Source organism: Streptomyces sp. NPDC045968 (assembly GCF_056430475.1).
Genome location: NZ_JBWKLF010000001.1, coordinates 581461 through 636936 on the forward strand (window position 1 = coordinate 581461; position 55476 = coordinate 636936).

At 71.1% G+C, this 55476-nt stretch carries 53 protein-coding genes, 3 tRNA genes and 1 pseudogene (2 of these 57 cut by a window edge); 23 read left to right on the forward strand and 34 right to left on the reverse strand.

Going from position 1 to position 55476, the window contains the following annotated elements:
• Positions 1–694 carry the 3' portion of a sulfite exporter TauE/SafE family protein gene (locus AC07FA_RS02415; protein WP_479072806.1) on the forward strand. It extends 98 nt beyond the left edge of the window, so 694 of the gene's 792 nt are visible here — the last part of the coding sequence; its start codon lies off the left edge, out of view; its stop codon occupies positions 692–694.
• 9 nt (positions 695–703) lie between these two features.
• Here AC07FA_RS02415 and AC07FA_RS02420 read toward each other — a convergent pair whose 3' ends face one another.
• The 4 genes from AC07FA_RS02420 to AC07FA_RS02435 all read right to left on the reverse strand — a co-directional run bounded on the left by AC07FA_RS02420 (position 704) and on the right by AC07FA_RS02435 (position 3623).
• On the reverse strand, positions 704–1327 hold the full coding sequence (locus tag AC07FA_RS02420; protein ID WP_479072807.1) for a class F sortase: 624 nt from the start codon (positions 1325–1327) through the stop codon (positions 704–706).
• 15 nt (positions 1328–1342) lie between these two features.
• A complete protein-coding gene (locus AC07FA_RS02425; protein ID WP_479072808.1) occupies positions 1343–1903 on the reverse strand; it encodes a hypothetical protein in 561 nt (186 codons plus the stop codon).
• 391 nt (positions 1904–2294) lie between these two features.
• Positions 2295–2756 carry a DUF5990 family protein gene (locus AC07FA_RS02430; RefSeq protein WP_479072809.1) on the reverse strand — a complete coding sequence of 154 codons (462 nt, stop codon included), beginning with the start codon at positions 2754–2756 and terminating at the stop codon, positions 2295–2297.
• Positions 2757–2831: 75 nt separating this feature from the next.
• Positions 2832–3623 (reverse strand): aminotransferase class IV, encoded by a 792-nt coding sequence (locus AC07FA_RS02435; protein WP_479072810.1) that lies wholly within the window; start codon positions 3621–3623, stop codon positions 2832–2834.
• A gap of 77 nt (positions 3624–3700) precedes the next feature.
• On the opposite strand from AC07FA_RS02435, the gene AC07FA_RS02440 reads away from it, so the two are divergent.
• The 3 genes from AC07FA_RS02440 to AC07FA_RS02450 all read left to right on the forward strand — a co-directional run bounded on the left by AC07FA_RS02440 (position 3701) and on the right by AC07FA_RS02450 (position 5144).
• Entirely contained in the window at positions 3701–4324 is a 624-nt protein-coding gene (locus AC07FA_RS02440) for an NADPH-dependent FMN reductase (RefSeq protein ID WP_479072811.1), read from the forward strand.
• A 62-nt stretch (positions 4325–4386) separates the two neighbouring features.
• Positions 4387–4725, forward strand: coding sequence for a divalent-cation tolerance protein CutA (gene cutA, locus AC07FA_RS02445; protein ID WP_479072812.1), 339 nt, complete (start codon positions 4387–4389; stop codon positions 4723–4725).
• Entirely contained in the window at positions 4722–5144 is a 423-nt protein-coding gene (locus AC07FA_RS02450) for a gamma-glutamylcyclotransferase family protein (protein WP_479072813.1), read from the forward strand. The genes cutA and AC07FA_RS02450 overlap by 4 nt, the downstream gene beginning before the upstream one ends.
• A 32-nt stretch (positions 5145–5176) precedes the next feature.
• Here AC07FA_RS02450 and AC07FA_RS02455 read toward each other — a convergent pair whose 3' ends face one another.
• On the reverse strand, positions 5177–7255 hold the full coding sequence (locus AC07FA_RS02455) for a molybdopterin oxidoreductase family protein (protein WP_479072814.1): 2079 nt from the start codon (positions 7253–7255) through the stop codon (positions 5177–5179).
• A gap of 132 nt (positions 7256–7387) precedes the next feature.
• On the reverse strand, positions 7388–8089 hold the full coding sequence (locus AC07FA_RS02460) for a SanA/YdcF family protein (RefSeq protein ID WP_479073422.1): 702 nt from the start codon (positions 8087–8089) through the stop codon (positions 7388–7390).
• A 219-nt stretch (positions 8090–8308) separates the two neighbouring features.
• Between AC07FA_RS02460 and AC07FA_RS02465 the strand changes: the two genes are divergently transcribed.
• Together AC07FA_RS02465 and AC07FA_RS02470 are read left to right on the forward strand one after the other, a co-directional pair.
• Positions 8309–9232 carry a sirohydrochlorin chelatase gene (locus tag AC07FA_RS02465; RefSeq protein WP_479072815.1) on the forward strand — a complete coding sequence of 308 codons (924 nt, stop codon included), beginning with the start codon at positions 8309–8311 and terminating at the stop codon, positions 9230–9232.
• Between the two features lie 37 nt (positions 9233–9269).
• On the forward strand, positions 9270–10580 hold the full coding sequence (locus AC07FA_RS02470) for a deoxyguanosinetriphosphate triphosphohydrolase (RefSeq protein WP_479072816.1): 1311 nt from the start codon (positions 9270–9272) through the stop codon (positions 10578–10580).
• On the opposite strand, the gene AC07FA_RS02475 is transcribed toward AC07FA_RS02470, so the two are convergent.
• Complete coding sequence (locus tag AC07FA_RS02475; protein WP_479072817.1) at positions 10561–11091, reverse strand: hypothetical protein; 531 nt, start codon at positions 11089–11091, stop codon at positions 10561–10563. The two genes, AC07FA_RS02470 and AC07FA_RS02475, sit on opposite strands and share 20 nt — an antisense overlap.
• 338 nt (positions 11092–11429) lie before the next feature.
• Between AC07FA_RS02475 and AC07FA_RS02480 the strand changes: the two genes are divergently transcribed.
• The 3 genes from AC07FA_RS02480 (at position 11430) to AC07FA_RS02490 (ending at position 16036) form a co-directional block, all read left to right on the forward strand.
• Positions 11430–12689 (forward strand): NAD(P)/FAD-dependent oxidoreductase, encoded by a 1260-nt coding sequence (locus tag AC07FA_RS02480; RefSeq protein ID WP_479072818.1) that lies wholly within the window; start codon positions 11430–11432, stop codon positions 12687–12689.
• A gap of 112 nt (positions 12690–12801) precedes the next feature.
• A complete protein-coding gene (gene dnaG / locus AC07FA_RS02485; protein WP_479072819.1) occupies positions 12802–14712 on the forward strand; it encodes a DNA primase in 1911 nt (636 codons plus the stop codon).
• A gap of 232 nt (positions 14713–14944) precedes the next feature.
• Positions 14945–16036: an RNA polymerase sigma factor gene (locus tag AC07FA_RS02490; RefSeq protein WP_479072820.1), complete on the forward strand. Its 1092-nt coding sequence runs from the start codon at positions 14945–14947 to the stop codon at positions 16034–16036.
• Between the two features lie 4 nt (positions 16037–16040).
• On the opposite strand, the gene AC07FA_RS02495 is transcribed toward AC07FA_RS02490, so the two are convergent.
• The 4 genes from AC07FA_RS02495 to AC07FA_RS02510 form a co-directional block, all read right to left on the reverse strand.
• Entirely contained in the window at positions 16041–17975 is a 1935-nt protein-coding gene (locus AC07FA_RS02495) for an ABC transporter ATP-binding protein (protein WP_479072821.1), read from the reverse strand.
• Positions 17975–19708: an ABC transporter ATP-binding protein gene (locus AC07FA_RS02500; protein ID WP_479072822.1), complete on the reverse strand. Its 1734-nt coding sequence runs from the start codon at positions 19706–19708 to the stop codon at positions 17975–17977. The genes AC07FA_RS02495 and AC07FA_RS02500 overlap by 1 nt, the downstream gene beginning before the upstream one ends.
• Positions 19709–19832: 124 nt before the next feature.
• Positions 19833–21278 carry an FGGY family carbohydrate kinase gene (locus tag AC07FA_RS02505; protein WP_479072823.1) on the reverse strand — a complete coding sequence of 482 codons (1446 nt, stop codon included), beginning with the start codon at positions 21276–21278 and terminating at the stop codon, positions 19833–19835.
• Positions 21279–21368: 90 nt separating this feature from the next.
• Positions 21369–21683, reverse strand: coding sequence for a YtxH domain-containing protein (locus AC07FA_RS02510; RefSeq protein ID WP_479073423.1), 315 nt, complete (start codon positions 21681–21683; stop codon positions 21369–21371).
• 182 nt (positions 21684–21865) lie between these two features.
• Here AC07FA_RS02510 and AC07FA_RS02515 point away from each other — a divergent pair.
• The 3 genes from AC07FA_RS02515 to AC07FA_RS02525 all read left to right on the forward strand — a co-directional run bounded on the left by AC07FA_RS02515 (position 21866) and on the right by AC07FA_RS02525 (position 22327).
• Positions 21866–21938 (forward strand) — tRNA-Asn (locus AC07FA_RS02515).
• Between the two features lie 5 nt (positions 21939–21943).
• Positions 21944–22016: transfer RNA gene (locus tag AC07FA_RS02520), tRNA-Asn, on the forward strand.
• A gap of 234 nt (positions 22017–22250) precedes the next feature.
• Positions 22251–22327, forward strand: a tRNA-Ile gene (locus AC07FA_RS02525).
• Positions 22328–22407: 80 nt separating this feature from the next.
• Here the strand turns inward: AC07FA_RS02525 and AC07FA_RS02530 are convergent.
• The 3 genes and pseudogenes from AC07FA_RS02530 to AC07FA_RS02540 all read right to left on the reverse strand — a co-directional run.
• Positions 22408–22641: pseudogene (locus AC07FA_RS02530) on the reverse strand (site-specific integrase); the annotation flags it as partial.
• Between the two features lie 383 nt (positions 22642–23024).
• The gene (locus AC07FA_RS02535; RefSeq protein WP_479072824.1) at positions 23025–23606 is read right to left on the reverse strand and encodes an HD domain-containing protein; all 582 of its coding nucleotides are present in this window, start codon (positions 23604–23606) and stop codon (positions 23025–23027) included.
• Between the two features lie 12 nt (positions 23607–23618).
• Positions 23619–24737 carry a helix-turn-helix domain-containing protein gene (locus tag AC07FA_RS02540; protein WP_479072825.1) on the reverse strand — a complete coding sequence of 373 codons (1119 nt, stop codon included), beginning with the start codon at positions 24735–24737 and terminating at the stop codon, positions 23619–23621.
• Positions 24738–24868: 131 nt separating this feature from the next.
• Here AC07FA_RS02540 and AC07FA_RS02545 point away from each other — a divergent pair, with 131 nt between their 5' ends.
• The 3 genes from AC07FA_RS02545 to AC07FA_RS02555 all read left to right on the forward strand — a co-directional run bounded on the left by AC07FA_RS02545 (position 24869) and on the right by AC07FA_RS02555 (position 26518).
• Positions 24869–25021, forward strand: a complete 153-nt coding sequence (locus AC07FA_RS02545; RefSeq protein WP_479073449.1) for a hypothetical protein — start codon at positions 24869–24871, stop codon at positions 25019–25021.
• A 261-nt stretch (positions 25022–25282) separates the two neighbouring features.
• On the forward strand, positions 25283–25786 hold the full coding sequence (locus AC07FA_RS02550; protein ID WP_479072826.1) for a hypothetical protein: 504 nt from the start codon (positions 25283–25285) through the stop codon (positions 25784–25786).
• Between the two features lie 78 nt (positions 25787–25864).
• A complete protein-coding gene (locus tag AC07FA_RS02555) occupies positions 25865–26518 on the forward strand; it encodes a class I SAM-dependent methyltransferase (RefSeq protein ID WP_479072827.1) in 654 nt (217 codons plus the stop codon).
• 47 nt (positions 26519–26565) lie between these two features.
• On the opposite strand, the gene AC07FA_RS02560 is transcribed toward AC07FA_RS02555, so the two are convergent.
• The 4 genes from AC07FA_RS02560 to AC07FA_RS02575 form a co-directional block, all read right to left on the reverse strand.
• Positions 26566–26895, reverse strand: coding sequence for a hypothetical protein (locus tag AC07FA_RS02560; protein ID WP_479072828.1), 330 nt, complete (start codon positions 26893–26895; stop codon positions 26566–26568).
• An 828-nt stretch (positions 26896–27723) separates the two neighbouring features.
• Complete coding sequence (locus AC07FA_RS02565; protein ID WP_479072829.1) at positions 27724–28521, reverse strand: VOC family protein; 798 nt, start codon at positions 28519–28521, stop codon at positions 27724–27726.
• 79 nt (positions 28522–28600) lie between these two features.
• Positions 28601–30061: an acyl-CoA synthetase gene (locus AC07FA_RS02570; protein ID WP_479072830.1), complete on the reverse strand. Its 1461-nt coding sequence runs from the start codon at positions 30059–30061 to the stop codon at positions 28601–28603.
• 39 nt (positions 30062–30100) lie between these two features.
• Positions 30101–31312, reverse strand: coding sequence for a nitrate/nitrite transporter (locus tag AC07FA_RS02575; protein ID WP_479072831.1), 1212 nt, complete (start codon positions 31310–31312; stop codon positions 30101–30103).
• A 157-nt stretch (positions 31313–31469) separates the two neighbouring features.
• On the opposite strand from AC07FA_RS02575, the gene AC07FA_RS02580 reads away from it, so the two are divergent.
• A complete protein-coding gene (locus AC07FA_RS02580) occupies positions 31470–31901 on the forward strand; it encodes an Lrp/AsnC family transcriptional regulator (protein ID WP_382733962.1) in 432 nt (143 codons plus the stop codon).
• Here the strand turns inward: AC07FA_RS02580 and AC07FA_RS02585 are convergent.
• From AC07FA_RS02585 to AC07FA_RS02595, 3 genes are all read right to left on the reverse strand, one after another.
• On the reverse strand, positions 31879–33552 hold the full coding sequence (locus AC07FA_RS02585) for a GAF domain-containing sensor histidine kinase (protein WP_479072832.1): 1674 nt from the start codon (positions 33550–33552) through the stop codon (positions 31879–31881). The genes AC07FA_RS02580 and AC07FA_RS02585 overlap by 23 nt on opposite strands.
• A gap of 27 nt (positions 33553–33579) precedes the next feature.
• A complete protein-coding gene (locus AC07FA_RS02590; RefSeq protein WP_479072833.1) occupies positions 33580–34617 on the reverse strand; it encodes a rod shape-determining protein in 1038 nt (345 codons plus the stop codon).
• Positions 34618–34748: 131 nt separating this feature from the next.
• Complete coding sequence (locus AC07FA_RS02595) at positions 34749–35315, reverse strand: hypothetical protein (RefSeq protein WP_479072834.1); 567 nt, start codon at positions 35313–35315, stop codon at positions 34749–34751.
• Positions 35316–35459: 144 nt separating this feature from the next.
• On the opposite strand from AC07FA_RS02595, the gene AC07FA_RS02600 reads away from it, so the two are divergent.
• Positions 35460–36218: an SCO2400 family protein gene (locus AC07FA_RS02600; RefSeq protein WP_479072835.1), complete on the forward strand. Its 759-nt coding sequence runs from the start codon at positions 35460–35462 to the stop codon at positions 36216–36218.
• A 29-nt stretch (positions 36219–36247) separates the two neighbouring features.
• Here AC07FA_RS02600 and AC07FA_RS02605 read toward each other — a convergent pair whose 3' ends face one another.
• Positions 36248–36685: a MarR family winged helix-turn-helix transcriptional regulator gene (locus AC07FA_RS02605; protein WP_479072836.1), complete on the reverse strand. Its 438-nt coding sequence runs from the start codon at positions 36683–36685 to the stop codon at positions 36248–36250.
• A 111-nt stretch (positions 36686–36796) separates the two neighbouring features.
• On the opposite strand from AC07FA_RS02605, the gene AC07FA_RS02610 reads away from it, so the two are divergent.
• Together AC07FA_RS02610 and AC07FA_RS02615 are read left to right on the forward strand one after the other, a co-directional pair.
• Complete coding sequence (locus AC07FA_RS02610) at positions 36797–37816, forward strand: NADP-dependent oxidoreductase (protein WP_479072837.1); 1020 nt, start codon at positions 36797–36799, stop codon at positions 37814–37816.
• A 98-nt stretch (positions 37817–37914) separates the two neighbouring features.
• On the forward strand, positions 37915–38343 hold the full coding sequence (locus AC07FA_RS02615; protein ID WP_479072838.1) for an organic hydroperoxide resistance protein: 429 nt from the start codon (positions 37915–37917) through the stop codon (positions 38341–38343).
• A 54-nt stretch (positions 38344–38397) separates the two neighbouring features.
• Here the strand turns inward: AC07FA_RS02615 and mmsB are convergent, their stop codons facing one another.
• The 6 genes from mmsB to AC07FA_RS02645 all read right to left on the reverse strand — a co-directional run bounded on the left by mmsB (position 38398) and on the right by AC07FA_RS02645 (position 45582).
• On the reverse strand, positions 38398–39621 hold the full coding sequence (gene mmsB, locus AC07FA_RS02620; protein WP_479072839.1) for a multiple monosaccharide ABC transporter permease: 1224 nt from the start codon (positions 39619–39621) through the stop codon (positions 38398–38400).
• A 7-nt stretch (positions 39622–39628) separates the two neighbouring features.
• Entirely contained in the window at positions 39629–41173 is a 1545-nt protein-coding gene (gene mmsA / locus AC07FA_RS02625; protein ID WP_479073424.1) for a multiple monosaccharide ABC transporter ATP-binding protein, read from the reverse strand.
• Positions 41174–41190: 17 nt separating this feature from the next.
• Complete coding sequence (gene chvE, locus AC07FA_RS02630) at positions 41191–42294, reverse strand: multiple monosaccharide ABC transporter substrate-binding protein (protein ID WP_479072840.1); 1104 nt, start codon at positions 42292–42294, stop codon at positions 41191–41193.
• A gap of 5 nt (positions 42295–42299) precedes the next feature.
• Positions 42300–43301 carry a hypothetical protein gene (locus AC07FA_RS02635; RefSeq protein WP_479072841.1) on the reverse strand — a complete coding sequence of 334 codons (1002 nt, stop codon included), beginning with the start codon at positions 43299–43301 and terminating at the stop codon, positions 42300–42302.
• A gap of 110 nt (positions 43302–43411) precedes the next feature.
• Positions 43412–44431 carry a zinc-dependent alcohol dehydrogenase gene (locus AC07FA_RS02640; protein WP_479072842.1) on the reverse strand — a complete coding sequence of 340 codons (1020 nt, stop codon included), beginning with the start codon at positions 44429–44431 and terminating at the stop codon, positions 43412–43414.
• Entirely contained in the window at positions 44428–45582 is a 1155-nt protein-coding gene (locus AC07FA_RS02645; RefSeq protein WP_479072843.1) for a mandelate racemase/muconate lactonizing enzyme family protein, read from the reverse strand. The genes AC07FA_RS02640 and AC07FA_RS02645 overlap by 4 nt, the downstream gene beginning before the upstream one ends.
• 112 nt (positions 45583–45694) lie before the next feature.
• Here AC07FA_RS02645 and AC07FA_RS02650 point away from each other — a divergent pair, with 112 nt between their 5' ends.
• Both AC07FA_RS02650 and AC07FA_RS02655 read left to right on the forward strand, forming a co-directional pair.
• On the forward strand, positions 45695–46486 hold the full coding sequence (locus AC07FA_RS02650) for an EI24 domain-containing protein (RefSeq protein ID WP_479072844.1): 792 nt from the start codon (positions 45695–45697) through the stop codon (positions 46484–46486).
• A 15-nt stretch (positions 46487–46501) separates the two neighbouring features.
• Positions 46502–47110 carry a LysE family transporter gene (locus AC07FA_RS02655; RefSeq protein ID WP_479072845.1) on the forward strand — a complete coding sequence of 203 codons (609 nt, stop codon included), beginning with the start codon at positions 46502–46504 and terminating at the stop codon, positions 47108–47110.
• Here the strand turns inward: AC07FA_RS02655 and AC07FA_RS02660 are convergent.
• Positions 47088–47687, reverse strand: a complete 600-nt coding sequence (locus AC07FA_RS02660; protein WP_479072846.1) for a TetR/AcrR family transcriptional regulator — start codon at positions 47685–47687, stop codon at positions 47088–47090. The genes AC07FA_RS02655 and AC07FA_RS02660 overlap by 23 nt on opposite strands.
• A gap of 126 nt (positions 47688–47813) precedes the next feature.
• Between AC07FA_RS02660 and AC07FA_RS02665 the strand changes: the two genes are divergently transcribed.
• Entirely contained in the window at positions 47814–50330 is a 2517-nt protein-coding gene (locus AC07FA_RS02665; RefSeq protein WP_479072847.1) for a glycoside hydrolase family 3 protein, read from the forward strand.
• A gap of 55 nt (positions 50331–50385) precedes the next feature.
• On the opposite strand, the gene AC07FA_RS02670 is transcribed toward AC07FA_RS02665, so the two are convergent.
• Both AC07FA_RS02670 and AC07FA_RS02675 read right to left on the reverse strand, forming a co-directional pair.
• Entirely contained in the window at positions 50386–51408 is a 1023-nt protein-coding gene (locus AC07FA_RS02670; RefSeq protein ID WP_479072848.1) for an aldose epimerase family protein, read from the reverse strand.
• An 11-nt stretch (positions 51409–51419) separates the two neighbouring features.
• Positions 51420–52337: an SGNH/GDSL hydrolase family protein gene (locus AC07FA_RS02675; protein WP_479072849.1), complete on the reverse strand. Its 918-nt coding sequence runs from the start codon at positions 52335–52337 to the stop codon at positions 51420–51422.
• Between the two features lie 373 nt (positions 52338–52710).
• On the opposite strand from AC07FA_RS02675, the gene AC07FA_RS02680 reads away from it, so the two are divergent.
• Positions 52711–53205, forward strand: coding sequence for a DUF3145 domain-containing protein (locus AC07FA_RS02680; protein ID WP_185301098.1), 495 nt, complete (start codon positions 52711–52713; stop codon positions 53203–53205).
• Between the two features lie 98 nt (positions 53206–53303).
• Here AC07FA_RS02680 and fabF read toward each other — a convergent pair whose 3' ends face one another.
• From fabF to AC07FA_RS02695, 3 genes are all read right to left on the reverse strand, one after another.
• On the reverse strand, positions 53304–54566 hold the full coding sequence (gene fabF, locus AC07FA_RS02685; protein ID WP_479072850.1) for a beta-ketoacyl-ACP synthase II: 1263 nt from the start codon (positions 54564–54566) through the stop codon (positions 53304–53306).
• Between the two features lie 78 nt (positions 54567–54644).
• Positions 54645–54893 (reverse strand): acyl carrier protein, encoded by a 249-nt coding sequence (locus tag AC07FA_RS02690; RefSeq protein WP_479072851.1) that lies wholly within the window; start codon positions 54891–54893, stop codon positions 54645–54647.
• Between the two features lie 62 nt (positions 54894–54955).
• Positions 54956–55476 carry the 3' portion of a beta-ketoacyl-ACP synthase 3 gene (locus AC07FA_RS02695; protein ID WP_479072852.1) on the reverse strand. It continues 481 nt past the right edge of the window, so 521 of the gene's 1002 nt are visible here — the last part of the coding sequence; its start codon lies beyond the right edge, outside the window; it ends in the stop codon at positions 54956–54958.

Genomic DNA, 55476 nt, shown 5'->3' on the forward strand with positions numbered 1-55476 from the left:
TCTGCCCGCGCTGCTGCTGGGCCTGCCCCAGGTGCCCGCCGCGCACATCCTCGGCACCAACAAGGCGGTCGCGATCGTCGGGACGTCGGGCGCCGCCGTGACGTATCTGCGCAAGGCGCCGGTGCAGGTGAGCACGGCCGTACGGATCGGGCTCATGGCGCTGACCGGCTCGATGGCCGGCGCGTTCTTCGCCGCCGGGATCAGCAGCGACGTCCTGCGCCCGGTGATCATGGTGGTGCTGCTCGGCGTCGCGGCCTTCGTACTGCTGCGCCCCTCGTTCGGCACGGCGGCCGCCGGGGACGGAACGGGCCGGCAGGTCACCCGGGCCCGTACCGTCACCGCGATCGTGCTGGTGGGCGGCGGCATCGGCTTCTACGACGGGCTGTTCGGACCGGGCACCGGCACCTTCCTGGTGCTCGCGCTCACCGCCGTGCTCCACCTCGATCTGGTGACCGCGTCCGCCAACGCCAAGATCGTCAACGTCTGCACGAACGGCGGGGCGCTGGCGATGTTCGCCTACCAGGGCACGGTGCTGTGGCAACTGGCCGCCCTGATGGCCGTGTTCAATCTGGCGGGCGGCATGTTCGGTGCGCGGATGGCGCTCAGCAAGGGCAGCGAGTTCGTTCGCGGGGTGCTGCTGGTCGTGGTGTTCTCGCTAGTCGCCAAGCTCGGCTTCGATCAGTGGACGGCCTGACCTGGCCGCTCAGAGCACCTCGGTGAGATGGGCGTACGCCACGACGTTGCCCTGGTAGCCGGTCTTCTCCGAGAATCCGCCGCCGCAGGTGATGAGCCGCAGCGAGGCGTGCGGTGAGGCGCCGTACACCCGCTGGTCGGGGAAGTCCTCGTTGTCGTACACCTCGATCGCGTCGATCGAGAAGACGGCCGTGCGCCCGTCCTTGCGGTCGATCTCGACCCGGGTGCCCCGCTTGGCCGCCCCCAGGGCGTAGAACACGGACGGGCCCTGTGCGTTGTCGACATGGCCGGCGACGAGGGCGGTGCCCTTGGCCCCGGGCGGGGTGCCGTTCTTGAACCAGCCGGCGATGTTGCGGTTCCCGTCCGGCGGCACGTCGAGGCTGCCGTCCCCGCCCAGTCCCAGCCGCATCATCGGCGCGTCCACCTCGATGCCGGGGATGCGGATGCGGACCGGTTCGGACGGGCGCATCGGTTCCGCGACGGGGGAGCCCGGCTGGAGCTGCGGACCGGCCGCGAAGGACTCGGCGGCGGACGGCTGGGGTGGCACCAGGAGGGTGTTGGACCCGTTCTGGATCAGCCAGAGGCCGCACAGCACGGTGATGCCTACCAGCCAGCCCTTGGCCTTCTGGGACACGTCGGTGGTGTCCCGTCAGTTGCCGTGCGTGCCGTTGGCCCGGCGGCGCATCAGCAGCGCCCCGCCGACGGCTGCCGCGGCGATGACTCCGGCGCCCGCAGCGATCTGCGTGGTGTCGGGTCCGACGCTGCCGCCGACGCCGGTCCTGACGTGCCCGGCGGGCTGGCTGTGGTCGGGCTTGTAGGGGTCGGGCGTGGGGCGGCCACCGCCCGCGGTCACTTCGAGGTCGCCGCCGGCCTCCTTGCCGTTGTCGCACGAGACGCCGATGCCGTACGTTCCGGGCTTGGTGTCGTGCGGCACGGTGAACCGGCCGACCACGACCTCCTTGTGGGTGCCGGGGCTCAGCTCGAAGTCACCGGCGTCCAGCGAGTTCGCGTCGCCGATGCCCGAGCCGTCGGGCCCGCACGCCGTGGTGTTCACGGTGACCGTGGCGCCGGGGGTGGCGGTCGCCGGGGTGATCTCCAGCCGGCCGAGGTCTCCCGCGTACGCGGACGGGGTGGCGAGGGTGAGGCCGAGCGCGGCGGCGGTGAGCGCCGCGGCGGCGGTACCGGTCACGAGGCGGGCAGGACTGCGCATGGGGGATTCCTCCGGGCAGACGGCGCGAGCAGGTGTGTCCTGTCTCCGAGATAACGGGCGCCGCGCGACCCCCGCCTGCTGACGGCAGGTCAGCTTTCACCCGTACGGACCGGCGCGGCACCCTTGCCCGGAGGAGTCGACGCAGGTCGTGGCGGTACGGCTGGGCTGTTCGGTCGGCTGCGGGGCACCCCGTGCCGATCGGGTGAGAGTCCCCAGTGATGTGTGACGCGGATCACATGTGTGGCCTCGGAGGGCGGGGGCACACGAAGGACATCCCCCCCACGGGACGCGGCATCCCCCCTCGCCGCCGCCCCACGGCTACCGCCTCCACGGGCCCGTTCCCCCCCTCGGGCCCGTGGAGGCGGCGCCGTGTCCGCCGGGTGCCAGCGGCTCAGGCGCCGCCCGTGGCGCTCCACACGATGTGCGGCGCGCGCACGCGGCCGCACAGGGGCTGCCCCTTCGCATCGGTCAGCGGGAGCCGCGCGGTGAGGTGCCCGGTCCGTACGGCCGCGTCGAGGACGTCCGGACCGATGTCGCTGAACATCAGCTTGGCCCGCCGGAACATGGAGAACACCCCGGCGTCGTCGACCGTGCCCCAGGACAGATAGACGAAGCGCCCGCCGAGCCGGTTCTGCACGTACGGCCCCGACACCTCCACGCCCTCCTCCGTGGGCACGGTGACGCAGTCCAGCGTCCAGGTGGCGGAGGGAGCGTCACCGGGGTGCAGTCCGAGCAGCTCGCCCGGCCTGTCCTTGCGCTGCACGCCGACGTGGATGTTCTCGTAGCCGGGAAAGTCGGAGTCCGGCCCGCAGGCGCGGCCCGGGAGTGCGGAGGCTTCGATGTGGATCTGCATGGGCCCATGCTCCTGCACCGGACCCGGGCGCCCGGACCCGACGTCCGGACCGGGCCCGCGGCTTCCGCGGCTCGCCTACCGGACGCTGTCCCGGGCCGCGTCCTCGTACACCTTCCCGATGTGCCCCATCAGTTCCTCGTCGGCCTCGAAGGAGAGGTCGTCGATCCGGCTGACCGGGGCGATGCCCTGCGAGTTGGTGACGAACGCGGACCGGTACGCCCCCAGGTCCTTCAGCGTCACGGGCCGCCGCACCGAGCCGGCCGGGCCGAGTCCCCGCTCCAGGAGCGCCATGGTGATGCCGGTCAGCGCGGGAGCGTCCGGCCAGACCACCGAACCGCCGTCCCAGAAGGCGATGTTGGTGATGGACCCCTCCGTCACCACACCGCCGGGCGCGGTCAGCAGCGCCTCGTCGAACCCCGCCCGTTCCGCCAGCCGCCCGTAGTAGGTCTGCCCGAACTCACCGGCGCGCTTGATGTGCGGCACCGCGCGGGCGTACGGCACGGACATCAGGCTCTTCGGGGCGGCGGGCGCGGCGGCCGGCTCCCGTACCGTCACCATCACCGTCGTCGCCGTGTCGCCCGGAGGCAGGAGGCCGTGCACCCGCACGGAGCCGTCCAGGACCCCGGCACCCTCCAGGGCGTGCCCGATCAGCCCGCGCACCCGCTCGCCGTCCAGCGGCAGGTCGAACAGCTCCCGGTTCCCGGCGTCCAGCCGGGCGAGGTGCAGATCCAGGCCGCGTACCTTTCCGTCCCTGATCTGCATGGCCGTGAAGTGGCCGTAACCGAAGAAGGCGGCGACGCGCAGATCGTCCTCGGTGGCCGGGTGCCCGTTGACCTCGACGTACGGCGTCCGTGGGGTGGTTGTCATGCCGTCCACCGTATGCCGTGGCACGCGATGCGTGACGGGCTTGACCTCAACCTTGGTTGAGGCGCGAGCCTCTGGGCATGGACCTCACAGCTTCCGCATCCGCATCCGTTTCCGCCGCCACCACCGCGCCGTTGAAGGTGGCGGTCATCCTCGGCAGCAACCGCGAAGGGCGCTTCGGCCCCGTCGTCGCCGACTGGTTCCTCTCCCGGGCGGCCGGCCACCCCGACATCGAGACCGAACTGATCGATGTCGCCGAACTGGACCTCCCGTTCGCCCTCTCCTACCGTCCCGACGCTGCCGCCCAGGCCCAACTCGCACGCGTCACACCCCGGTTGGCCGAGGCCGACGCCTTCGTCGTCCTCACTCCCGAGTACAACCACTCCTTCCCGGCCCCGCTCAAGAACCTGATCGACTGGCACCACGCCGAATGGCAGGCCAAACCCGTCGCCTTCGTCTCGTACGGAGGGATCTCCGGCGGTCTCCGAGCCGTCGAGCAGCTCCGGCAGGTCTTCGCCGAGCTCCACGCCGTCTCGGTGCGCGACACGGTCTCCTTCCACAACGCGGGCACCCACTTCGACGACGAGGGCCGCCACAAGGACCCGGCGGCGCCCGACGCGGCGGCCAAGGCCATGCTCGACCAGCTGGTCTGGTGGGGCCACGCGCTGCGCGACGCCAAGAAGCGCCGCCCGTACGGCGCCTGACCCCGTCCCGGCCGACAATGCGAGGAGACCGCCTTTCGGACGCACTCCCGAGGAGCCCGACGATGACCGAGCCGGCATGGCTGACCGTACTGACCACGACGGACAGCGAGGAGAAGGCCCGCTCCCTCGCCCGGGGCGCCGTGGAAGCCCGGCTGGCCGCCTGCGCCCAGATCTCCGCGCCCGTCACCTCCGTCTACCGGTGGGAGAACGCCATCGAGTCCACCGAGGAGTGGCAGGTGCTGTTCAAGACGACGGCCGAGCGGTACGACGAGCTGGAGGCGCACATCGAGGCGGTGCACGACTACGACACCCCGGAGATCATCGCGACCCCCGTGGTGCGCGGCAGCGCCCGCTACCTCTCCTGGGTGACGGCCCAGACAGCACCCGTGGTGGCGCTGTGACCGTCGGCGAACTGCCGTTCTTCGTCTACGGCACACTGCTGCCCGGACAGCGCAACCACGACCGGTTCCTCCTGGGCCGCACCGCCCGGGAGGAACCGGCCGTGCTGCCGGGCGCGCTCCTCTACGAGGGCCCCGGATACCCGTACGCCATCGAGGGGCACGGAACCGTCCACGGCGCCCTCGTCACTCCGGCGCCAGGCGCGTACGGGGAACTGCTCGGGCAGCTCGACCAGCTGGAGGGGTATCTGGGCCCCGGCCACCCGCGCAACCTGTACGAGCGGGCGGCCAGGGACATCCAGGTGGAAGCGGCCACGACCGCCGCCTGGGTCTATCTCGCGGGCGCCGCCGTCACCCGCTCCCTGCGCACGGGCGGCACCGGAATCCCGGGCGGGAACTGGCTGAGACCGACCGGCACATAGGGGCGGCACCACCTCCTGGGCGCCGGTCGGTCTCACCCGGCAGGCTCCACCCGCACCGCGCACACCTTGAACTCCGGCATGCGCGACACCGGGTCCAGGGCCGGGTTCGTCAGCGTGTTGGCCCGGCCCTCGCCGGCCCAGTGGAACGGCATGAACACGGTGTCCTGCCGGATCGCCACGGTGATCCGGGCGGGCGCCACCGCCCGCCCCCGCCGCGAGGTGACCGCGACCGGGTCGCCATCGGCCACTCCGATCCGCTCCGCGAGCCGCGGATGCAGCTCCACGAAGGGGCCGGGCGCCGCCGCGTTCAGCTCCGTCACCCGGCGGGTCTGCGCCCCCGACTGGTACTGGGAGACGACCCGCCCGGTCGTCAGCACCACCGGGTACTCCGCGTCCGTCTCCTCCGCCGCCGGGCGGTGCGTCACCGGGACGAACCTGGCCCGCCCGTCGTCCGTGGCGAACCGGTCGAGGAACAGCCGGGGCGTACCGGAGTGCCCCTCGTCCGGGCAGGGCCAGAACACCCCGTCCTCCGCCATGATCCGCTCGTAGGTGATGCCCGCGTAGTCGGCGGGGCCGCCCGCCGAGGCCCGCCGCAGTTCGTCGAAGACCTCCCGCGGATCGGTCGGGAAGCCCTTGCCGTGCCCCAGGAGCGCGGCCAGACCGTTCAGCACCTCCAGGTCGCTGCGTACGCCCTGCGGAGCGGTCACCGCCTGCTGCCGCAGCAGGACCCGGCCCTCCAGATTGGTCGTGGTCCCGCTCTCCTCGGCCCACTGCGTCACCGGCAGCACCACATCGGCCAGCGCCGCCGTCTCGGACAGCACCACGTCCGCGACCGCGAGGAAGTCCAGCGACCGCAGCCGCTCCTCGACATGTCCGGCGCGCGGCGCCGAGACGACGGGGTTGGAGCCCATCACGAGCAGCGCCTTCACGTCCGACCCCAGCGCGTCGAGCAGCTCGTAGGCGCTGCGGCCGGGTCCCGGCAGCGCATCGGGGTCCACGCCCCACACCCCGGCCACATGGCGGCGCGCCGCCGGGTCGGTGAGCTTGCGGTAACCGGGCAGCTGGTCGGCCTTCTGGCCGTGCTCGCGGCCGCCCTGCCCATTGCCCTGACCGGTCAGACAGCCGTAGCCGGACAAGGGACGGCCGGCCCGGCCGGTGGCCAGACAGAGATTGATCCAGGCACCGACCGTGTCGGTGCCCTTCGCCTGCTGCTCGGGGCCCCGGGCGGTCAGCACCATGCCGGTCTCCGCACCGCAGAACATCTCCACGGCCTCGCGCAGCTGCGGCACCGGCACCCCGGTGATGCGCTCCACCAGCTCCGGCCAGTGCGCCATGACCCCGGCCCTGGCCTCGTCCCACCCGCTCGTACGGGAGCCGATGAACTCCTCGTCCACCCGGCCGTCGGCCACCACCAGATGCAGCATGCCGAGCGCGAGCGCGAGATCGGTGCCCGGCCTGGGCGCCAGATGGAGATCGGCCTGCTCCGCGGTCCTCGTACGGCGCGGATCGATGACGATCAGCTTGCCGCCGTTCTCGCGCAGCTCGGTCAGATAGCGCAGCGCGGGCGGCATCGTCTCGGCGGGGTTCGACCCGACGAGGATCACGCACCCGGTGCGGGGGATGTCCTCCAGGGGGAACGGCAGTCCGCGGTCGAGGCCGAAGGCCCGCTGGTGCGCGGCGGCCGCCGACGACATGCAGAAGCGGCCGTTGTAGTCGATCTGCGAGGTGGCGAGCACCACCCGGGCGAACTTCCCGAGCGTGTACGCCTTCTCGTTGGTCAGCCCACCCCCGCCGAACACCCCCACGGCGTCCGCTCCGTGCGCCGCCCGGGTCCCGCGCAGCCCGTCGGCGATCCGCTCCAGGGCCTCGTCCCAGCCGGCCGGCTCCAGCTCGCCGCTCGCGGCGTTCCGTACGAGCGGCCCGGTCAGCCGTACCGCGGAGGAGAGCAGGGCGGGCGCGGTCCGGCCCTTGCCGCACAGTGCTCCCCGGTTGACGGGGAAGTCGGTACGCTCCACGACCTCGACCACCGCGCCATCGGTGACCGGTCGCAGATTCATCCCGCACTGCAGGGCGCAGTACGGACAGTGGGTGGAAGTCTCGGTGCGGGCCATACGCCCAGCGTGCGAGCCGGGTATTACGAGGCCGGACGCTTCCGGTTACGCCCCAGGTACACCCACCTCAGCCCGTCCCGGACCCGGCGGTGAGGTCCGGGTCCTCCCGCCCTTCCTCCGGGTCCTCCCGCCCTACCCCCCGTCCGCCGCGAGCGCCTCCGTGACCCCCCGCTCACGCGGCCCCAGGAACTGCGGGTCCGGCCTGAACAGGACGTCCAGCGCCGCCTTTCCCGAGGCGAACATCTCCCGCGCGCCGCCGTAGTACCAGGTCGAGTCGTGTACGGCGTCGACCCCGACCCCGTACGCGTCGATCCCGGCGGTACGGCACAGGGCGATCGCCCGCCGGATGTGGAATCCCTGGCTCACCAGGACCGCCCGGTCGACCCCGAAGATCTTCTTGGCCCGTACACAGGAGTCCCAGGTGTCGAATCCGGCGTAGTCGCTGACGATCCGCCCGTCCGGCACCCCGCGCCCGGTCAGATACGTCCGCATCGCGTCCGGCTCGTCGTACTCCGCCCGGCTGTTGTCACCGGTGACCAGCACGACCTTCACCTTGCCCGTCCGGTACAGCTCGGCGGCGGCGTCGAGCCGGTGCGCGAGATACGCCGAGGGCCTGCCCCGCCACAGACCCGCCCCGAACACCACGGCGACCTTCCGCACGGGCGCGTCGGCCGTCGTCCGTACCCGCGCGTCGGCCGTGGCGTGCATCCAGGTGGCGGGGGCGAGGCCCACCACGCAGGCCACCATGAGCCCCTGCACGACCAGCCGCTGCGCGCGGCGGGTCCGCGGCAGCGACGGCCTCAGCCCTACCGGCCACCCCCGCCGTCGTCCCAGCCGTCCCGCCCATCCGGGCGTTCCCGGCCATCGCAGTCGTCCCCTCGGCACGCAAGCCCCCCTGGTGGTCCGTCGTCATCACGTTCTGCTGTCCCCTATGACCGGACGAACGACAGGCCGAAAGAGTTCACTCGTCCGCGCGATCCGCCGTGAGCCCATGGCAAACACCCGTCACCCTCGCGCAACGGCACGGCAACGTCCGACCGGCACCATCGGTTCATGACGGCGCAGGCATCGGAACATCCCCGTGAGCCCCTGTCCCTCGACAGCACCGCGCAACTCCTGACCCGCATCACCGATCAGCTCGGCACCCAGCTCAGCCTCGTCTCCCTGAACGGAACCCGCAGGCCCATGCACCGCACCCGGCAGCCCGCCCGCCCCGCCCCCGTGGCCGGCGGCGTACCCGCCCCGACGCTGGTCGCCGTCGCGCACGGCAGCCGGGACCCCCGGGCCCTGCACACCGTCCTGGAGCTCCTCGACCGGGTCAGGGAGCTCCGCCCCGGACTCGACGTCCGCCTCGGCCACATCGAGCTGAACCAGCCCCTCCTGCCGACGACCCTGGCCGCCGTGGGCGCGGGCGACGCCGTACTCGTACCGCTGCTCCTCGGCCGGGGCCACCACGTCAAGCACGACCTGCCCGCCGCCGCTGCCGCCGCACCCGCCCTGCGGAGCCGGATCGCCGCACCCCTCGGCCCGCATCCGCTGCTCGTCGAGGCGCTTTACGGCCGGCTCGTCGAAACCGGCTGGCACCCGGAGGACGGGACGAGCCGCGGCGCCGCCGTCGTGCTCGCCGCCGCCGGTTCGCGCGACCCGGACTCCGCCACCGACACCCGCCGCACGGCCCGGATGCTCAGCGACCGGCTCGGCGGCGTACCCGTCGTGCCCGCCTACGCCTCCGCCGCCGCACCCACCGTCCCGGCCGCCGTGCGCGCCCTCGCCGCCCGGGGCCACCACCGCGTCGCCATCGCCTCGTACTTCACCGCACCCGGCCGCTTCGCCACCGCGGCGGCCGCGGCCGCACCCGGAGCCGCTGCCGCGCCGCTCGGCGCGCACCCGGCGATGGCGCGGCTGCTCCTGCACCGGTACGACCGGGCACTGGGATACGAATCCCCGGTGAACGAGCGGCTCCTGACCTCCGCCTGACCCGTGTTTGTCAGCCCCGCCGATTACTGTCGGACCCATGGACGGTACGCACGGCAGCCACGACACGCACACGGCCGCATACGGGGCCCGGGACACCGAGCGCTGGGACACCGAGCCCGACAAACGGCCCGGCCGCACCGCGTTCCAGCGCGACCGCGCCCGCGTCCTGCACTCGGCGGCCCTGCGCAGGCTCGCCGGTAAGACCCAGGTGGTCACCCCCGGCACACGCAGCCGTGCCTGGGACGCCAGCCCCCGGACCCGGCTCACACACTCCCTGGAGTGCGCCCAGGTCGGCCGCGAACTGGGCGCCGCGCTCGGCTGCGACCCCGACCTGGTCGAGACGGCGTGCCTCTCCCACGACATGGGCCACCCGCCGTTCGGGCACAACGGGGAACAGGCGCTCAACGACTTCGCGTCGGACTGCGGCGGTTTCGAGGGCAACGCCCAGTCGCTGCGCCTGCTGACCCGCCTCGAACCCAAGAGATTCGTGCGCGAGCCCCGCAGCGGCGAGCTCGTCAGCGTCGGGCTCAATCTGACCCGCGCCGCCCTGGACGCCGCCACGAAGTACCCCTGGCCGCGCGGCGGCCACCCCACCGACCCCGGCTCCCCGAAATTCGGGGTGTACGAGGACGACCTGCCGGTCTTCGCATGGGTCCGGGAGGGCGCGCCGCCGGACCGCACCTGCTTCGAGGCCCAGGTCATGGACTGGGCCGACGACGTCGCCTACTCCGTGCACGACTTCGAGGACGGGCTGCACGCCGGGCACATCGACCCCAACTGCCTCTTCGCCGAGCCGGAGCGGCGCGAGATCTGGGCGGTCGCCATCGGCCGGTACGTACCGGCGGACACCGATCCGCAGGAGCTCGCCGAGGCGCTCGACCGGCTCGTCGACCAGGACTGGTGGCCGCACGGCTACGACGGCTCGGCCGTCGCCCAGGCCCGGCTGAAGGACGCGACGAGCCAGCTCATCGGCCGGTTCTGCCAGGCCGCCGAAGCCGCCACGTTCGAGCACCACGGCCCCGGACGCCTCAGCCGGTACGACGCGGAGCTCGTCGTCCCCCGCGAGGCGCGCAACGAATGCGCCGTGCTCAAGGCCGTCGCCGACCGCTATGTCATGCAGCGCGCCGAGCAGGAGGTCATCCGCGCCGAGCAGCGCATCGTCATCGCGGAACTGGCCGCCGCCCTCACGGCCCGCGCACCCGAAGGGCTGGAGCCGCAGTTCCGCGCGCAGTACGAGGCCGCGGCGGACGACCGGGCCCGCAAGAGAGTCCTGGTCGACCAGATCGCCGCGCTCACCGACGCCTCGGCCCTCTCCCTGCACACGACGCTCACCCTGCACCGCCCCTGAGCGCGACCGCCCGCCCGCCACGGGACCCGTCCGTCCGCCCGCCGGCCCCACCGTTCATCAGGGCGTCGCCCAGGCGGGTGCGCCGATGGACGAGCACGGGCGGCAGCAGCGGATCGGCGAGGACGACGGGGAAGCGTACGCAGAAGAACGCCGGGATCACCGTCAGCGCCCGTCCGCCGAGCGGCAGCTCCCACCGCACGGGATACGGGGCCTCCAGCACCCGCCTCTCCGCCCGCCAGGAGAGCCCGGGCCCGTAGCTGGCCAGCAGCCCGTCCGTACCGGCGGCCAGCGCCGCCCCGGCGCGTACCGGACGGTCCGCCGCGACCACCGCCCCGATCGTGGCGAGACACGGCTTCACCGCCACCGCGTGGTAGCGGCGCAGCCCCTCGCCGAGCCGGGCGAGCGCCCCGATGTCACCGGCCGCCAGCCGCCGCGCGCCGCACGGTATCCGGCCCGGCCCGTAGAGCCGGGCGATCTCCCGGCCGATCCGGGAGGCCGGGGTGGAGAGCACCTGGTCGATCCCGGTCTCCAGGTCGGTGGTGCCCCTTCGCGCGCAGACCGGAATACCCGTCAGACGGGCCCCGCCCAGGGGTTTTTGGCGGGGCCCGCCAGCCGGCCGCTGCCGTGGGGCGCGGCGGCGGCGGCCGACCGCGCCTCAAGTGGTGTGCTGGGGGCACATGACTTCCGCCGGGGACCCTGCTCCACGCGGCGCCGGCCCCGGTCGGCAGACTGGCCCCATGACCACGGGGTGTGACCTGATCGGGGCACACCCCCTTTCGCCATCACGCTGTGTGCGGGACGCTCGCAGGGTGGCGGCGGAGCACAGCACCCAGCACCGAGGAGGCACAAGTGGTCGACGCACATCGCACGTTCGTCATCGTCGGCGGAGGACTGGCAGGAGCGAAGGCAGCGGAAACACTCCGTGCCGAGGGGTTCAGCGGCCGGGTGATCCTGATCGGCGATGAGCGTGACCATCCGTACGAACGGCCTCCGCTCTCCAAGGGCTATCTGGCCGGGAAGGAGGAACGGGACAGCGTCTTCGTCCACGAGACGGCCTGGTACGCCGGGGCGGACGTCGAACTCCACCTCGGTCAGCCCGTCACGGCCATCGACCGCGCCGCCCGTTCCGTGCAGCTCGGTGACAACACCGTCATCCGCTACGACAAGCTGCTCCTGGCCACCGGCGCGGAACCCCGCAGGCTCGACATCCCCGGTACCGACCTGGTCGGCGTGCACCATCTGCGCCGCCTCGCCCACGCCGACCGGCTGCGCAACGTCCTGGCCGCCCTGGGCCGGGACAACGGCCACCTGGTCATCGCCGGAGCCGGCTGGATCGGCCTGGAGGTCGCGTCGGCGGCCCGCGGCTACGGCGCCGAGGTCACCGTCGTCGAACCCGAGCAGACCCCGCTGCACCAGGTCATCGGCCCCGAGCTCGGCCAGATCTTCACCGATCTGCACAGCGAGCACGGCGTCCGCTTCCACTTCGGTGCCCGCCTCACCGAGATCACCGGCCAGGACGGTCTGGTCCTCGCCGCGCGCACCGACGACGGCGAGGAGCACCCCGCCCACGACGTGCTCGCCGCGATCGGCGCCGCACCGCGCTCCGCCCTCGCCGAGGCGGCGGGGCTCGACCTGGCGGACCGGGCGCACGGCGGCGGCATCGCCGTCGACGCCTCGCTGCGGACCTCCGACCCGCACATCTTCGCGGCGGGCGACGTGGCCGCCGTGCAGCACCCGCTGCTCGGCACCCGGCTGCGGGTGGAGCACTGGGCGAACGCCCTGAACAGCGGCCCCGCCGCCGCCCGCGCCATGCTGGGCCAGGAGGTCTCCTACGACCGGGTGCCGTACTTCTTCTCCGACCAGTACGACCTCGGCCTCGAATACTCGGGCTGGGCGCCGCCCGGCAGCTACGACCAGGTCGTCATCCGCGGCGACGCGGGCAAGCGCGAGTTCATCGCCTTCTGGCTCAAGGACCGCAAGGTCCTGGCCGGGATGAACGTCAACGTCTGGGACGTCACCGAGGCCATCCAGCAGCTGATCCGGGCCGGCGGGCAGATCGATCCGGACGCGCTCGCCGACCCGTCGGTGCCGCTGGAGTCCCTGCTCTGACTGCGCGGGGGCGGCCGGGAGGAGCCGTCCGGCCTCCCGGCCGCCCCGGCCCGTTCCACGGATCACACCGTCGTGCGGTCCGGGTGCCGTGGCCCACCCGTAGACTTCACGGGTGGCAGGCAGGATCAATGACGACGATGTGAAGGCGGTCCGGGACGCGGTCCCGATCGACGCCGTCGTTTCCGAGTACCTCCAGCTGCGCAACGCGGGCGGCGGGAACCTCAAGGGACTCTGCCCCTTCCACGACGAGAAGTCCCCCTCCTTCCAGGTCAGCCCCAGCAAGGGGCTCTTCCACTGCTTCGGCTGCCAGGAGGGCGGCGACACGATCGCCTTCGTGATGAAGATCGACCACCTCACCTTCTCCGAGACGGTCGAGCGCCTCGCCGCGAAGGCGGGCATCACCCTGCGGTACGAGGAGGGCGGCTACAACCCCTCCCACCAGCGCGGCGAACGGATCCGGCTGGTCGAGGCGCACAAGGCCGCCGCCCAGTTCTATGTGGAGCAGCTGGACGGCCCCGAGGCCGAGATCGGCCGGAAGTTCCTCGCGGAACGCGGCTTCGACCAGGCCGCCGCCGCCCACTTCCGTGTCGGCTACAGCCCCGCGGGCTGGGACCACCTCACCCGCTATCTGCGCGGCCAGGGCTTCAGCGACAGGGAACTCATCACCTCCGGCCTCTCCCAGGACGGCCGCCGCGGCCCCATCGACCGCTTCCGCGGCCGGCTCATGTGGCCGATCAGCGACACCTCCGGAGAGATCGTCGGCTTCGGAGCGCGCAAGCTGCGCGACGACGACAACGGACCCAAGTACCTCAACACCCCGGAAACCTCGATCTACAAGAAGTCCCAGGTGCTGTACGGGATCGACCTGGCCAAGAAGGACATCGCCAAGGCCAGCCGGGCCGTCGTCGTCGAGGGCTACACCGACGTCATGGCCTGCCACCTCGCCGGGGTCACCACCGCCATCGCCACCTGCGGCACGGCTTTCGGCAACGACCACATCAAGCTTCTGCGCCGCCTCCTGATGGACAACGGCAGCGCCCGGGTGATCTTCACCTTCGACGGTGACTCGGCAGGCCAGAAGGCGGCCCTGCGCGCCTTCGAGGACGACCAGAAGTTCGCGGCCGAGACCTACATCGCGATCGCCCCGGACAACATGGACCCGTGCGACCTGCGGCTGGCCAAGGGCGACGAGGCCGTCCGCGACCTCGTCGAACCCCGCACCCCGCTCTTCGAGTTCGCGCTGCGCCAGATCGTCGGCCGGTACGACCTGGAGACACCGGCGGGCCGCGCCGCCGCGCTCGACGAGGCCGCACCCGTCGTCGCGAAGATCAAGACGAGCAGTGTGCAGCGCGAGGTCGCCGTCCAGCTCGCCGGCTTCGTCGGCATCCTCGACCAGGAGTTCGTCGTACGCCGGGTGGCACAGATCGCCCGCTGGGCCCGGGACCGGGGCGACCGCGGCCCCGCGCAGGGCCCGTCCCGGGGCGGCCCCCAGCACCCCGCCACGGCCACCGCCCCGCCGGCGGGCATCTCGGGCCCCGCGCTCAACCTCCGCAGCCCCGCCCACCGCACCGAGCGCGAACTGCTCAAGCTCGCCCTCCAGAAGCCCGCCCTGGTCTCACCGGCCTTCGACGCCTACGGGACCGACGAGTTCACCGCCCCGCCGTACGCGGCGGTGCGCCAGTGCATCGCGGAGGCGGGCGGCGCCGAACAGGGGCTGGCCGAGACCCGCGAGTACCTGGTCAACGTCCTGGACGCCGCCCCCGACGACACCGTGCGCAACCTCGTCACGGAGCTGGCCGTCGAGGTATTCCACGGCAAGTCCATCGACGAGACGTACGCGGGCATGCAGCTCGTCCAGGTCCGCCTGCGCGCTGTCGACCGCCGGATCAACGACGTACAGGGCAGCCTCGCCCGCCTCGGCAGCAACGTGGCCCCCGAGCACCTGGCGGCCGCGCAGAACGAGGTCTGGGTCCTCCAGCAGTACGCCCAGTCCCTCCGGAGCAACGGCGCAGACGCGCTCTGACGCGCCCGCGCACCGTCCGCGGCGAACCACCCCCGCCTCAGCCGCCGCCCGCGTCCGGTAACCGACCGGTCACGCACAGGACTCAGAAAGTCACCGCACGCCCCTCGTGGCAGCGATGTGTCGTACCCCACACTGGGTGCGGTGCCTGAGTCATCGGAGCGCGGTCGGTCCACCGAGGGCGGACCCCACACCCGCCGCGGTCCGGCAGCGCGATCACCTGGAGGTCGCCCCCGTGCAGACCCGGACCATGACGAGCCCGACCGAGCATGTCCCGGCGATCCCCGCGCAGAACCGGGCCGTGCGCCATCCGGAGGCCGCAGCGGCCCTACCCGGGGAGGCGACGGACGCAGTGATGGAAGAAAGCCCGGAGGTGCCCGAACCCCCGGAGCGGCGGAGCCGCCCGGACGCCGGTGGCACCTCGTCCGACCTCTTCCGCCAGTATCTGCGGGAGATCGGCAGGATTCCGCTGCTCACGGCCGCCGAGGAGGTGGAGCTCGCCCGCCGGGTCGAAGCGGGGCTCTTCGCGGAGGAACGGCTCGCCCGCACCCCCGATCCGGACACCAGGCTCGCCGTCGACCTGGACCGTCTCGTGGTCATGGGACGGATGGCGAAGCGCCGGCTCATCGAGGCCAACCTCCGCCTCGTCGTCTCCGTCGCCAAGCGGTACGTCGGCCGGGGGCTGACGATGCTCGATCTCGTCCAGGAGGGAAACCTCGGACTGATCAGGGCCGTCGAGAAATTCGACTACGCCCGGGGCTACAAGTTCTCCACGTACGCGACCTGGTGGATACGCCAGGCCATGTCCCGCGCGCTCGCCGACCAGGCACGGACCATACGGGTCCCGGTCCATGTCGTCGAACTGATCAACCGCGTCGTGCGGGTCCAGCGCCGCCTGCTCCAGGAGCGGGGCTACGAGCCGACCGCCGAAGAGGTCGCCGCCCAGCTCGATCTGACGCCGGAACGCGTCGGCGAGGTGCTGCGCCTCGCCCAGGAACCCGTCTCGCTGCACGCCCCGGTCGGCGAGGAGGACGACGTCGCCTTCGGTGACCTCATCGAGGACGGCGACGCCGCGTCCCCCGTCGAGTCCGCCGCGTTCCTGCTGCTGCGCGAGCACCTGGAGGCGGTGCTCTCCACGCTGGGGGAGCGGGAGCGCAAGGTGGTCCAGTTGCGGTACGGGCTGGCCGACGGGCGGCCCCGCACGCTTGAGGAGATCGGCCGGATCTTCGGCGTGACGCGCGAACGCATCCGCCAGATCGAGTCCAAGACACTCAACAAGCTGCGGGACCACGCCTTCGCGGACCAGCTCCGCGGTTATCTGGACTGAACGGCTAGTCCACCTCGGCGAGCGCCTGGGCGAACTGTGCCGCGTACAGCCGGGCGTAGGCGCCCTTGGCCGCCAGCAGCTCGTCGTGCGTGCCCTGTTCCACGATGGAGCCGTTCTCCATCACCAGGATCACGTCCGCGTCCCGGATCGTGGAGAGCCGGTGCGCGATCACGAAGCTGGTCCGGCCGTGCGCGAGGCGGGCCATCGCCTTCTGGATCAGCACCTCGGTACGGGTGTCCACCGAGCTGGTCGCCTCGTCGAGCACCAGGATCACCGGGTCGGACAGGAACGCCCGCGCGATGGTGATCAGCTGCTTCTCGCCCGCGCTGACCCCGGAGCCCTCGTCGTCGATCACGGTGTCGTAACCGTCCGGAAGGGTACGGATGAAGCGGTCGGCGTGGGCCGCCCTCGCCGCCTCCTCGATCTCTCCCCGGCCGACCTCGCGCGAAGCGCCGTACGCGATGTTGTCCGCGATCGATCCGCCGAACAGCCAGGTGTCCTGGAGGACCATCCCTATCCCGGACCGCAGTTCGTCGCGCGACATCGTCGACACGTCGGTGCCGTCGAGGACGATCCGGCCGCCCGTCACCTCGTAGAACCGCATCAGCAGATTGACCAGGGTCGTCTTGCCGGCCCCGGTCGGGCCGACGATCGCGACCGTGTGGCCGGGCTCCACGCGCAGCGACAGATCCTCGATGAGCGGCTTCTCCGGGTCGTAACGGAAGGAGACCTTCTCCAGCGAGACACTGCCCAGCGGCTTGCCGGGGCGGGCGCGCCGTTCAGGGTCCGGGTCCGGCTCCTGCTCGTCGGCGTCCAGCAGCTCGAAGATCCGCTCGGCCGACGCGACACCCGACTGCACCAGGTTCGCCATCGAGGCGACCTGGGTCAGCGGCATCGAGAACTGCCGCGAGTACTGGATGAACGCCTGCACATCACCGATGGACAGGGCGCCCGACGCGACCCGGAGCCCGCCGACGACCGCGACCAGCACATAGTTCAGGTTCGACACGAACATCATCAGCGGCTGCATGATCCCGCTGTTGAACTGGGCCCTGAAGCCCGCCTCGTACAGCGCGTCGTTCTGCTCGGCGAAGTCCCGCGCGGACTCCTCCTGCCGGCCGAAGACCTTCACCAGCGTGTGGCCGGTGTACATCTCCTCGATGTGGGCGTTGAGCCGGCCCGTCACCTTCCACTGCTGCACGAACTGCGGCTGCGAGCGCTTGCCGACCCGGGCCGCGACGAGCACCGACACCGGGATCGTCACCAGGGCGACCAGCGCCAGCAGCGGGGAGATCCAGAACATCATGATCAGCACGCCGATGATGGTCAGCAGGGAGTTGATGAGCTGGCCCATCGTCTGCTGCATCGTCTGCGAGATGTTGTCGATGTCGTTCGTCGCGCGGCTCAGCACCTCGCCGCGCTTCTGCCGGTCGAAGTACGACAGCGGCAGCCGTGCCAGCTTCGTCTGGAGGTCCTCGCGCAACTGGAACACGACCCGGTTGATCACCCGGATCGACAGCCGCGTGGACACCAGCATCAGCAGCCCGGCGCCCAGATAGACCACCAGAGCCACCAGCAGGACGTTGCCCACCGCGCCGAAGTCGATGCCCTGGCCCGGGGTGAAGTCCACGGCCGAGAGCATGTCCGCGAGACCGTCGCTGCCCTTCTCCCGCAGGTCCTCGACGGCCTGCGCCTTCGTGGTCCCCTCCGGCATGCCGCGGCCGACGACGCCCGCGAAGATCAGGTCGGTCGCGTTGCCGAGGATCTTGGGGCCGACCACCGAGAGCCCCACGCTCAGCGCCACGGCGACGAGCATGGCGTACAGCGAGGACTTCTCCTGACTGAATCTCCTCAGCAGCCGCTTCCCGGACCCCTTGAAATCCATGGACCGCTCGGTCGGAGCGCCGCCCGCCATCATGCGTCCGCCAGGCCCGGCCATTACGCGGCCTCCGCTTCCGTCAGCTGGGAGAGCACGATCTCCCGGTAGGTTTCATTGCCGTCCATCAGCTCGTGATGGGTGCCGGTCCCGACGACCCGGCCCTCGTCCAGCACCAGGATCCGGTCAGCGTCACGGATGGTGGACACCCGCTGCGCCACGATCAGCACCGTCGCCCCGGCCGTCTCCCGCGCGAGCGCCCCGCGCAGCGCGGCGTCCGTCGCGTAGTCCAGCGCCGAGAACGAGTCGTCGAAGAGGTAGATCTCCGGCCGCTGCACCAGCGTCCTGGCGATCGCCAGACGCTGCCGCTGACCACCGGAGACGTTGGTGCCGCCCTGCGCGATCGGCGCGTTCAGCCCGTTCTCCAGCCCCTCCACGAACTCCTTGGCCTGCGCGACCTCCAGCGCGTGCCAGAGCTCCTCGTCGGTCGCGTCGGGATTCCCGTACCGCAGATTCGTCGCCACCGTCCCGGAGAACAGATACGGCTTCTGCGGCACCAGGCTCACGGTCTTCGCCAGCAGGACCGGATCGAGCGTCCGCACATCCACGCCGTCGACCAGCACCTCGCCGTCCGTCGCGTCGAACAGCCGGGGTACGAGGCCGAGCAGCGTCGACTTCCCGCTGCCCGTCGACCCGATGATCGCGGTCGTCTCACCGGGCCGCGCCACCAGATCCACCGCGCGCAGTACAGGCTCCTGGGCGCCCGGGTAACGGAACTCCGCTCCCCGCACCTCCAGATGGCCGTGGCGGCGCAGCTCGGTGACCGGGGCGAGGGGCGGCACCACGCTCGAATCGGTCTCCAGGACCTCCTGGATGCGCTCCGCGCAGACCTCGGCGCGCGGCACCATCATGAACATGAAGGTGGCCATCATCACGGCCATCACGATCTGCATCAGATACGCGAGGAACGCGGTCAGCGCGCCGATCTGCATCCCGCCGCTGTCGATGCGGTGCGCACCGAACCAGACGACGGCGATGGACGACACGTTCACCACGGTCATCACGGTCGGGAACATCAGCGCCATCAGCCGGCCCGTGGACAGGGACACGTCCGTCAGACCGTTGTTGGCCCCACGGAAACGCTCCTCCTCGTACGCGTCCCGGACGAAGGCGCGGATGACGCGGTTGCCGGTGATCTGCTCGCGCAGCACCCGGTTCACCGTGTCGAGCCGCTCCTGCATCGTGCGGAACAGCGGGCGCATCTTCCTCACGATGAGGCTCACCGAGATCCCGAGGACCGGCACCACGGCCAGCAGCACGGCGGAGAGCGGCACGTCCTGCCCGAGCGCCATGATGATGCCGCCGATACACATGATCGGCGCGGACACCATCAGGGTGAACGCCATCAGGACCAGCATCTGGACCTGCTGCACGTCATTGGTCGTACGGGTGATCAGCGACGGCGCGCCGAAGCGGCCGAGCTCGCGTGCGGAGAAGGACTGCACCCGGTCGAAGACCGAGGCCCGCACATCGCGCCCGAGCGCGGACGCGGTCCGCGCCCCGTAGTAGACCGCCCCGACGTTGCACACCACCTGGAGGACGCTCACGGCGATCATGAGGCCGCCGAACTCCAAGATGTAGCCCGTGTCCCCCTTCACGACACCGTTGTCAATGATGTCCGCGTTGAGGCTGGGCAGATAGAGGCTGGCGCAGGTCTGCAGCAGCTGGAGGAAGACCAGCAGCGCGATGGGTTTGCGGTAAGGACCGAGATAGGTTCGCAGAATTTTTATGAGCACGCGTGTCTCTCGGAGTCGGCGTGGGCAGAGGCCGACCCATTTTCGGGTACTCCGCACCGCGACCGCGAACGCTTTTCCTCAAACCCCGGTCAAATCCACGCGCACGTACGCCACTTGCCGCGCCTCAGGCGGAGCCGCCGAAGGCCCCGGGGTGGATCTGGTCCCGGGTGGCCCCGTACTGCTGCCGCACCGACCGCCCGACCGCCAGCTCCTCACCGGGCTCCAGCACCTGCGCGGAGGCACCCTGCCAGGCCGGGGGAGTACGCGGGTCCAGCGTCCCCTGCGAGACCCCGAGGGCCCATGCCGCCTGCCGGGCGGCACCCAGCGCCGCGTACTCGGCGGGCTGCGGCACGACCACCTGCGTACCGAACACCGCGGGCGCCAGCGCCCGCACGGCGGGCAGCTCGGCGGCGGCCCCCAGCAGGAACACCCGGCGCACCTCGACCCCGCGGCCGCGCAGCACGTCCAGCGCGTCGGCCAGCGAGCACAGCATCCCCTCGAACGCCGCCCGCGCCAGATGCTCCGGCTTCATCGACTCGCGCCGCAGCCCGCTCAGCGTCCCGGCGGTGTGCGGCAGCCGGGGGGTGCGCTCACCCTCCAGATACGGCAGGAGTACGAGCCCGGAGGCGCCCGGCGTCGACTTCAGCGCCAGCGCCGACAGCTCGTCGAGCCCCTCGACGCCCAGCATCTCGGCGGTACCGCGCAGGGCCCGCACCGCGTTGGAGGTGTGGACGACCGGCAGATGCATCCCGGTGGCGTCGGCGAACGACGTGATCATCCCGGTCGGGTCGGCCAGGGCCTCGTGGTGCACGGCCATCACGGAACCGGAGGCCCCCAGCGACACCACGGCGTCGCCGACCGCGACCCCGAGCCCGAAGGCGGCGGCCATCGTCTCGCCCGTACCCGCGGAGATCAGCAGCCCCTCGGGCGTGGTCCCGGCGGACTCCGACGGACCGAGGACCTCGGGCAGCGAGGCCTGGTGGCCGAGTGCGAGCTCGACCAGATCGGGACGGTAGGAGGCGGAGCCCGCCGACCAGTACCCCGTGCCGGAGGCGGCGCCGCGGTCGGTCGTGCGGCGGGCGGGGCGGCCCAGCAGCTGCCACACTAGCCAGTCGTGCGGCTGCATGACGGCGGCGACGCGCTGGGCGTTCTCCGGCTCGGTCCGTGCGAGCCAGCGCAGCTTCGCCACCGGCTGCGCGGCCTGCGGCACGGCACCGACCGCCTCGGCCCAGGGCTGGCGGCCACCGAGCCCGTCGATCAGATCGGCCGCGGCGACCTGCGCCCGCCGGTCGTTGCCGAGCAGCGCGGGACGCACGAGATTGCCCTGGTGGTCCAGGGGGACGAGACCGTGCTGCTGGGCGGAGACGCCGATGGCCTGCACGCCTTCGAGCAGCCCGCCGGAGGCCGCCTCGCCGAGCGAGAGCAGCCATACCTGCGGATCGACCTCGGTGGCCTTCGCCTCGACGGGGTGTGCGGCATACCCCTGCCGCAGCACCGCGCCCGTGTCCGTGTCACAGACGACGATGTGAGTGAAGGCGGAAGAACTGTCCAAGCCGGCGACTATGCCCATACCCAAGATTCTGCCGCACCGGCGGAGGTTTCCCGCACCGGACGTCCGGCGCGGGCCCCGCAGCCGGGTGCGGGGCCCGCGCCTCAGGCCCTAGGTATTGGTCGTGCCCCAGTCGTCACCGCCGTTGTGCGCGCTGCGTTCCCGCAACGAGCGCACCCGGTCGGCCACCGAGGCGGGGACCCGGTCGCCGACGGTGTCGCCGACCTTCTCGCTCACCGAGTGGTACGCCTTGCCGGCGAATTCCCGGCCGCCCTGGGCCGCCGACTCGGCGGCGTTCCGGACGGCGGGATTCTGGGCCAGCTGCTGCGCGGACCTCTTCAGTTGCTCGTACCGCTCGCGCCCGGCCCGCGTGCCGAGCACGTAACCGAGGGCCAGTCCGGCGATGAATGTGAGCCGGTACCGCATGGCTGCCACCCTTCCTTCGCTCCGTGCGACGTGTGCTTGCCCGCCTACCCGTGGACACCCGAGATCACCCCGGGCGGAACCGATTGGCGGAGCACCCCCCTGCTTGCGCTAATGTATGTGTCGCAGCGAACGCGCGCCGCCCGGCAGCCGCCAGGTAGGTACGATTCGAGGCAACGCCACCATCCCCTGTAGCTCAATTGGCAGAGCAGCCGGCTGTTAACCGGCAGGTTACTGGTTCGAGTCCAGTCGGGGGAGCGCGATCCTCTGTAGCTCAATTGGCAGAGCAGCCGGCTGTTAACCGGCAGGTTACTGGTTCGAGTCCAGTCGGAGGAGCAAACCGGAAGAGGACCCCTCGGGGTCCTTTTTCGTGTGCCCGGCCCGTCCGCCCACACCTCTCGGGCGGACCCCCGCGGTGACTCTTTCGTGGGGACTTCGCGGCGGCCGGAACCGGGCATGCAGCAGCGCAGTCCTCATGGTCATGCGAAGCGGGGCATCCGAAGCGAGAGATCGTATGACCGGCTATGCTGCGGCAGACGGCGCGCACACGTGTACGCGCCACGCCGAAACGGGGCGGTAGCTCAGCCGGTTAGAGCAGCGGACTCATAATCCGTCGGCCGTGGGTTCGAGTCCCACCCGCCCCACCAGTAGGCAGGTTGGCAGAAACGTTCCGACCTGCAATCAAGCGCCCCAAGCTGGTTTAGACCAGCAGGGGCGCTTCGCCGTTTTAGGGCTTCTGCGTGAGCGGTGCGTGAGCGGCTGTGTCAGTAGACACCGAACGACGGGCGCGGGGAACCACCGACTCGGCTTTCCGCGCTACTTCCTGATCGACCTGGGGCAGCAGGCTCGTGTACGTGTCACCAGCCAGCTGGATCGTCCCGTGCCGAAGCGTTTCCTTGATCGCGTGGAGATCCCCGCCCCCGGCATGGATCAGTGTCGCTGCCACGTGGCGCAGGTCCCGTTACCGGTGTCCGTCCACGGCAGACGGCGCTCCTCGCACTCGGCCCGCTCCGCACCCTGCGGGCGTCGACGGCCAGTCCGTGGTCGGCCCGCCCGGACCACAGGGCGAAGCCGGACCACCAGGCCCTGCAGGCAAGGACGGTACGGACGGCCGCGACGGAACGAACGGCCAGGACGGCCAAAACTGCCCGGATGGCTATTCGCTGCAGCCGCCGCCGGGGGACCCGGACGGGCTGATGTGCCGCCGCGACGGTGCGCCCGCACAGCCCGACCCTGACCCGTCACCAGGCCCGCTCGCGCTCGACCCGACCCGACGGCAGTACCCATGACTTCGCCCCCTGTTCCGGCTACGGCCGAGCAGGGGGCGCTTTCGTGCGTCCGGGGTCAGGCTTTCGTCTCTCCGAGTGCTGCTCGCAGCCAGTCCAGGGAGCCCTGCCTGAGAAGCTCGTCCGCGAGGCGCTGGCCGGTCTCGGTGACCAGGCGGGCGCGGCTGTTATCGATCCACCTCTGGGCGTTCTCGTAGCCCTGCGCCTTGTACTCGATGCCTTGCAACATGCACTCAAGCTTGTCCGCGTCGCGGGCACAGATCGCCTCGGGCGATTCCTTGGCCTCGTACTCGGCGACCAAGTCCCGGATGGTGGATCGCAGGACCTCGGGCATGTCCGCTGTCTGATCGGCGGTGACTTCCTGCGCGTCGCCTGCGGGCGCGTACTTCTTCCCCAGGTAGTTCACGTCCCCGGTGCGGGTCTCCTGGGTGTCGTGCCACACGGCGAGGAACGCGGCCTGCGCTGGGTCGGCGCCCTCCAGCTTGGCGATGATCGACGCAATCAACGAGGTGCGCCACGAGTGCTCGGCCACGCTCTCCGGATCGCTGACCCCCGCCATCCACCAGCCGGTTCGGCGCGTGTTCTTGAGCGTGCCGGCCTCGTACAAGAAGCGCCCTACTGCGGACAGGTCGTCAGCCACGCCCGTCTCCTCTCACGCCTCCGTGAGGCGGATTGCGTACCGGATGCCTTCCAGTTCTCGGCGCGCACGCGCCGACAACTCCCGGCTATCCAACATCACGGGGAGGGCCTGGCGTAGGTCGCGCCCGGCCGGCATGCCTGGGCGCAGCAGGTTGGGGCGGGCGGCGACCAGCGTCCACAGGGTGTGGACGTTGAGGTCGAAGAACCCATGGCGGGGGGTCAGGCCGCGCACGAGGTGGCGCATGAGCTTGTCGCCTGGCCAAGGGCCGGGGTTCGGGCTCGCGATGAAGTCGTCGGTCAGCTGGATGTGAGGTGCTTCGCCGATCCAGTAGGCCCAGTAGTTCAGGTTGGCGGCTTCGCCCGCGTCGTCGTCGGCGAGAGTCGTGGTGATGAAGTGCCCCATCCGGTCCTGATCGCCCTGCCGGGCGGCGACGGCCGCGACTGAGCGGGAGTTGAGCCAGCCCGTCAGCCAGCCGTCGGGCCGTTCGGTCCGCTGCTGTTGGGCCAGCCATTCGGAGGTGTCGGGTGCGTCGTCGTATCCGGCTAGGTAGAGGGCTTGGCGGCGCAGGAGGAAGCGTTCCCTGCCGCGTGCCTGCTCGGCGGACTGGCGCATGCGGGAGAAGAAGCGCTTGCGGTCGTCGGCCGGGAGCTCTGGCCCGCGCGGGACGGGTCCGCGTCGCGGTCGCGGCGGGTCGGGCAGGGTTCTCAGCGGGGTGGGGGTTACGCCGTTGAGCGGCCAGGAGAGGACCTCGACCAGGTCGCGTTGCATGACCCATGCGCCGATCGGGCTGTCGTCGGCGGGAGCGTCTTCGTCGAGGGCGCTGGCCAGGAGTACGTCCGCTTCCATGGCCCGTTCCAGGGCTAAGAGGAGGGAGGGCGCGCTGCCCAACTGCAGGAGCTGGTGGCGGTACATGAGCATCTGCCCGACCGGCACAGCGGTCAGGGGGCGGCGCCCTGATTCCCACCCGGCCACTGTGTCGGCCGAGACTCGGAACCGTTCAGCGAGGGTGTCCTGGGTGTGGCCCAGCTGCTCACGGATCAGGCGGAAAACGTAGCCGGAAACTATGCCGCCGCGACCGCGCGGCGCCGTTCCCTGGCCGCCGGTCAGGGTGGTGAGTGAGCCGGTGTCCATGGTGTCCCCCTTGCCTGTCGACCGCGGCCGGGCACCCGTACCCGCGGTCAGTTCAAGCGGCGGCCCCTGCTCCCTACCGTCGTAGGCACAGTGATTGCCGGGCAACACAGGGTAGTGGAAGGGGCGTCGTCGTGACGATGACGATCAAGGTGTATGAGGTCGACCGGTACGGCGGGACGCGGATCGTGCGCCCGGAGGCCGAGGTCGTCCCGCTGGATACCGCGGAGCCGAGCTCCGCGTTCCCGGCCTGCCAGTGCGACCAGTGCCGGCCCCAGCAGTCATGACGGCACCCGCCCCGCAGCGCAGCGCGTACAAGTCTCCGGAGTGCAGGACAGGGGCGGAAGGCTCGTGGATCGAGGGGCACAAGTTCTGCCCCGGCAATCAGCAGATCGAAGCGGCTGGGGTCGTGACGGAGCGCCTGCGCTGCGCGTGCCCCTGCCACATCCACTAACTCCCGCTCCAGCTGCCACGCCCCTGGACAGGTCGACAGCTGGAACGGGTCAGCAAGTCCGTCGCACCATCAACGTGCAGGAGGAATTGCGCCGATGAGCACAGTAGTTCAGACCCAGACCCAGACCCAGGCGCGGACCCGTGATCCGCAGACCATCCTCAACAACGTGCAGCCGCACATCCGCCACCTCACCATCAACGTGACCGACGGCGGCACCATCTGGGAGCGCGAAATCGCACTCCTGCTCCGCGACAACGTCATGGTCCGCAACATGGCCGAGCGCATTCTCGCGAACGCCGTGATGTACACGATCACCGCGATGGAGCACCCGAACGTACACCTCGGCGTCGGCAAGATCGTGGACATCGGCGTGCACCAGCTCATCCTCGACACGCCCGTGTACTTCGCGCTGTGCGACGCCTACAACGGCGGCCAGTACAAGCACCACGCCCCGTTCATCGAGCGCCGCAGCGACGGCCTGTGCCTGAGGACCGCAGACTTCCTGCGGTCCAACGGCTTCGACATCGACGACGAACTGTGGGCCATCGACGGCGCGAACTGCTCGCCGTGCGACAGCAAGGTCCCCGACAGTCACTGACCACCCCTAGGCTGCCCCTGCCCTCTTCCCCCGAGGAGGGCAGGGGCTTCGCCTGTTCCCGTCCACGAAGGGAGTGCCGTGCCCGCACGACACGACATCGCAGCCGAGACCGAACTCTGGGACACCTACGCAGGCAGTGCCTTCAAGGAGGACATGCAGCCGGTGTTCAACTGGACCCAGTACGCCGGGCATGGCCCGGGGGCCGAGCTGCTCGGCGAGCCTCAGTCTGTGCTGGAGATCGGGTGCGGAACCGGCCGCGCCCTGGCATACCTCGCTCAGCGCGGCGTCAAGGCGACCGGGGTGGACCTGTCGTCGGCGATGGTGAAGAAGACGACGGAGAGGTGGGGGCCGTCCGGCGTGGAGTTCGTGTGTGCCGAGGTCCTCGATCATCTGCGCAGCGACGAGGAGACGTATGACGCGATCTACTCGATCTTTGGTGCGGTCTGGTTCACGGACCCGGTCAAGCTGTTCCCGCTCCTCGCCGAGCGGCTGAAGCCCGGCGGGGTACTGGTGTTCTCGCATCCGCCTGCCATTCCCGGCGCCTACGGTCCGCAGGGCATGTACAAGGGCGGCTTTGCCGGGAAGGCGATGTTCACTTACCGCTACAGCTACACGCCCCGCCGGTGGACCGGGCTCCTCGAGCGGCACGGATTCCGTGACGTTGAAGCCGCCATCATCGACGCTCCCGAGCCCGGGCACATCGGGACACTGCTGATCCGTGCCCGGACATAGACGTCGGGCGCGGACAAGGAGAGCCCCGATCTCATGTGCGGTCGGGGCTACGTCATGTCCTCTTCATCCCCGCCCAGCTGCTTGCGGGCCATTATGATCACGCGCTTCTGATGCGTGACAAAGTCAAGTACCGCCTGCTCGTCCTCGTCCGTAAACAGGGCGTGTATGAGGTCACCATTCGCTTCTGCCCCGCGGCGACGAAGGACGTCGGCCAGCAGCTGGTGAATCTGTTCTGCGAGCCACCAAAGCTTCTCCGCCTCGTCCGCGAACCTGGACGGGCCGCTGAGCGCTACGTTCACGTAGACCCCGTACATGCCGTCAATGGTCTCGCCGCACCTGTGCCAGGTTGTCTCACGCTCGTCTTCCGAAGTGTTCATGGGCATGTCTGAGACTTCGCCAATGGCTACAAGGACCTGGCGGCTTTGCTCCAAGAAGGCGGCGTATGCCGTGCGGCGGTGAGTCAAGCGCTCGCTGCGCCGAGTCTCAGCGCGGTCTCGACGCTTCTCGCTAGCCTCCTGTCGCCCCTTCGCCAACCCCAGTAGCCCAGCCAAGCCAGCGCCAGCCGGCACGCCGAGTCCGGTAATTACGTTCCCCCACAACGGTGACATTGGGCCAGCTAACAACCGTAGGAATCGAGAGGGTGAGCGAACCTCTGGAGTGCTGACTTGGCTCGGGGATCCGCCACCATTGCCGTGCACGGCGGGGTAGGAGACAATGGGATCTGTGCAGGTCAGGCCATCCGTAGCCCACAGGGTTTGCGTGAGCGGTGCGTGAGCGGAGGTCCCGCAGGGTCCCAGAATTACGGGAGTCTGCCAGCGTGAAGGGCCCGCAACACCCCTGATAACCAGGGCTTTTGGAGTCAACCAGAGTGGGCCAGGCTTCAACCTGGCGACTCATAATCCGTCGGCCGTGGGTTCGAGTCCCACCCGCCCCACCCTCGCTGTTCCCAGCAGAATCGTTTCGAGCTGAGGGAATCAGCATGCCCCCGAGGGCGCGCGTTTCGAACGCGGCGCACCGGGGGCTCGCTCGTATCCGGGCCGCTTCCCTACCCGTCCGGCGGCGCGGCAGAGGTGAGGGTCGATCATCTGTTCCTGCGGCCCGCGTGCTCGTCGCGTGCGCGGGCGCCGCGGTTCCGCCCCCACGACGTACGGGACCCCGGCCGCAGGGGAAGCGGCCGGGGTCCCGTACGAGGTGGCGTCCGCCGGTCAGCTCGCGTCGCGCAGTGCGGGCATCTCGCCCTCGGTGGTGGTGACGTCGATGACCGAGAACGCCGCTCCCTGCGGATCGGACAGTGCCGCGAACCGCCCGAAGGGGCTGCTCATCGGCCCGAACCGCAGCACCGCGCCGCGCTCCGTCGCCTTCGCCACCGCCGCGTCGCAGTCCTCGACGGTGAAGTACACGTTGACGTACGCGGGCACCTCGGGCGGGAAGTCGTCCGTCATCTTCATCCGCCCGAGCACGGTGTCCTGGCCCAGGTTGTAGACGGCGAAGTCGATCGCGTCGTCCTCCATCTCCCTCACCTTGTACGGGAAGAGGCGGGGGAAGAAGGCGTCCGACTTCTCCGGGTCACGGGTGAAGACCTCGGCCCAGCAGAACGCGCCGGGCACGGCCTGTGCCTCGAACCCCTTGTGCGTGTCCGGCTGCCAGATCCCGAACACCGTGCCGCCCGGGTCGGCGGCCAGCACCATCGTGCCGAAGTCGCCGACCCGCATCGGCTCCATCAGGACCTGGCCGCCGCTGTCGCGGACCTTGCCCGCGGTGGCGGAGGCGTCGGAGGTCGCGAGGTAGAGGCACCACGCGGCCGGGGCGTCCTGGCCGGGCATGGGGGGCGAGACGGCTGCCACCGCCTTCCCGTTCGCGTACGCCTGGGTGTAGTTACCGAACTCCGGCGACGACTCGCCGAAGGACCAGCCCAGCACGTCCCCGTAGAAGCTCTTGGCCGCTTCGATGTCGGGGAACGTGGCATCCGCCCAGATCGGCGCGCCCTCAGGTGTTTCGGCCATGACACTGTTCTCTCTTCGCTCGGCGATGGGACCGGTTTGTCACGCTAACCAACCATTCGTCACCATGCGCGTCGGAACGTCAGCGACCCAGCGACCGTTTCATGATCTTTCCCAGGTCGTTGCGGGGCAGGGTGTCCAGGTAGCGGACCACGCGCGGGCGCTTGTGCGGGGCCAGCAGGCCGGCGACATGGCCGGCCAGTTCCTCGGCCGGGGGCGGTGAGCCGGGGTCGGCCGGCACCACCCAGGCGACGATCCGCTCGCCCAGGTCCGGGTCGGGCTCGCCGGTGACGGCGGCCTCGCGGACACCCGGGTGGTCGAGCAGGGCGTTCTCGATCTCGCCCGCGCCGATCTTGTAACCCCCGCTCTTGATCAGATCGGTGGCCTTGCGGCCGACGATCCGCACATAGCCGTCGGCGTCGACCGTGGCCATGTCGCCCGTACGGAACCAGCCGTCCTCCGTGAGGGCGGCGGCCGTCGCGTCGGGCCGGTTGAGATAGCCGGTGAAGAGGTTCGGTCCGCGCACCTGGATCTCGCCGATGGCGGCCGGGTCGTCGAGCACCGTGCCGTCCTCCTCGACCAGCCGGAGCCCGACGCCGCGCAGGGGCGGGCCGACCGTACCCGGGCGCGCCTCCCCGTCGGCCCGTACGCCCGTGTTCATCAGGGTCTCCGTCATGCCGTACCGCTCGATGACCCGGCGGCCGGTCGCCGCCGCGATCCGCTCGTGGTCGTGGACCGGCAGCGCCGCCGAGCCGGAGACCAGCAGCCGCGCGCCCGCGAGCGCCTTGGTGAGCCCGGGGGAGCCGGCCGGATCACCGAGGGCCTCGGCCAGCCGGTGGTACATCGTCGGCACACCGAAGAGCATCGTGCCCCCGGACAGCAGCTCCCCGGTCACACCCTCGACGGAGAAGCGGCCGAGGTGGCGCACCGAACCGCCCCGGCGCAGCGGGCCGAGCACGCCCAGGATCAGACCGTGCACATGGAACAGCGGCAGGGCGTGGACGAGGACGTCCTCGCCCGTCCACCGCCAGGCGTCCTCCAGCGCGTCCAGCGAGGTGGCGATCGCGCGGCGGGGCAGGATCGCGCCCTTCGGAGGACCCGTGGTGCCGGAGGTGTAGACGATCAGGGCGGGGGCCTCGGGGGAGGGCTCGGGGAAGGAGGCGTCGTCCGGGGGAGCGGCGCCCGTGTCGGTGTCCACCCGTTCGAGCCCCGCCAGCGCGGCCGGGAGCACGTCGGCGGGCCCGGCGAGCACCACCGAGGGCGCGCTGTCGGCGACGATGTGCGCCAGCTCGCGTTCGCCGGTCCTCGGGTTGAGCGGCACGGCCGGCACTCCCGCGCGCAGCGCCGCCGCCACCGCGACGACGGTCTGCGCCGTCGGCGTGGCCCAGACGGCGACCCGCCCCGCACCCGCGATACGGGCCGCGAGCGCGTCCGAGGCGGCGGCCAGCTGTGCGTACGTCAGGGAGTGCGCGCCGAACCGGACGGCTTCCCGGGAAGCCGTGGGGCCGGACAGGTCCTGGAGTGCAGGCAGAAGAGGCGTCACCCGGCGAAGCCTAGGGCCTGCCGGTGCAGGGGCGGCCCGTCAGCCGTCGCGCTGGATGGTCCGCATCCGGCCGTACGCGTACACGCAGCCGGCCAGCGCCAGATCGGACAGCAGCATGAAGCCGATCGAGTACGAGTCCTTGGCGCTGTAGATCGCGCCCATCACCAGCGGCGGTACGAAGCCGCCGAGACCGCCCATCGCGCCGACGATGCCCGTCACGCTGCCCACCTTGGGCTGCGGTGTCACCTGCGAGACCAGCGCGAAGACGCTGCCGCTCGCGGTGCCGAGACCGGCCGCCATGCAGAGCAGCGCGATCGTGCCGCCCGGCACCAGCGGCGGGTCGAACGCCTGGACGATCGCCATCAACGCGGCGGCCAGCAGCGCCACCGAGGTGACCAGCGCCGGGTGGACGCGGTCGGACAGCCAGCCGCCGATCGGCCGGAAGATGACCGTGACCAGGGCGAACCCGGCGGCACGCGTGCCCGCGTCGGTCGGTGAGAGCTCGTACCAGGTCTTCAGGTACGTCGGCAGATAGACCCCGAACGCGACGATGCCGCCGAAGCCGATCGCGTACAGGGCGGACAGTTCCCAGGTCACCCGCAGCTTCCCGGCCTCGCCCAGGCGGTGGGACAGGGTGTCGGACGGGATCGTCCGGCCGGGGCGGTCGGTGATCAGTACGGCCGAGAGGAGCGCGTAGACGACGAGGGCCCCTCCGACCACCAGGAACGGAAGACTGTCGCCGTGGTCGGCGATCCGGGGCGTGAAGTAGCCGGACAGCGCCACACCGCCCATGCCCATACCGAAGATCCCGAGGGCGAAGCCCCGCTTGGCCGGTTCGAACCACGAGTTGACCAGCGGGACACCGATGGCGAACGTGGTGCCGCCGAGCCCCAGCAGAAAGCCGACCGCGAGCATCGCGACGTAGGAGTTCCTCGCCGGGATCAGCAGGAGCACCGGGACGACCGTGAGCGCGGAGACCAGCGGGAACATCAGGCGGGCGCCGTACTTGTCGGTGAGCGCGCCCACCGGGATACGTCCCAGCGAACCGACGAGCACCGGGACGGCGACCAGGAAGGACTGCTCGAAGGAGCTGAGCCCCAGCCTGTCCTTGTAGTCCCCCGACATCGGGGCGATGAGGTTCCAGGCCCAGAAGGTGAGCGCGAAGCCCACCGTGGCCACCACGAGGTTGCGGTACGGGGCAGCGGACGCCTGCGCTGCGGGGACGGGCGGCTGCTTCACGGCGGTATCCACGGCACAAGTCAAGGCCTCGGGCCCGGCGCGGGCCCGTCGGGATGCGCCATGCGGGGCAGAGGCCACCCGTGGACCGGGGACGGGGCGGGGCCGCCCACGGGCCCGGGTTCCGGGCTCCATACCGTCGCTTTTCCGCCCATGCTGCGACAATCGCAGTATGGACAGGCTCGACAGAGAAATCCTCTCCGTCCTCCAGGAGGATGCGCGGATCTCGTACCGAGACCTGGGCGTACGCGTGGGACTCAGCGCCAACGCCGCGGGCGACCGGGTACGCCGCATGCGCCGCGACGGAGTGATCCGCGGATTCACCGTCATCGTCGATCCGGCCGCCGACACCCGCTCCGGCCTGGTCGTCTTCATCGATGTGTCCCTGCGCCTCGACACGACGAACGAGGAGTTCGAGCGCTCGGTGCTGATGCTCCCGGGCATCACGGAAGTGGTGCACGTGACGGGCGGCCACGACTACCTCGTCCGTGCGACGGCGGCGGACCCGGGCGCCCTGGACACGCTGCTGCGGCGGCTGAAACGGGAGGCGGGCGTCGCCCACTCCACCACCCGGATCGCCCTCAGAGCGGCGCCTGCCAGGTGACGGTCTGCGACCGCGTGCCGTCCTCCTCGCGCCCGTCGTCCGCGACCACCAGACGCACCGCCGCACCCGTGGGCGTACGCACCGTCGCGTCCACCTCGACCTCGATCGCACAGACCCCGGACCGCCGGTGCGCGGCGGCAAGGGCGCCGCGCAGCGTGGCGAGGAGGTCCGTGCTCGCGGGCTCCCCGACGAGTGCGTCGACGGCGCCCGTGAAGTGCACGGACGGCTGGAAGCCGAGCACGGCCGCCGCGCCCCCCGTCTCGCGCAGGACCCGGCCCCGGAAGGTGGTGGGTGCCTCGGCGGGCGGCTGCTGAAGGGCGAAGATCGTGGTCCGGACCTCCTGGATGGTGGAGTCCAGCTCGTCGACGGCCCTGCCGAGGAGGTCGTCGGTTTCCGGGGAGGCGGCCCGGCGGCGGGTCGACTCCAGCATCATCTCGGTCGCGAACAGCCGCTGGACCACCAGATCGTGCAGATCGCGGGCGATCCGGTCGCGGTCCTCGTAGACCGCGAGCTGTTCCCTGTGGTGCTGGGAGTCCGCGAGGACCAGAGCCAGGGCGGCGTGCGAGGCGAACCGCGAGGCGAGCATCCGCTCCACGGCCGAATACGGGGGCTCGCCCCGGCCCCGGGGCAGGGCCAGGGTGCCGATCAGCCGGCCCCCGCTCTGGAGCGGCAGCATCATGCTGGGGCCGAACCGGGACCGTACCGGCGTCGTCATCCGGGGGTCGGACGCCGAGTCGTCGATGAAGACGGGTTCGCCTCCCAGGAGCTGGGCGAGGACGGGGGAGCCCGGCTCGATGACCGTACCGACGATGCCGGCCGGGTCGCCGGGGGTGGACGCCGTGACGATCTCCATCCCGCCCTCCGCGGTCGCCTGGAGGATCACCCCGGCCGAGGCCCCGGCCAGCACCCTGGCCTGTTCCGCGACGGTCATCAGGGCGTCCGTGGCATCGGTGCGGGTCAGCAGGGCGGTGGTCACGGCGGCGGAGCCCTCGATCCAGCGCTCCCGCCGGCGTGCCGTCTCGTAGAGGCGGGCGTTGCCGAGCGCGATGCCCGCCTGGGAGGCGAGGACCCGCAGCAGCGCCGCATCCGTGTCGTCGAAGCGCCCGGTGCGCTTGTCCGCGAGGTAGAGGTTGCCGAACACCTCGTCGTGCACCCGGATCGCGACCCCGAGGAACGAGCGCATCGCGGGGTGCCCCGGCGGCACGCCGCAGGCGCGCGGATCGGTGCTCACGTCGTCGCAGAACAGCGGTCGCGGGTCGTCGGCGAGGAGACCGATGACACCGCGGTGGCCGTCAGGAAGCCGGCCGATGCGCCGCCGTTCCGCGTCGGTGAGACCGGCCGTGTACAGCTCGGTGATGCGGTCGCGCGCGGGGTCGATGACACCGAGGGCCCCGTAGCGCGCCTCGGTCAGCGCGGTGGCGGTGTCCACGATCTGCTGGAGCGTGGCGCGCTGGTCGAGCTCGGACCCGACGCTGAGCACCGCCTCCAGCAGTTCGGGCAGCCGGGGCGGTGCGGCACGCCGCACACCCGCCGCCTCGTCGTCCCGCCCGGGGTTTCGCTTCGTGACCTGCTCCGTGTCGTGCGCCGGGTCCTGGGGTGAATCCTGGGGTGGGTCCTGCTCCGTGCCCTGTGCCGTGCATTCCCGGGGCATGCGCTCCCCCTTCGGGGCCGCCGGCTGTCAGCCGGCGAGCGGGTCGAGGACCATCGGCTGGATCTTGCCTTCCAGCATGGCACCGAGGCCGAGCACCGAGCACACGTCCGGCCGCTCGGCGATCTGCACCGGCATGCCCGTCGCGTCGCGCAGCATCTGGTCGAGGCCGGGCAGCAGCGCGCTGCCGCCGACCATCATGATGCCGCGGTCCGCGAGGTCGGCCACCAGATCGGGCGGGCAGTCGCGCAGCACCTTGCCGAGCCCGTCCAGCACGGCGGTGAGCGGGGTGTGGATGGCCTGCCGGACGGCGGCGGTGTCGACCTGCACCGAGCGGGCCAGGCCGGTGGCCACGTCGCGGCCGTGGATCTCGGTCAGGGCGGGGCCCTTGGGCGTCAGGCCGTTGCCGCTGAGCGCCAGTTGCAGGGGGCGCACGGACTGGCTGGGAAGCATCAGCTCGTGGTGCTGGCGCAGGTGCTGGATGATCGCGTGGTCGATCGCGTTGCCCCCGACCGGAATCCGTACGGCGGTCACGATCGACCCGAGCGAGAGCACGGCGATCTGGGTGGTGGCCGCCCCGCACACCATGATCATGGTGGCGGTCGGCTGCTCCACGGGCAGGCCGCAGCCGACGGCCGCGGCGATCAGGGTGTCGACCAGTTCGACCCGCCGTGCACCGAGCCCGACGAGGGTCTCGACGGCGGCGCGCTGGGCGAGCGGATCACTGTCGTGCGGAGTGCAGGCGGCGGCGCGCAGCCGGGGCTTGCGGCGCAACTGGCGGCGCAGCTTCTCGCCGAGCAGATGGCGCAGCATGCGCTGGGCCATCTCGATGTCGACGACGGTTCCGCCGGAGACCGGGCGGGCCACCCGGATGTAGGCGGGCGTCCGGCCGGTCATCTGTTCGGCGAGCGCGCCGACGGCGATGAGCGAGCCGGTACGGGTGTTCACGGCGGCGACACTCGGCTCGTCGACGACGAGCCCCAGCCCCTTGACGTACACACGGGTCCTCGCGGCCCCGAGATCGACGGCGATGTGGCAACGGCGCAACTGCTCAAGACTGACGGTCACGGCAGGTTCTCCCGAGAACGCTGGGACGGGGCACCGGCGGCAGCCGGTTCTCCTTGCATCGTCGTCCCCGGGGAGGCGTCGCGCGCGCTGGGATGAGCCGTAGGGGGGTATCGAGCTGACGGTGTGACAGATCAGCCGGGCAGCAGCCGCTGGAACAGTCCCCAGGTGAACTCCGCGACGTAAGGCCGCCCGCTGCCGGGCTCTGTGATCGCCAGCGCCCACCGGGTCGGCGCGCTGCCCTCCATCGGCCTGGCCGGCGCGAAGGCCCTGGCCACCTCGTCCACGGTGCACGACCAGGGGCGCAGGTCATCGACGGTCCGCAGCTCGGGTCCGGCCGCCCCGGGCGCGCGGACCAGCCACTCGTTCCACACGGCTCCGCCGGGCGCGGCCATCACCTCGAACCGCAGAGCGGGCCAGAGCGGCACCGGCCAGAACAGCGCGTCGCATTCCAGGTCGCCGACCTTGCGGCGTACGGAGAGCTCGGGCTCCCCGAGTACGGAGCGGTAGCGGCGCAGCGTCCCCCGGCCCCGGGGCGCGCGCACCATGGCCTGCCAGCGGCGGTTGGCCTCCCGCATATCGGCGAGTGAGGCGCTCAGTTCGTGGCGGGCGTCCTCGACCAGCTCCGGCTGGTGATCGGCCATCCGGCGCAGCAGGACGAGCTGGAATTCGAGCGGCCCGAACGGGGCGGGAGCGGTCATGACGCCCATCCTCCCGCGTGTGCCGCTTATCGGAGCGGTGTCACGCGTATCGGACTCCCACGCCGTGGACGGGCGGCTTCCACACACGATCCTCACCTGAGCGGCTTCCTCCGTTGATCCGCGCGCGTCTACTCTGCGGGCGCCATGGATTACTGCCACCCGTGCCGACGACACCTCAACGGCGCTCTGGCGTGCGCCGGGTGCGGAACCCCCGCCGAGGCGCTCGGCCCCTACGCCACCCCCGCGTACTCCGGCCACGAACCGGAGCCGCAGGGTGATTCCCGTGAGCCCTCGGTGGCCCCGGGGCGCCGCCGCCGTGCGGCGGAGCCCGTACGCGGCCGGAGCGCCGGGCGCGGCACCGGGAAGCGCGGGGGGCGGGCCAGGAGCGAGGGGCGCGGCCACCGGCGACGCGGCCGTACGGCGCTGATCGCGGCGCTGGGGGTCGTGCTCGCGGTCGGGGCGCTGGGCGTGACCCGGCTGGCCACCGCACCGGAGGGCGACAGCGGCGCCGCGGAGTACGTACGCGAGGCCACCGCGCCGGTCGAACCCGCCCCCGAGCTCTCGGCCGGCGTCACCCCCGACCACCCCGGACCGGTGGAGAGCCTTTCCGCGCGCCCCACGACCCCCGCCGGCACCACGGGGAGCGGCACGGCGAAGCCCTCCGGCACGGCGGAGCCCACCGAGAAGCCCGGCAGCTTCACCGCGTCGGCCACCCCCTCGCCCTCCGGCTCCGCCTCCACGACCGCGGCGCCCGCCCCCGACGACAGCGACGCCCCGGCCGACCCGTCCGACCCCGCGAGCGAGCCCGCCCCGCCCGCCCCCCAGGAGCCCTCGCCCTCGCCCCCGGCCCCGGATCCGGAGCCGACCGAGACGTGCGACTGGTTCCTGTGGTGGTGCACCTGACGGGCGGGTGAACCCCTCCGGTCACGGCACTAGGAGCCCGTGTCCGCGCCCAGCATGCGGCGCAACAGATCCCGCAGCACGGTCCGTTCCTCGTCCGACAGCTCGGCGAGCGGCTCACGGGCGAAGCCGAGGGCCTCGCGCAACTGGCGCGCGGTTCCGGTGCCCTCCTCGGTGGGGGCGGCCAGCTTCACCCGCCGGTCGGAGGGGTCGGGCCGGCGCTCGACGAGGCCCCGCGCCTCCAGCCGGTCGACTATGCCGGTGATGTTCGACGGCTCGCACCGCAGCTTCCGGGCGACCTTCCGCATGGGCATGGGTTCCAGGGAGAGCAGTCCGAGCACCCGGGCCTGCGCGCCGGTGAGCGAGTGTGCGGCGGCTGCCCGCTCGTACTCCTCGTAGTAGCGCGCCACTACGGTGCCGATCAGCTCGACCACTTCGAGGGTCACGGGGTCTGTGCGCGGGGTGGCCATGACACACAGGATACCCACTTGCTTGACAAGGTGAAATATTCAGGAGCATGGTTGTTTCACATCATGAAGCATTTTCTGCTTCCCCCGGAAGGCACCTAGGAGACCCGGCCCATGTCTGCAGCACTTCCCACCTCCAGCCGCGAATGGCACCTCGTCGCCCGCCCGAGCGGCTGGCCCGTGGCCGAGGACTTCGCGCTGCGTGAGGCTCCCGTCACCGCCCCGGCCGAGGGCCGCGTCCTCGTCCGCAATCTGCACTTCTCGGTCGACCCCTACATGCGCGGACGCATGAACGACGTGAAGTCGTACACCCCGCCCTTCAAGCTCGACCAGCCCATGGAGGGCGGCGCGGTCGGCGAGGTCATCGCCTCCAACGCCGAGGGATTCGCCGTGGGCGACCACGTCCTGCACGGCCTGGGCTGGCGGGAGTACGCCGACGTCCCCGCCAAGCACGCGGTGAAGGTCGACGCCTCGCTCGCCCCGCTCTCCGCCTACCTCGGCGTGCTCGGCATGACCGGACTCACCGCCTACGCGGGCCTGTTCGAGGTCGCCTCCTTCAAGGAGGGCGACACGGTCTTCGTCTCCGGCGCTGCCGGTGCCGTCGGCAGCCAGGTCGGCCAGCTGGCGAAGATCAAGGGCGCCGCGCGGGTCATCGGCTCTGCGGGCTCCGACGACAAGGTCAAGCTCCTCGTCGAGGAGTACGGCTTCGACGCCGCCTTCAACTACAAGAACGGCCCCGTCGCCCAGCAGCTGCGCGAAGCCGCCCCGGACGGGATCGACGTCTACTTCGACAACGTCGGCGGCGAGCACCTGGAGGCGGCGCTCTCCTCGTTCAACGTGCACGGCCGCGCCACCATCTGCGGAATGATCGCCCAGTACAACGCCACCGAGCCCACCCCCGCCCCCCGTAACCTCGCGCTGGTCATCGGCAAGCGGCTGCGCCTGCAGGGCATGCTGGTGGGCGACCACGCCGCGCTCCAGCCGCAGTTCGTGCGGGACGTCGCCGGCTGGCTGGCCTCCGGTGAGCTGAAGTACCGCGAGACGACCGTCGAGGGCATCGAGAACGGCTTCGAGGCGTTCCTCGGGCTGATGCGCGGCGAGAACACCGGCAAGATGATCGTCTCGCTGGTCTGACCGCCATCCGGCCGCTCCGGGCCACCCGTTAGGCTCTCCGGCAGGCCGTCGCGATCGTGGGCGCGAGTCGCGGCGCATCAGCAGGAGGAATCCTCGGCATGACCATTCAGCAGATAGACGTCGCCTACACCGCGGTCGCCACCGCGGAGAACGGCCGCGACGGCCGTGTCTCCACCGACGACGGCAAGCTCGACGTCGTCGTCAACCCGCCGAAGGAGATGGGCGGCAGCGGAGCGGGTACCAACCCGGAGCAGCTCTTCGCGGCGGGCTACAGCGCCTGCTTCCAGGGCGCCCTCGGTGTGGTCGCCCGCCAGGAGAAGGCGGACATCTCCGGCTCGACCGTGACCGCTACGGTCGGCATCGGCAAGACGGAGGCGGGCGGCTTCGGCCTGGAGGTCGCGATCACCGCGACCATCCCGAACGTCGACAGGGCCACGGCCCAGTCGCTGATCGAGAAGGCCCACCAGGTCTGCCCGTACTCGAGCGCGACCCGCGGCAACATCAGGGTCGAGCTCTCGGCCGCCTGACCCGCACCACGCGCGAAGGGCCGCACCCTGGAACGGGGTGCGGCCCTCCGTGCGTTACGCGCCGGCCTTGCGCTTGTTCCAGACGTCGAAGCCGACCGCGGCGAGCAGCACGAGCCCCTTGATGACCTGCTGGTAGTCGGTTCCGATACCGACCAGCGACATCCCGTTGTTGAGGACGCCGAGGACCAGGCCGCCGATCACGGCCCCCATCACCGTGCCGACACCGCCGCTCATCGAGGCGCCGCCGATGAAGGCCGCCGCGATCGCCTCCAGTTCGAAGTTGAGGCCCGCCTGCGGGGTGCCCGCGTTCAGCCGGGCCGCGTAGACGCAGCCGGCGAGCGCCGCGAGGACGCCCATGTTGACGAAGACGAGGAAGGTGACCTTCTTGTCCTTGACCCCCGAGAGCATCGCCGCGGCCTTGTTGCCGCCGAGCGCGTACACATGACGGCCGACGACCGCGTTGCGCATGACGTACCCGAGGCCGAGCAGCAGCGCGCACATGATCAGCATGACCACGGGCACCCCGTGGAAGCTCGCGAGCGTCAGCGTGAAGGCGACGACCGCGGCGGTCATCGCCACGCACTTCGCCGCCCACAGGCCGGCCGGCAGCACCTCCAGCTCGTACGCCAACTGGCGCTTGCGGTCCCGCCATTCGCGAAGCAGCAGGAAGGCGATCGTGGCCAGGCCGATGAGGAGTGTGGGGTTGTGGTACTGCGTGTACGGACCCATCTCCGGGATGAAGCCCTTGGCGATCTTCTGGAAGCCCTCGGGGAACGGCGACAGGGACTGGCCCCCGAGCACGATCTGCGTCAGGCCGCGGAAGAGCAGCATGCCGGCCAGTGTCACGATGAACGAGGGGATGCCGAGGTACGCGATGAAGTAGCCCTGCCACGCGCCGGCGGCCGCGCCGATCAGCAGCGAGAGGACGAGCGCGAGGACCCAGGGCATGTCGTGTTTGACCATCATCACCGCCGACATGGCGCCGACGAAGGCCACCAGCGAGCCGACGGACAGATCGATGTGACCGGAGATGATCACGATCATCATCCCGATCGCCAGGATGAGGATGTAGCCGTTCTGCTGGATCAGGTTGGAGACGTTGTTCGGCAGCAGCAGCGTGCCGTCGGTCCATATCTGGAACAGCACGACGATGAAGACGAGGGCGATGAGCATGCCGTACTGGCGCATGTTCGTCCGCACGCTCCGTGCGAGCACCTGAAGGGCGGGCTGCGTCACGGACGGCGGGGTGGCGTCCTTGGGCGGGGTGGCGGTGGTCATGGCGGCCTCAGCTTCTGTTCTCTGACGTCTGGCGCGTCATCCGGCGCATCAGGGCTTCCTGGGTGGCGTTGGCCCGGTCGATCTCACCGGTCAGCCGGCCTTCGGCCATCGTGTAGATCCGGTCGCACATGCCGAGGAGTTCGGGCAGCTCCGAGGAGATGAAGAGCACCGCCTTGCCGTCGGCCGCGAGCCTGTCGATGACGCTGTAGATCTCGAACTTCGCCCCGACGTCGATCCCTCGGGTCGGCTCGTCGAGGATCAGTACCTCGGGGTCGGCGTGGACCCACTTGCTCAGTACGACCTTCTGCTGGTTGCCGCCGGAAAGCCGGCCCACCTGCTCGAAGACCGTGGGCGCCTTGATGTTCATCGAGGCGCGGTAGCGCTCGGAGACCCGGCGCTCGTGGTGCTCGTCGACGATGCCGCGCCTGGCCATGCCGGGCAGCGAGGCGAGCGACACGTTGCGGTTGATGTTGTCGATGAGGTTCAGGCCGTACGTCTTGCGGTCCTCGGTGACGTACGCGATGCCCGCCGCGACCGCCTCCGGCACGGTCTTCGTACGGACCGCCCGGCCGTTGACCTCCACGTCCCCGGCGACGTAACTCCCGTACGACCGGCCGAACACCGACATGGCCAGCTCGGTACGGCCCGCGCCCATCAGGCCCGCGATCCCGACGATCTCGCCCCGGCGCACGGTCAGCGAGACGTCGTCGACGACCTTGCGCTGGTGGTCGACGGGATGCCGGACGGTCCAGCCGCTCACCTTCAGCGCCGTGGCGTGCTCGCCCTCGTACCTCGTCCGCTCGGGGAAGCGGTGATCGAGGTCGCGGCCGACCATGCCGCGGATGATCCGGTCCTCCGACAGCTCCGGCTCCGCCTCCGCGGTGTCCCGTACCGTCAGCGTCTCGATGGTCCGCCCGTCGCGCAGGATCGTCACCGAGTCGGCGATCTCCCGGATCTCGGTCAGTTTGTGGGAGATGATGATGCTCGCGATGCCCTGCCCGCGCAGCCCCCGCAGGAGGGTGAGGAGCTTGGCGCTGTCCTCGTCGTTGAGCGCGGCGGTCGGCTCGTCCAGGATGAGCAGCTTCACCTCCTTCGACAGGGCCTTGGCGATCTCCACCAGCTGCTGCTTGCCGACGCCGATGTCCGAGATCGGGGTCTGCGGGTTCTCCGGCAGGCCCACCCGTCTGAGCAGGCGCGAGGCCTCCCGCAGCGTCCCGTTCCAGTCGATGAACCCGCGCCTGCCCCGCTGTTCGTTGCCGAGGAAGATGTTCTCGGCGATCGACAGATGGGGGACGAGCGCCAGCTCCTGGTGGATGATCACGATGCCGTGCCGCTCGCTGGCCCGGATGTCCTTGAACGCGACGGGCTCGCCCTCGAAGCGGATCTCGCCCTCGTAACTGCCGTGCGGATGGACTCCGCTGAGGACCTTCATCAGGGTGGACTTGCCCGCGCCGTTCTCCCCGCAGATCGCGTGGATCTCCCCGGCGCGGACGGTCAGATTCACCTCGGAGAGTGCCGTGACCCCGGGAAAGGTCTTGGTGATGGAGCGCATCTCCAGGGCGGGGCGGCTCACTTGAGCTGTCCCGCGGTGAAGTACCCCTCGTCGACGAGGAGCTGGGTGTTGGACTTGTCGATGGAGACGGGCTTCAGCAGGTACGACGGCACGGTCTTCACGCCGTTGTTGTAGTCGGTCACGTTGTTGACCTCGGGCTTCTTCCCGGTGAGGACCGCGTCGCCCATCTGTACGGCCTGCTTGGCGAGCTCGCGGGTGTCCTTGAAGACCGTCTGCGTCTGCTCGCCCGCGATGATCGACTTGATGGAGGCGAGCTCGGCGTCCTGGCCGGTGACGACCGGCAGGTCCCCGCCGCCGTACCCGGCGCTCTTCAGGGCCGAGATGATGCCGATCGAGATGCCGTCGTACGGCGAGAGGACCGCGTCGACCTTCTCGGTGCCGTAACTCTTGCTGATCAGGTCGTCCATCCGCTTCTGCGCGGTGCCGCCGTCCCAGCGCAGCGTGGTGGCCTGGTTCAGCTTCGTCTGCTTGCTGCGGACCACGAGCTGCCCGGACTCCAGGTACGGGGTGAGCACCTTCATGGCGCCGTTCCAGAAGTACTTGGTGTTGTTGTCGTCGGGCGACCCGGCGAAGAACTCGATGTTGAACGTCTCGCCGGAGTCCTTCTCCGGCTTCTTCAGCCCGAGACGGTCCAGGATGTACTGGCCCTGGAGCTCGCCGACCTTCTCGTTGTCGAAGGAGGCGTAGTAGTCGATGTACTTCGTGCCCGTGATGAGGCGGTCGTAGGAGATCACGGGGATCTTCGCGTCGTGCGCCTTCTGGAGGACGTCGGAGAGGGCGGAACCGTCGATCGCTCCGACGACGAGCAGCCGGTGTCCCTTGGTGATCATGTTCTCCAGCTGGGCGACCTGGTTCTCCACCTTGTCGTCGCCGTACTGGAGGTCGGTCTTGTAACCGGCCTTCTTGAACTGCGCGGCCATGTTCTGGCCGTCGGCTATCCAGCGCTCCGAGGCTTTGGTCGGCATGGCGAGACCGATGGTCCCGCCCTGTGCGTCATCGGCCCGGTACCGGCTGCCACCCCTGGCCTCCTGGCCGCAGGCGGTCAGAACAAGCCCCAGGGTGACGGCGGTTGCGGCTACGGCGGCTCCGCGTATACGCATCGTGTTCAGTGCCTCTCAGTGGTGCCGGGCAGGGCCGGGCTGGTCGGGAAGCGGTGCAGCTCGCCCGGCAGCCGGGAGCCGAGCGGCGACATGCCGCCGTCGGCGCCGTGCCGGGCGAGCAGGTCGAGTACGAGCCGGCCGCGGCGGACCCGCTCCCGCGCGGTGGCGAGCGCGAGCTCGCGCAGGTGCCGGCCGTAGGGGTAGATGCCGGGCGTCCTGCTGAGCCCGAACTTCAGGTAGAGCGGGGCGCCGCGCCGGATCAGCTCGGCGGCCTCGTACATCCGGACGTACCCGCCGAGGTCGTCCGGCGCCTCGACATACAGGTCGAGGGGTACGCGGCTGGCCCGCCGGATCTCCGTGAAGTGGGCGAGCGTCAGGTCGGAGGGCACGTTCACCGAGTCGGCGCCGAGCCGTTCCTGGACCTGTACGGCGGCCGGGTTCACCGCGCCGATCAGCGCGGACACCTTGAGCGTGGTGCCGGCGGGCAGCAGCCCTTCGTCCCGCATCCGGTGCAGGGTCCACAGGACCCCTTCGTCGGCGACGAGCAGGCACGTCACCCCCAGCTCGGTCGCCCTCACGGCATCCTCGACACAGCCGGCCAGGGCGTCGTGCCCACGGGCCCGCAGGCCCGCGCCGCCGGAATCCGTCCGTGTGGACGCGCCGGTGTCCCAGGTACCGCGCGGTCCGGTGAACAGGCACAGCTCGATGCCGCGTTCGGCGCAGCCCGCCACCATCTCGGTGATCTCGGCATCGGTGAGCATCCAGATGCCGCTGCCCTGGCTGATCCGGTGGACGGGGACGTCGAGTTCGGCGGCCTCCTTCAGGACGACGGAGAGCGCCTCCGGTCCCTCCACGGACGGGATCTCGGTACGCCAGCTGCCCCCGTCCGGGAAGGAGTGGGGCGAGGCGTCGGCGGGGGACAGGGCCGCGGCGCCGAGGCCGAGCGCGGTGAGCGCGGAGCCGCCGGGGCGGCGGGGGCCGGAGGGAGAAGCTGTGGCGTCGTTCACGGCTGGTCCTTCATATTCGATATTTCGGACATGGTTCGAAACGGTGGATGTACGCCGGTACGGAGGCCGTCGGCCGCCTCCGTACCGGCGTACGGATCAGGGCGGAGCCGTCACGGGCGCAGCAGCACCTTCCCGGTCTCCGGGTCCCCGGCGCCGACGAGGGCCACGGCCTCCGCGAACCGTTCCAGCGGGAACTCGTGGGTGATCAGCGGCGCCGGGTCGAGGAGCCCGGCGGTGAACGCCCGCACCGCGTACGACCAGGCCGCCGACGGCGCCCCGAACACGCTGCGCACGGTGAGCTGGCTCAGCGACAGATGCACCGGGTCGATCCCGACGGCCCCCGGGGCGAACATGCCCGTGAGCACCACGCGGCCGCCGCGCCGCGCCAGCAGACAGGCGTCGGCGGCGGTGGTCGCCGCCCCCGCGGTCTCCACGACCAGGTCGTAGCGGCCGCGCAGCTCCTCGGACCGCTTCGGGGTACGGGTGTCGCCCGCCCCGAACTCCAGCGCCAGGGAGGCCCGTTCCTCCCGTGGATCGATCACGGTCAGCTCCCCGGGCGACACGGCCGCCAGCAGCTGCACGGCGAGCAGCCCCAGCGTCCCCGCGCCCACCACCGCGACGCGCTCACCCGGCTCGGGCGCCCCGGCCCGCACCGCGGCGGCGACCACGGCGGCAGGCTCCAGCAGGGCGGCGGCCCGCAGATCGGCGTCGTCGGCCAGCGGGTGCAGCAGCCGGGCCGGGACCACCACATGGTCGGCGAAGGCGCCGGGCCGGGTGAACCCCGTCTCGTCGTACCCGGCCGTGCACAGCGAGGTCTCCCCGCAGCGGCACCGTTCGCACCGCCCGCACGCCCTGAATCCCTCCGCGACCGTCCGGCGGCCGGTCAGCGCCGGATCGACGCCCGGGCCCACCGCGTCGACGGTGCCGGACCACTCGTGCCCCGGCACCACCGGATAGCGGACATAGGCCGCGTCGCGATGACCGTCGTACACCTCGCGGTCGCTCATGCAGATCCCGGCCGCGGCGACCCGCACCCTGACCTCGCCGGGCCCCGGCTCGGGCAGGGGGCCCGTGGCGAGCCGGTGCTGCCCCGGCCGGTCCACGACCAACGAGCGCGAAAGGGGGCTCACTTGGGCTGCCTCTTCTCCCAGCCGTCCGCCCACAGGTCGAACCTGGCCTGCTGCTGCGGGAATTCGGCCGCGGCGTCCACGTCGAGCTCCACGCCGAGCCCCGGGGCGTGCGACAGCTCGAAGCAGCCGGTGGCGGGGTCGACCTGCGGTGCGCCCTTCACGACCTTCTTGATGTCGGCGTCGGCGAAGTCGTTGAAGTGTTCGAGGATCTTGAAGTTGGGCGTGCAGCCGGCCAGCTGGAGACTGGCGGCGGTCAGCACGGAGCCGCCCACGTTGTGCGGGGCGACCAGCGTGTAGTGGGTCTCGGCGGTCGCGGCGAGCTTGCGGGCCTCCAAAATGCCGCCGATGTGGCCGAGGTCCGGCTGGATGATGTCGGCGGCCTGCGACTCGAAGAGCTCACGGAACTCGATCCGGTCGTGGATGCGTTCGCCGGTCGCGATCGGCAGATCGACCTTCTCGGCGACCTTGCTCAGCGCCTTGAGGTTCTCCGGCGGCACCGGCTCCTCCAGCCACGCGGGCCGGAACGGCGCCATCTCGCGGGCGATCCGCACGGCGGTCGACGGGCTGAACCGGCCGTGCATCTCCAGCATCAGCTCGGTGTCGGGGCCGATGGCGTCCCGCACGGCCTCGATGAGGGACACCGCGTACCGGGTCTCCTCCTGCCCCAGCTCGAAGTGGCCCGTGCCGAACGGGTCGATCTTCAGCGCGCGGTAGCCGCGCTCCACGACGCCCTGCGCGGCCTTGTGGTAGGCCTCCGGAGTCCGCTCGGTGGTGTACCAGCCGTTCGCGTACGCCTTGACCCGGTCGGTGACCTTCCCGCCGAGCAACTGCCAGACCGGGACGCCCAGCGCCTTGCCCTTGATGTCCCAGCACGCCATCTCGACGACCGCGATACCGGACATGACGATCTCCCCGGCCCGCCCGTAGTCGCCGTACTTCATGCGGCGTACGAGATCCTCCACCGCGAACGGGTCGGAGCCGGCGATGTGGTTCGCGGACGCCTCGTGCAGATACCCCACCAGCGCGTCCGTGCGTCCGAGCATCCGGGTCTCCCCGACGCCGGTGAGGCCCTCGTCGGTGTGGACCTGGACGTAGGTGAGGTTGCGCCATGGTGTGCCGACGACATGCGTGCTGATTCCGGTGATGCGCACGGAAGACGCCTCTCGCTCTGTTCGATATTTCGTCACTCGTTCGAAATGCTGGCGTGACCGTAATGACGGGCCCGGGCACGTGTCAATGGTTCGCGCAAGTACGCTGACCCGCATGAGCGATCTCGGGGTGGGCTTCGGCTATCTGATGAAGGGTCAGCGCTGGGTGTCCCGGCATGGCCGGTGGTTCGGATTCGGTCTGCTGCCCGGGCTGATCACGCTGGTCGTATACGCGGGTGCGCTGATCGGACTCGGTTACGGCGCCGACGACTTCGTGGGCTGGGCGACCCCGTTCGCCGACGACTGGTCCTCGCCCTGGCTGGGCCTCCTACGCAACACCCTCGTCGTACTGGTCTTCGTCTTCGGCCTGTTCCTCGCCGTGATCACGTTCACCGCCGTGACGCTCCTGGTCGGCCAGCCCTTCTACGAGTCGCTCTCCGAGGAGGTCGACCGCAGCGAGGGCGGCGAGGTGCCCGAGTCGGGGCTGCCGCTCTGGCGCGAACTGTGGATCTCCGCAAGCGACTCCGTCCGCATCCTGCTGCGAGTCGCGCTGTACGGGGTGCTGCTCTTCGCCCTCGGATTCATCCCGGTCGCCGGGCAGACCGTGGTCCCCGCGATCGGCTTCTGCGTCTCCGGATACTTCCTCGCCCAGGAACTCACCTCGGTCGCCCTCCAGCGCCGGGGCATGGTCCTGGCCGACCGGCTCGCCCTGCTGCGCGGCCGGCGCCTGCTGGTCCTCGGGTTCGGCGTCCCCCTCGCGCTCTCCTTCCTCGTCCCGTTCGTCGCGGTGTTCCTGATGCCGGGCGCCGTGGCCGGAGCCACGCTCCTGGTCCGGGACCTGGCGGGGGTGCCAGGGGGCGTGGACCCGAACGCCGCGCGATCCCCGTACACCCTCGAAAAGGACTGAGAGCGGACCGTACCCATGACCGAGATATTCGCCGTCGCCGTCATCACCGTGCTCGCCGTCATCAGCCCCGGCGCCGACTTCGCGATGGTCGTACGCAACAGCTATCTGTACGGCCGTACGACCGGCCTCCTGGCCGCCACCGGAGTCGCCGCGGGCGTCCTCGTCCACGTCACGTACACGATGCTCGGCGTCGGCCTGCTGATCGCGTCATCGACTGCCCTGTTCACGGCGATCAAGCTGGCGGGAGCGGCCTACCTCGTCTACATCGGGGTCCGCACGTTCTTCGCCCGCGACGACCTCACCGTCGACCTGGCCTCGAAGCCCGAGCTGAGCCCGTTCGGCGCGCTGCGCGCCGGCTTCCTCACCAATGTGCTGAACCCCAAGACCACGCTCTTCGTCGTCTCCACGTTCACCCAGGTCGTCGGCCCGGACACGGCCGTCTGGCAGCAGGCGGGCTACGGACTGTTCATGTCCGTGGCGCACTTCGGCTGGTTCGGCCTGGTAGCGCTCTTCTTCTCCCACTCGCATCTGCGCACCGCGATGCTGCGCTGGCAGAAGGTCCTCAACCGCACCATCGGCTCCGTGCTCGTGGGCCTCGGCGTCACCCTGGGTCTGGCCCGCTGACGCCGTCCCGCCCGCCCCGCAGCAGCCGCAGGAAGTCCCGGAACGCCCCCGGCATGTCCACCGTGTCCGGGTCCAGCAGCCACTGGTACTGCAAACCGTCCATCACCGCCACCAGCAGCGTGGCCGCCCGCTCCGGAGTCAGCCCGCCCGGCAGCTCCTCGCCGTACTCGGCCCGGAGCGAGGCCGCCATGTCCGCGCGGACCTGCGTGTAGCGCAGGGTGAAGAACTCCCGCGCCGGGTGCTCCTCCGTCACGCTCTCGCCGAGCAGGGCCGAGAACGTCTGGACGATGGCGGGGCGCATCGCGTTGTACTCCACGAGCGAGCCCAGCAGTTCGAGCGGCCACGGGCCCTCGCCGCGGCTTCCGCCGCCGCCGGTGTCCCACCGGTCGCGGTCCTCCAGCACGGCGACGAGCAGCGCTTCCTTGGTGGGGAAGTAGTGCAGGAGCCCCTGCTGGCTGAGGCCCACCCGTTCGGCCACCGCGCTCAGGGTGGCCCCCCGGTAGCCGCGCTCGGCGATGACTTCGAGCGTGGCGCGGAGGATCTCCGCCCGCCGCTCCTCGCTCCTGGCCCGTACCATCGCCGGCCCCTTTCCGTGCGCATCGGCCCCTGTCAGCAGGACCGTACGGCATCCCAAGGGCGCACAGAGCTCGTGTGATAACGGAATGGTAACTAAAACTACCGGCCTACCTGGATCGACGTCACTATGGAGACCTTCGCAGTAACTCGACGAGGAGGTACGGCCGTGGCAGACGCGTCCACATCCAGCACGCCCGAGGCGGTCCGCGCGGCCGCGGTGGAAGCGGCGCTCGCCGCGCTCGGCCTCGACGACAAGGCGCGGCTCCTGGCCGGCCAGGACATGTGGTCGCTGCCCGCGCTGCCCGCGATCGGACTCCGGTCGCTCGTCATGTCCGACGGCCCGATCGGCGTCCGCGGGGTCCGCTCGACCGCCGACGACCCCTCCGTCGCCCTGCCCTCACCCACCGCCCTCGCCGCGGCCTGGGACCCCGCACTCGCCCGCCGGGCCGGCAGGCTGCTCGCCCAGGAGGCCCGCCGCAAGGGCGTCCACGTCCTCCTGGCGCCCACCGTCAACCTGCACAGGTCCCCGCTCGGCGGCCGTCACTTCGAGGCGTACAGCGAGGACCCCTACCTCACGGGCGAGATCGGCACCGGCTATGTGCGCGGTGTGCAGGAGGGCGGAGTCGGCACCACCGTCAAGCACTTCGTCGCCAACGACGCCGAGACGGACCGCTTCACCGTCGACAACATCGTCGCGCCGCGCCCCCTGCGCGAGCTCTACCTCGCGCCCTTCGAACGGATCGTCAAGAATGCCCACCCGTGGGGCATCATGGCCGCCTACAACCAGGTCAACGGCTCCACCATGACCGAGCACCACTACCTCCAGAACGCGGTGCTGCGCGGCGAATGGGGCTTCGACGGCTTCATCGTCTCCGACTGGCTGGCCGCCCGCTCCACCGTCGGCGCCGTCACCGGCGGCCTCGACGTCGCGATGCCGGGGCCCAGGACGGTCTACGGCGACGCGCTCGCCGCCGCCGTCAGGGCCGGTCAGGTCGACGAGGCGGTGGTCGACGGCGCCGTACGCAACGTCCTGCTGCTCGCCGCCCGCGTCGGCGTCCTCGACGGCGCCCCGCCCGTCGTCGACCCGGCCGACCACCCGAAGGGCATCGACGGCGCGGCACTGGCCCGTGAGATCGCCCGCCGCTCCTTCGTCCTCGTACGCAACGAAGGCGCCGCGCTTCCCATCCGTCCCGATGTCGTCCGCAAGGTAGCGCTCATCGGCGCCCTGGCCCGGGACGCCCGGGTCCTCGGCGGAGGCTCGGCCCAGGTCTTCCCCGACCACATCATCTCGCCGCTGGCCGGACTGACCGCCGCCCTCCCGGAAGACGTGATCGACTACCGCGTCGGCGCCGATCCGAACGACGAACTCACCGCCGCCGAGCAGGGCTTCGAGCTCAGAGCCGTCTGCTACGACCGGTCCGGCGCCGTCCTCGGCACGGCCCCGCTGCGCAGCGGCACCGTCCAGTGGGTAGGCGCCGACGTGCCGGACGGTGTCACCCTCGACACGCTCCACAGCGTCGAGGTGACCGGCACCTTCGTCCCGCGCGAAACCGGCGAGCACGTCTTCGGCACCCGTGGCACCGGCGCCCTCACCCTGAAGGTCGCGGGCGACACCCTGTACGACGGCGTGCACCGGGTCACCGGCTCCACCGACCCGGGCGAGGCGTTCTTCGGACACCCCGTGGAGCGCGGCCGGATCACCCTCACCGAAGGGGTCCCCGTCGAGGTCTCGCTCCGGCAGGTGCCCGACACACTCGCCGCCGACTCGCCGATCCCCGGCGTCTCGTTCTCGTTCGTCCACCTCGGTCCGCGCCGAGACCCCTCCGAACTGATCGCCGAAGCCGTCGAGGCGGCCCGCGCCGCCGACACCGCGGTCGTGGTCGTGGGCACCACCGAACAGGTGGAGTCGGAGGGCTTCGACCGTACGGACCTGGCGCTCCCCGGCCACCAGGACGACCTCGTGCGGGCGGTCGCCGCCGCCAACCCGAAGACCGTCGTGGTCGTCAACTCCGGCTCCCCGGTGGAGCTTCCGTGGCGGGACGACGTCGCCGCCGTGCTGCTCAGCTGGTTCCCGGGCCAGGAGGCCGGGCACGCGCTCGCGGACGTCCTGCTCGGCGTGGACGGCGCCGAACCGGGCGGCCGGCTCCCCACCACCTGGCCGGCCACCCTCGCCGACGCCCCGGTCCAGGGCACCGCCCCCACCGGCGGCGAACTCCACTACGACGAGGGCGTCTTCATCGGCTACCGGGCCTGGGAGCGCGCCGGCGCGGCCCCCGCCTACCCCTTCGGCCACGGCCTCGGCTACACCACCTGGGCCTACGAATCCCTGCACACGACACCCGAGTTCGCGACCGTCCGCCTCCGTAACACCGGACCGCGCCCCGGCGCCGAGACCGTCCAGATCTATCTGGCACCGGAGACGGAGACCGCAGGGCGTCCGGTCCGCCGGCTGGCCGGGTTCGCCCGTGTCGAGGCGGCGCCGGGCGAGACGGCCGAGGTCACGGTCCCGCTGGACCGGCGGGCGTACGAGATCTGGGACGAGACCGCCCGCGGATGGCGGCTGATCCCCGGCACCTACCAGGTGCAGGCGGCCCGTTCCGTCGCCGACATCCGGCTGTCCGCCCCGGTGGAGGTCAAGGAGTAGGCACCGGCCTCCCGTGGGCGGAGAAGCCCCTCCGCCCACGGGACCGGCACACGGATCAGCGCACCGAGAAGCCGTACACGGTCGTCGACACGTACTCCTCGCCCGGCCGCAGCACCGTGCTCGGGAACTCCGGCCGGTTCGGCGAGTCCGGGAAGTGCTGGGTCTCCAGCGCGATGCCCGCACACGGCCCGAACGGCCGCCCCTCGAAGTGATCGGCGGTGTACAGCTGCATCCCCGGCTCCGTCGTACGGACCGTCAGCACCCGCCCCGATCCCGGCTCGTACAGCTCGGCCGCGACCCCGTCGTCCGTGGTCCCGTCGAGCACGTAGTTGTGGTCGTACCCCGGGCCCACCGGCCGCGGCTCGCGGAAGTCGAAACGGGTCCCGTCCACCGGGGTGAGCTCGCCCGTGGGCAGCGACGCGCCGTCCACCGGGGTGATCCGCCCGGCCGCGATCCGCAGCTCGTGCCCGAGCGCGCTCGTACCGTCCGCGCCGGTCAGATTCCAGTACGTGTGGTTCGTCAGGTTCACCACCGTGGGCGCGTCCGTCGTCGCCCGGTAGGCGATCCGCAGCGCCCCGCCGGCGTCCAGGCTGTACGTCACCGAGACCGCGAGCCGCCCCGGGAAGCCCTCCTCGCCGTCCTCGGCCACCAGGGAGAGACACACACCGTCCGGGACCTCCCGGGCCTCCCACACCCGCTTGTCGAAGCCCCGCGCCCCGCCGTGCACATGGTTGCGGCCCTCGTTCGGCGTGACCTGATGGGCCGTGCCGTCGAGTACGAAACCGGCACCCGCGATCCGGTTCGCGTACCGCCCGACCAGGGCCCCGAAGTAGGGCCCGGAGAACTCCTCGTACGCCGCGAGATCCGGCAGCGCCAGCGCCACCGGCCCCCGGACACCGTCCCGGCCGGGCACCTCGACCGACTGGACGATGCCGCCGTACGTCAGCACGCGCACCCGCGTGCCGTCCCGCTCCAGGGTCCAGCGCCGGACGGCCGTGCCGTCGGCGAGGGCGGAGTAGTCCTCCGCGTGTATGTGCGTGCCGGTCGCACCCGGCGTGTCCGTCGTACCCGTCGTCATGATCAGGGACCCTACGCGGGGGGCCGGGCGGAGGTGACATTGCGGTAAGCGATTTCTGCCAGCCGGGCCTGGCCGTCGCGGCCGGGGTGGAACCAGTCCCACTGGCTGAGCTGCTTCCCGGTGAACCGGTAGTCGAAGACCGCCCCGCCGTCGTACCGGCAGCGCGCGTCCTTCGCGCAGACGTCCTCCAGGACCCGGTTGTACGCGATCACCCGCTTCCGTACCGTGTCCCGCCGCGCCACGGCCGCCGCGTCCATGTTGTCCGCGTCCCCCAGCATCGACCGGCAGATCCCGAGCTTCCAGATCTGCTTGCCCAGCTCGTTGGTGCGCCCCGTCGACCAGAGGCGCTTCAGATCCGGCACGCTCGACACGTACACCTGCGCCTTCGGAGCGCCGGCCCGCAGCTGCCGCATCGACGCCTCGAACGAGGCCCGGAAGTCCGTCACCGGGGTCATGAGCCGCGCCGAGTCCCGGCACGCGTCGTTGGCGCCGATCATCACGGTCACCAGGTCCGGCTTCTCCTGCGCCGCCAGCGCCATCTGCTCCGGGAGCCGCGCCATCCGGGCACCGGAAACGGCGTGGTTCCAGCTGTGCGAGGCCGCCCTCGACGGCCCGAGCAGCCGGACCGCGAGGCTGCGCACCCCGCTGTCCGTACCGGTGGCCCAGGAGACCTCCGGGCAGTCGGCCAGCACCGCGCAGGCGTCGAAGCCACGGGTGATGGAGTCCCCGACGGCGGCGAGCGAGGCCGGCGTGCGGTCCCAGAGCGGCGCCGCCGCGGGGGAGGCCCGGCGCGGACCGTCCGAGCCACGGGCCCCCGGACCATCGGAGCCGCTGGAACACCCCGCGAGCGCGAGGCCCGCGGCGATCGGGACCGCCGCCACCGCGGCAACGGCGGTGCGCCCGCGACGGCGTGACGAACGGTCCGGCATTCCTTGGTCCTCTCCGGTCGAAGCCCCTGGTTATGCCGCTGGTCATGCCTCCGGCAAACCCCTGCGGTGCAGGTGGCGGGCCCGCGCGCCCTGCCGGGTGAAAGCTGTGCGAATCATGGGCCCGGGACCGACGGTACGTCACACGCCCGGCCCCGGCGCACGGTAGCTTTTCCCCGTCGGCCCAGTGGAGCCCTGCTCACCGCGTACATATGGGTGGCTCCGGTAATTTACATCTCGTCACATACTGTCCCTTTTCAGGAGATTCACTCCCGATGCTGTTTACTGATGACAACCTCGGGAGCCGACCGGGAAGAGGCGGTACGGGCACGAGGCCGCTGGGCAAGGCGAACTTCGTCCCACACTGGAGGTCCCGGTGACGACACGTGGAGTTCTGTACGTTCACTCCGCACCGCGCGCGCTGTGCCCACATGTCGAATGGGCGGTAGCGGGCGTCCTCGGTCTGCGGGTCCAGCTCGACTGGATCAGACAGCCGGCCGCCCCCGGCACCTGGCGGTCCGAATTCTCCTGGCAGGCCCGGCCTGGCACCGCATCGGAGCTGGCGTCGGCGCTGCGGGGCTGGGATCTGCTGCGCTTCGAGGTGACGGCCGAGCCGTCCGCGACGGCCGAGGGTGAGCGCTACAGCTCCACGCCCGGACTGGGCATCTTCCACGCGGTGACCGGCATGCACGGCGACATCCTGATCCCCGAGGACCGGCTGCGGGCCGCGCTCGCCCGGTCCGTGCGCGGTGAGACGGACCTGGAGGCGGAGGTCGCCAAGCTGCTGGGCAAGCCGTGGGACGACGAACTGGAGTCCTTCCGCCACGCGGGCGAGGGCGCGCCGGTGCGGTGGCTGCACCAGGTGGTGTGACCCTTCGGGGCCCCCGCGCCTGAGAGCCCGCGCAGCGCGAAAAGCCCGCCCCCCCGTACCGGGGAAGCGGGCCTCCGCAAAGCGTTCGTACGCGCCGGTCAGACCGACCGGAACGCCAGCACCACGTTGTGCCCACCGAACCCGAACGAGTTGTTGATCGCGGCGATCGACCCCTCCGGCAGCGGTCGCGGCTCGTCGCGGACGACATCCGCCTCCACCGCGTCGTCGAGGTTCTCGACGTTGATCGTCGGCGGCGCCATCCGGTGGTGGAGTGCCAGCACCGTGGCGACGGTCTCGATACCGCCCGCGCCACCCAGCAGGTGACCCGTCATCGACTTCGTCGCGGAGATCGCGACATGGTCGAGGTCGTCGCCCAGGACCTTGCGCAGGGCCTTGATCTCGGCGACGTCACCCTGCGGGGTCGACGTGGCGTGCGCGTTGAGGTGCACGATCTCGGCCGGCTTGAGGTCCGTCGCGTCGAGCAGGTTCTGCATCGCGGCGGCGATCCCGCGCCCCGTGGGCTCGGGCTGGGCGATGTGGTGCGCGTCCGCGGACAGACCCTGGCCCACCACCTCGCAGTACACCTTGGCGCCCCGCGCGGCGGCGTGCTCCGCGGACTCCAGGACGACGACGCCCGCGCCCTCACCGAGGACGAAGCCGTCACGGCCCGTGTCGTACGGGCGCGAGGCCTTCTCGGGCTCGTCGTTGCTCTTGGACATCGCCATCATGTTGGCGAACGCCGCGATCGGCAGCGGGTGGATGGCCGCCTCGGTACCACCGGCGAGGACCACGTCGGCACGGCCGGTGCGGATCATCTCGACGGCGTACCCGATGGCCTCGGCACCCGAGGCGCAGGCGGACACGGGGGTGTGGACACCGGCCTGGGCGTTGACCTCCAGGCCGACGTTGGCCGCCGGGCCGTTGGGCATGAGCATGGGAACGGTGTGCGGGGAGACGCGGCGTACGCCCTTCTCCTTCAGCACGTCGTACTGGTCGAGCAGGGTGATCACGCCGCCGATACCGGAGGCGATGACCGAACCGAGCCGCTCGGGACGGATCTTCTCGTCCTCACCGGCCTTGCCGGTGTAACCCGCGTCGGCCCACGCCTCGCGGGCCGCGATCAGCGCGAACTGCGCCGAGCGGTCCAGCTTGCGGGCGAGCGGGCGGGGCAGGACATCGCCCGGGTCGACCGCCGCGAGTGCGGCGATCCGGACGGGCAGCTCCTCGAAGCGCTCGCCCTCCAGGGGCTTGACGCCGGAACGGCCGGCCAACAGGCCTTCCCAGGTCGATGCGGTGTCGCCACCCAGCGGAGTGGTTGCGCCGATACCGGTGACGACCACGGTGCGATTGGTCGGGCTCACTGGAAAATCTTCTCCACGTGTAGAGGGTCGTGAATCAGCGGCGCCACCGCCGGGTGGCGACACACGAACCGGGCTGGATCAGCCCTGGTTCTTCAGGATGTAGTCGGCAGCGTCGCCGACGGTCTTGAGGTTCTTGACGTCGTCGTCGGGGATCTTGACGTCGAAGCGCTCTTCGGCGGCGACGACGACCTCGACCATGGACAGCGAGTCGACGTCCAGGTCGTCGGTGAAGGACTTGTCCAGCTGGACGTCCTCGACGGGGATACCGGCGATCTCGTTGACGATCTCGGCGAGACCGGTGACGATCTCTTCCAGAGTGGCGGCCATGTGGCGCTCCTTCGGTGGTTTTCTTCAGGGTTCGGGCGTACGGACCGGAAGGTCCGGTGTGCCTAGGGGAGGGTAACGACCGTCGCGGCGTAGACGAGACCCGCCCCGAAGCCGATGACGAGCGCGGTGTCGCCGCTCTTCGCCTGACCGGTCGCCAGGAGCCGCTCCATTGCGAGCGGGATCGAGGCGGCGGACGTGTTGCCGGTGGTCTCCACGTCACGGGCGACCGTGACGTGCTCCGGCAGCTTCAGGGTCTTCACCATCGAGTCGATGATCCGCATGTTGGCCTGGTGCGGAATGAAGACGTCCAGGTCTTCCGGAGTGATCCCGGCCGCTTCCAGCGCCTGCTGGGCGATCTTCGCCATCTCGAAGACGGCCCAGCGGAAGACCGCCTGGCCCTCCTGCGTGATGGCGGGGAACTTCTCCGGACGCTCGGTGTGGAATTCGTCCCACGACACGGTCTGCTTGATCGTGTCGGACTTGTCGCCCTCGGAGCCCCAGACGGTCGGCCCCATGGCCGGTACCTTCGAGGGGCCGACGACGACCGCGCCGGCGCCGTCACCGAACAGGAAGGCCGTCGCGC

Bases quoted from the DNA above. Each gene is read 5' to 3' on its own strand.
- AC07FA_RS02425 (WP_479072808.1), bottom strand. From the start codon at position 1,903: ATGCGCAGTCCTGCCCGCCTCGTGACCGGTACCGCCGCCGCGGCGCTC.
- AC07FA_RS02430 (WP_479072809.1), bottom strand. From the start codon at position 2,756: ATGCAGATCCACATCGAAGCCTCCGCACTCCCGGGCCGCGCCTGCGGG.
- AC07FA_RS02435 (WP_479072810.1), bottom strand. From the start codon at position 3,623: ATGACAACCACCCCACGGACGCCGTACGTCGAGGTCAACGGGCACCCG.
- AC07FA_RS02440 (WP_479072811.1), top strand. From the start codon at position 3,701: ATGGACCTCACAGCTTCCGCATCCGCATCCGTTTCCGCCGCCACCACC.
- cutA (WP_479072812.1), top strand. From the start codon at position 4,387: ATGACCGAGCCGGCATGGCTGACCGTACTGACCACGACGGACAGCGAG.
- AC07FA_RS02455 (WP_479072814.1), bottom strand. From the start codon at position 7,255: ATGGCCCGCACCGAGACTTCCACCCACTGTCCGTACTGCGCCCTGCAG.
- AC07FA_RS02465 (WP_479072815.1), top strand. From the start codon at position 8,309: ATGACGGCGCAGGCATCGGAACATCCCCGTGAGCCCCTGTCCCTCGAC.
- AC07FA_RS02470 (WP_479072816.1), top strand. From the start codon at position 9,270: ATGGACGGTACGCACGGCAGCCACGACACGCACACGGCCGCATACGGG.
- AC07FA_RS02495 (WP_479072821.1), bottom strand. From the start codon at position 17,975: ATGGCCGGGCCTGGCGGACGCATGATGGCGGGCGGCGCTCCGACCGAG.
- AC07FA_RS02505 (WP_479072823.1), bottom strand. From the start codon at position 21,278: ATGGGCATAGTCGCCGGCTTGGACAGTTCTTCCGCCTTCACTCACATC.
- AC07FA_RS02510 (WP_479073423.1), bottom strand. From the start codon at position 21,683: ATGCGGTACCGGCTCACATTCATCGCCGGACTGGCCCTCGGTTACGTG.
- AC07FA_RS02540 (WP_479072825.1), bottom strand. From the start codon at position 24,737: ATGGACACCGGCTCACTCACCACCCTGACCGGCGGCCAGGGAACGGCG.
- AC07FA_RS02550 (WP_479072826.1), top strand. From the start codon at position 25,283: ATGAGCACAGTAGTTCAGACCCAGACCCAGACCCAGGCGCGGACCCGT.
- AC07FA_RS02560 (WP_479072828.1), bottom strand. From the start codon at position 26,895: ATGAACACTTCGGAAGACGAGCGTGAGACAACCTGGCACAGGTGCGGC.
- AC07FA_RS02565 (WP_479072829.1), bottom strand. From the start codon at position 28,521: ATGGCCGAAACACCTGAGGGCGCGCCGATCTGGGCGGATGCCACGTTC.
- AC07FA_RS02580 (WP_382733962.1), top strand. From the start codon at position 31,470: ATGGACAGGCTCGACAGAGAAATCCTCTCCGTCCTCCAGGAGGATGCG.
- AC07FA_RS02585 (WP_479072832.1), bottom strand. From the start codon at position 33,552: ATGCCCCGGGAATGCACGGCACAGGGCACGGAGCAGGACCCACCCCAG.
- AC07FA_RS02595 (WP_479072834.1), bottom strand. From the start codon at position 35,315: ATGACCGCTCCCGCCCCGTTCGGGCCGCTCGAATTCCAGCTCGTCCTG.
- AC07FA_RS02600 (WP_479072835.1), top strand. From the start codon at position 35,460: ATGGATTACTGCCACCCGTGCCGACGACACCTCAACGGCGCTCTGGCG.
- AC07FA_RS02605 (WP_479072836.1), bottom strand. From the start codon at position 36,685: ATGGCCACCCCGCGCACAGACCCCGTGACCCTCGAAGTGGTCGAGCTG.
- AC07FA_RS02610 (WP_479072837.1), top strand. From the start codon at position 36,797: ATGTCTGCAGCACTTCCCACCTCCAGCCGCGAATGGCACCTCGTCGCC.
- AC07FA_RS02615 (WP_479072838.1), top strand. From the start codon at position 37,915: ATGACCATTCAGCAGATAGACGTCGCCTACACCGCGGTCGCCACCGCG.
- mmsB (WP_479072839.1), bottom strand. From the start codon at position 39,621: ATGACCACCGCCACCCCGCCCAAGGACGCCACCCCGCCGTCCGTGACG.
- mmsA (WP_479073424.1), bottom strand. From the start codon at position 41,173: ATGCGCTCCATCACCAAGACCTTTCCCGGGGTCACGGCACTCTCCGAG.
- chvE (WP_479072840.1), bottom strand. From the start codon at position 42,294: ATGCGTATACGCGGAGCCGCCGTAGCCGCAACCGCCGTCACCCTGGGG.
- AC07FA_RS02650 (WP_479072844.1), top strand. From the start codon at position 45,695: ATGAGCGATCTCGGGGTGGGCTTCGGCTATCTGATGAAGGGTCAGCGC.
- AC07FA_RS02655 (WP_479072845.1), top strand. From the start codon at position 46,502: ATGACCGAGATATTCGCCGTCGCCGTCATCACCGTGCTCGCCGTCATC.
- AC07FA_RS02660 (WP_479072846.1), bottom strand. From the start codon at position 47,687: ATGGTACGGGCCAGGAGCGAGGAGCGGCGGGCGGAGATCCTCCGCGCC.
- AC07FA_RS02665 (WP_479072847.1), top strand. From the start codon at position 47,814: ATGGAGACCTTCGCAGTAACTCGACGAGGAGGTACGGCCGTGGCAGAC.
- AC07FA_RS02670 (WP_479072848.1), bottom strand. From the start codon at position 51,408: ATGACGACGGGTACGACGGACACGCCGGGTGCGACCGGCACGCACATA.
- AC07FA_RS02675 (WP_479072849.1), bottom strand. From the start codon at position 52,337: ATGCCGGACCGTTCGTCACGCCGTCGCGGGCGCACCGCCGTTGCCGCG.
- AC07FA_RS02690 (WP_479072851.1), bottom strand. From the start codon at position 54,893: ATGGCCGCCACTCTGGAAGAGATCGTCACCGGTCTCGCCGAGATCGTC.